43 protein-coding genes (1 of these 43 cut by a window edge) are annotated in these 57,671 nt (G+C 33.5%); 38 read left to right on the forward strand and 5 right to left on the reverse strand.

Features of this window, described 5'->3' with window-relative positions; translation table 11 throughout:
* The 5 genes from ABEB18_RS16280 to ABEB18_RS16300 form a co-directional block, all read left to right on the forward strand.
* Positions 1 to 2,451, forward strand: a 2,451-nt coding sequence (locus tag ABEB18_RS16280) for a tandem-95 repeat protein (protein ID WP_348800395.1), incomplete at its 5' end; no start/stop codon positions are given.
* A gap of 36 nt (positions 2,452 to 2,487) precedes the next feature.
* The gene (locus ABEB18_RS16285) at positions 2,488 to 3,417 is read left to right on the forward strand and encodes a PorP/SprF family type IX secretion system membrane protein (RefSeq protein WP_348800396.1); all 930 of its coding nucleotides are present in this window, start codon (positions 2,488 to 2,490) and stop codon (positions 3,415 to 3,417) included.
* 11 nt (positions 3,418 to 3,428) lie between these two features.
* Positions 3,429 to 5,372 (forward strand): OmpA family protein, encoded by a 1,944-nt coding sequence (locus tag ABEB18_RS16290; RefSeq protein ID WP_348800397.1) that lies wholly within the window; start codon positions 3,429 to 3,431, stop codon positions 5,370 to 5,372.
* 700 nt (positions 5,373 to 6,072) lie between these two features.
* Positions 6,073 to 7,320: a site-specific integrase gene (locus ABEB18_RS16295; RefSeq protein WP_348800398.1), complete on the forward strand. Its 1,248-nt coding sequence runs from the start codon at positions 6,073 to 6,075 to the stop codon at positions 7,318 to 7,320.
* 177 nt (positions 7,321 to 7,497) lie between these two features.
* On the forward strand, positions 7,498 to 8,991 hold the full coding sequence (locus tag ABEB18_RS16300; RefSeq protein WP_348800399.1) for a hypothetical protein: 1,494 nt from the start codon (positions 7,498 to 7,500) through the stop codon (positions 8,989 to 8,991).
* On the opposite strand, the gene ABEB18_RS17475 is transcribed toward ABEB18_RS16300, so the two are convergent.
* Entirely contained in the window at positions 8,971 to 9,141 is a 171-nt protein-coding gene (locus ABEB18_RS17475; RefSeq protein ID WP_369077091.1) for a DNA-directed RNA polymerase subunit alpha C-terminal domain-containing protein, read from the reverse strand. The genes ABEB18_RS16300 and ABEB18_RS17475 overlap by 21 nt on opposite strands.
* A 398-nt stretch (positions 9,142 to 9,539) precedes the next feature.
* Here ABEB18_RS17475 and ABEB18_RS16305 point away from each other — a divergent pair, with 398 nt between their 5' ends.
* The 18 genes from ABEB18_RS16305 (at position 9,540) to ABEB18_RS16390 (ending at position 37,736) form a co-directional block, all read left to right on the forward strand.
* Positions 9,540 to 9,827 (forward strand): helix-turn-helix domain-containing protein, encoded by a 288-nt coding sequence (locus ABEB18_RS16305; RefSeq protein ID WP_348800400.1) that lies wholly within the window; start codon positions 9,540 to 9,542, stop codon positions 9,825 to 9,827.
* 24 nt (positions 9,828 to 9,851) lie between these two features.
* On the forward strand, positions 9,852 to 10,691 hold the full coding sequence (locus ABEB18_RS16310) for a transcriptional regulator (protein WP_348800401.1): 840 nt from the start codon (positions 9,852 to 9,854) through the stop codon (positions 10,689 to 10,691).
* On the forward strand, positions 10,678 to 11,334 hold the full coding sequence (locus ABEB18_RS16315) for a P-loop NTPase family protein (protein ID WP_348800402.1): 657 nt from the start codon (positions 10,678 to 10,680) through the stop codon (positions 11,332 to 11,334). Before ABEB18_RS16310 ends, ABEB18_RS16315 begins: the two co-directional genes overlap by 14 nt.
* 470 nt (positions 11,335 to 11,804) lie before the next feature.
* The gene (locus ABEB18_RS16320) at positions 11,805 to 14,213 is read left to right on the forward strand and encodes a type I restriction-modification system subunit M (protein WP_348800403.1); all 2,409 of its coding nucleotides are present in this window, start codon (positions 11,805 to 11,807) and stop codon (positions 14,211 to 14,213) included.
* Between the two features lie 2 nt (positions 14,214 to 14,215).
* Positions 14,216 to 15,202: a virulence RhuM family protein gene (locus tag ABEB18_RS16325; protein ID WP_348800404.1), complete on the forward strand. Its 987-nt coding sequence runs from the start codon at positions 14,216 to 14,218 to the stop codon at positions 15,200 to 15,202.
* Between the two features lies 1 nt (position 15,203).
* Complete coding sequence (locus tag ABEB18_RS16330) at positions 15,204 to 16,532, forward strand: restriction endonuclease subunit S (protein WP_348800405.1); 1,329 nt, start codon at positions 15,204 to 15,206, stop codon at positions 16,530 to 16,532.
* A 2-nt stretch (positions 16,533 to 16,534) separates the two neighbouring features.
* Positions 16,535 to 17,830 carry an ABC-three component system protein gene (locus ABEB18_RS16335; RefSeq protein ID WP_348800406.1) on the forward strand — a complete coding sequence of 432 codons (1,296 nt, stop codon included), beginning with the start codon at positions 16,535 to 16,537 and terminating at the stop codon, positions 17,828 to 17,830.
* A complete protein-coding gene (locus ABEB18_RS16340; RefSeq protein ID WP_348800407.1) occupies positions 17,814 to 18,515 on the forward strand; it encodes an ABC-three component system middle component 1 in 702 nt (233 codons plus the stop codon). Before ABEB18_RS16335 ends, ABEB18_RS16340 begins: the two co-directional genes overlap by 17 nt.
* Positions 18,505 to 20,820 carry an AAA family ATPase gene (locus ABEB18_RS16345; RefSeq protein WP_348800408.1) on the forward strand — a complete coding sequence of 772 codons (2,316 nt, stop codon included), beginning with the start codon at positions 18,505 to 18,507 and terminating at the stop codon, positions 20,818 to 20,820. The genes ABEB18_RS16340 and ABEB18_RS16345 overlap by 11 nt, the downstream gene beginning before the upstream one ends.
* A 103-nt stretch (positions 20,821 to 20,923) precedes the next feature.
* A complete protein-coding gene (locus ABEB18_RS16350) occupies positions 20,924 to 22,318 on the forward strand; it encodes a DUF262 domain-containing protein (protein WP_348800409.1) in 1,395 nt (464 codons plus the stop codon).
* A complete protein-coding gene (locus ABEB18_RS16355) occupies positions 22,311 to 24,293 on the forward strand; it encodes a DUF262 domain-containing protein (protein ID WP_348800410.1) in 1,983 nt (660 codons plus the stop codon). The genes ABEB18_RS16350 and ABEB18_RS16355 overlap by 8 nt, the downstream gene beginning before the upstream one ends.
* A gap of 6 nt (positions 24,294 to 24,299) precedes the next feature.
* Positions 24,300 to 27,344 (forward strand): type I restriction endonuclease subunit R, encoded by a 3,045-nt coding sequence (locus ABEB18_RS16360; protein ID WP_348800411.1) that lies wholly within the window; start codon positions 24,300 to 24,302, stop codon positions 27,342 to 27,344.
* 20 nt (positions 27,345 to 27,364) lie between these two features.
* A complete protein-coding gene (locus tag ABEB18_RS16365; RefSeq protein ID WP_348800412.1) occupies positions 27,365 to 28,630 on the forward strand; it encodes a DUF6161 domain-containing protein in 1,266 nt (421 codons plus the stop codon).
* A 56-nt stretch (positions 28,631 to 28,686) separates the two neighbouring features.
* Entirely contained in the window at positions 28,687 to 31,926 is a 3,240-nt protein-coding gene (locus tag ABEB18_RS16370) for a DEAD/DEAH box helicase (protein ID WP_348800413.1), read from the forward strand.
* Positions 31,927 to 32,899: 973 nt separating this feature from the next.
* On the forward strand, positions 32,900 to 33,319 hold the full coding sequence (locus ABEB18_RS16375; RefSeq protein WP_348800414.1) for a DUF6943 family protein: 420 nt from the start codon (positions 32,900 to 32,902) through the stop codon (positions 33,317 to 33,319).
* A 189-nt stretch (positions 33,320 to 33,508) separates the two neighbouring features.
* The gene (locus ABEB18_RS16380) at positions 33,509 to 35,959 is read left to right on the forward strand and encodes a P-loop NTPase fold protein (RefSeq protein ID WP_348800415.1); all 2,451 of its coding nucleotides are present in this window, start codon (positions 33,509 to 33,511) and stop codon (positions 35,957 to 35,959) included.
* Between the two features lie 158 nt (positions 35,960 to 36,117).
* Positions 36,118 to 37,305, forward strand: coding sequence for a hypothetical protein (locus ABEB18_RS16385; RefSeq protein WP_348800416.1), 1,188 nt, complete (start codon positions 36,118 to 36,120; stop codon positions 37,303 to 37,305).
* Positions 37,254 to 37,736, forward strand: a complete 483-nt coding sequence (locus ABEB18_RS16390; protein ID WP_348800417.1) for a hypothetical protein — start codon at positions 37,254 to 37,256, stop codon at positions 37,734 to 37,736. Before ABEB18_RS16385 ends, ABEB18_RS16390 begins: the two co-directional genes overlap by 52 nt.
* Positions 37,737 to 37,936: 200 nt before the next feature.
* Here the strand turns inward: ABEB18_RS16390 and ABEB18_RS16395 are convergent, their stop codons facing one another.
* Genes ABEB18_RS16395 through ABEB18_RS16410 form a run of 4 tightly spaced genes read right to left on the reverse strand, consistent with a single transcriptional unit; the run spans position 37,937 to position 39,584 of the window.
* The gene (locus ABEB18_RS16395; protein WP_348800419.1) at positions 37,937 to 38,110 is read right to left on the reverse strand and encodes a hypothetical protein; all 174 of its coding nucleotides are present in this window, start codon (positions 38,108 to 38,110) and stop codon (positions 37,937 to 37,939) included.
* Positions 38,097 to 38,333, reverse strand: a complete 237-nt coding sequence (locus ABEB18_RS16400) for a hypothetical protein (RefSeq protein WP_348800420.1) — start codon at positions 38,331 to 38,333, stop codon at positions 38,097 to 38,099. Before ABEB18_RS16400 ends, ABEB18_RS16395 begins: the two co-directional genes overlap by 14 nt.
* Before the next feature lie 47 nt (positions 38,334 to 38,380).
* A complete protein-coding gene (locus ABEB18_RS16405; RefSeq protein WP_348800421.1) occupies positions 38,381 to 38,827 on the reverse strand; it encodes a DUF5675 family protein in 447 nt (148 codons plus the stop codon).
* A gap of 1 nt (position 38,828) precedes the next feature.
* Positions 38,829 to 39,584, reverse strand: a complete 756-nt coding sequence (locus ABEB18_RS16410) for a hypothetical protein (RefSeq protein WP_348800422.1) — start codon at positions 39,582 to 39,584, stop codon at positions 38,829 to 38,831.
* 287 nt (positions 39,585 to 39,871) lie between these two features.
* On the opposite strand from ABEB18_RS16410, the gene ABEB18_RS16415 reads away from it, so the two are divergent.
* The 15 genes from ABEB18_RS16415 to ABEB18_RS16480 form a co-directional block, all read left to right on the forward strand.
* Complete coding sequence (locus ABEB18_RS16415; protein WP_348800423.1) at positions 39,872 to 40,075, forward strand: hypothetical protein; 204 nt, start codon at positions 39,872 to 39,874, stop codon at positions 40,073 to 40,075.
* A gap of 446 nt (positions 40,076 to 40,521) precedes the next feature.
* Complete coding sequence (locus tag ABEB18_RS16420) at positions 40,522 to 41,766, forward strand: site-specific integrase (protein ID WP_348800424.1); 1,245 nt, start codon at positions 40,522 to 40,524, stop codon at positions 41,764 to 41,766.
* 133 nt (positions 41,767 to 41,899) lie between these two features.
* Entirely contained in the window at positions 41,900 to 42,730 is an 831-nt protein-coding gene (locus ABEB18_RS16425) for an RteC domain-containing protein (RefSeq protein WP_348800425.1), read from the forward strand.
* A gap of 299 nt (positions 42,731 to 43,029) precedes the next feature.
* Positions 43,030 to 43,383: a helix-turn-helix domain-containing protein gene (locus ABEB18_RS16430; RefSeq protein WP_348800426.1), complete on the forward strand. Its 354-nt coding sequence runs from the start codon at positions 43,030 to 43,032 to the stop codon at positions 43,381 to 43,383.
* On the forward strand, positions 43,380 to 44,315 hold the full coding sequence (locus tag ABEB18_RS16435) for a transcriptional regulator (protein ID WP_348800427.1): 936 nt from the start codon (positions 43,380 to 43,382) through the stop codon (positions 44,313 to 44,315). The genes ABEB18_RS16430 and ABEB18_RS16435 overlap by 4 nt, the downstream gene beginning before the upstream one ends.
* Positions 44,242 to 44,913: an AAA family ATPase gene (locus tag ABEB18_RS16440; RefSeq protein WP_348800428.1), complete on the forward strand. Its 672-nt coding sequence runs from the start codon at positions 44,242 to 44,244 to the stop codon at positions 44,911 to 44,913. The genes ABEB18_RS16435 and ABEB18_RS16440 overlap by 74 nt, the downstream gene beginning before the upstream one ends.
* Positions 44,914 to 45,016: 103 nt before the next feature.
* Entirely contained in the window at positions 45,017 to 45,175 is a 159-nt protein-coding gene (locus tag ABEB18_RS17480; protein ID WP_369077092.1) for a DUF6088 family protein, read from the forward strand.
* A gap of 281 nt (positions 45,176 to 45,456) precedes the next feature.
* Positions 45,457 to 48,531, forward strand: a complete 3,075-nt coding sequence (locus ABEB18_RS16445) for a type I restriction endonuclease subunit R (protein WP_348800429.1) — start codon at positions 45,457 to 45,459, stop codon at positions 48,529 to 48,531.
* Between the two features lie 26 nt (positions 48,532 to 48,557).
* Entirely contained in the window at positions 48,558 to 50,153 is a 1,596-nt protein-coding gene (locus tag ABEB18_RS16450) for an HsdM family class I SAM-dependent methyltransferase (protein WP_348800430.1), read from the forward strand.
* Positions 50,146 to 51,561, forward strand: a complete 1,416-nt coding sequence (locus ABEB18_RS16455; protein ID WP_348800431.1) for a restriction endonuclease subunit S — start codon at positions 50,146 to 50,148, stop codon at positions 51,559 to 51,561. Before ABEB18_RS16450 ends, ABEB18_RS16455 begins: the two co-directional genes overlap by 8 nt.
* The gene (locus ABEB18_RS16460) at positions 51,545 to 52,141 is read left to right on the forward strand and encodes an ImmA/IrrE family metallo-endopeptidase (RefSeq protein WP_348800432.1); all 597 of its coding nucleotides are present in this window, start codon (positions 51,545 to 51,547) and stop codon (positions 52,139 to 52,141) included. The genes ABEB18_RS16455 and ABEB18_RS16460 overlap by 17 nt, the downstream gene beginning before the upstream one ends.
* Before the next feature lie 76 nt (positions 52,142 to 52,217).
* The gene (locus ABEB18_RS16465; RefSeq protein WP_348800433.1) at positions 52,218 to 54,359 is read left to right on the forward strand and encodes an AAA family ATPase; all 2,142 of its coding nucleotides are present in this window, start codon (positions 52,218 to 52,220) and stop codon (positions 54,357 to 54,359) included.
* Positions 54,356 to 55,366 (forward strand): hypothetical protein, encoded by a 1,011-nt coding sequence (locus ABEB18_RS16470; protein WP_348800434.1) that lies wholly within the window; start codon positions 54,356 to 54,358, stop codon positions 55,364 to 55,366. Before ABEB18_RS16465 ends, ABEB18_RS16470 begins: the two co-directional genes overlap by 4 nt.
* A gap of 12 nt (positions 55,367 to 55,378) precedes the next feature.
* Positions 55,379 to 57,109 carry a hypothetical protein gene (locus tag ABEB18_RS17505; protein WP_438861456.1) on the forward strand — a complete coding sequence of 577 codons (1,731 nt, stop codon included), beginning with the start codon at positions 55,379 to 55,381 and terminating at the stop codon, positions 57,107 to 57,109.
* 62 nt (positions 57,110 to 57,171) lie between these two features.
* Positions 57,172 to 57,671: the 5' portion of a Crp/Fnr family transcriptional regulator gene (locus ABEB18_RS16480; protein ID WP_348800435.1), read on the forward strand. Its footprint extends 43 nt past the window's final position; 500 of the gene's 543 nt are visible here — the first part of the coding sequence; the start codon lies at positions 57,172 to 57,174; its stop codon lies beyond the right edge, outside the window.

Raw genomic sequence — 57,671 nt, forward strand, 5'->3', positions numbered from 1 at the left:
ATTGACTTTACACCAGCGTTGAACTACAACGGTCCGGTAAGCATTAGCTATACGATAACCGATGCCGATGGCGATACCTCGACAGCGGCAGTTGCCTTCAATGTAACATCAGTTGACGACGCACCAGTAGCAGGAGCCGACAGCCCATCCAACGTAACGGAAGACAGCGGATTAAGCAATATCGCAGTATTAGGGAATGACAGTTTTGGCGGTGACGGACCAAGCACGGGCAGCATCACCGTAACTCCGATTTCAGCATTAGTAGGAACAGCGGTAGTGAACAACAATGGCACTCCGAACGATCCAACCGATGATACGATTGACTTTACACCAGCGTTGAACTACAACGGTCCGGTAAGCATTAGCTATACGATAACCGATGCCGATGGCGATACAGCAACAGCGACAGTTACGTTCAATGTAACGTCAGTTGACGATGCACCATTAGCACAGAACAATGCGTACAGCGGATTGGAAGATGCGGTTTCTATCACAGGAAACGTAATCACTGATACTGATGCAGCAGCAGGACTGGACAGTGATTTGGATTCAGCAGCGTTAACAGTTCAGTATTATACCATCGCAGGAATTGCAGGCACGCAGGCAGTAGGATCGGCAGTAACGATTCCAAGTGTTGGAGACATCACTATACTGGCAGACGGAAGTTTAACTTTTGTACCTGTAAGCAATTACACAGGAACAGTTCCAACAGTTACTTATACACTAACAGACGGCGCTCTGACCGATACAGCCGACATTGTTGTCAGCGTAACAGCAGTTAATGATGCGCCGGTTGCACAGAACAATGCGTACAGCGGATTGGAAGATGCGGTTTCTATCACAGGAAACGTAATCACCGATACTGATGCAACAGCAGGACTGGACAGTGATTTGGATTCAGCAGTATTAACAGTTCAGTATTATACCATCGCAGGAATTGCAGGCACGCAGGCAGTAGGATCGGCAGTAACGATTCCAAGTGTTGGAGACATCACTATACTGGCAGACGGAAGTTTAACTTTTGTACCTGTAAGCAATTACACAGGAACAGTTCCAACAGTTACTTATACACTAACAGACGGCGCTCTGACCGATACAGCCGACATTGTTGTCAGCGTAACAGCAGTTAATGATGCGCCGGTTGCACAGAACAATGCGTACAGCGGATTGGAAGATGCGGTTTCTATCACAGGAAACGTAATCACCGATACTGATGCAACAGCAGGACTGGACAGTGATTTGGATTCAGCAGTATTAACAGTTCAGAGTTATACCATCGCAGGCATCGCAGGGACTCAGACAGTAGGATCTGCAGTAACGATTCCAAGTGTTGGAGACATCACGATACTGACAGACGGAAGTTTAACTTTTGTACCTGTAAGCAATTATAACGGAACAGTTCCAACAGTTACTTATACACTAACCGACGGCGCTTTGACCGATACAGCTGATGTTGTTATCAGCGTAACGGCATCATCAGGATTTAGTATTCAAGCAAATAAAGACGATGCAGGAATTGTAGACGGAAGCAAAGCGTCAACAGGGATCTTCAATGTACTGACAAATGATACATTTAACGGATTACCTGTTAATGCATCAGATATGATATTAACAGCAGATCCAAATGCTAATTTTATATTTAATTCGGATGGAACGATAGATACTTTAGCCAATATTCCTGGAGGTACATATATCTTAAATTACAACATTTGTGAAAAAGCAAATCCTAGTAATTGCAGTAGCTCTACAGTTACAGTATTTGTATCTAGACCAAACATTGCGTTGGTGAAAACAGCTCATTTTAATGATGAGAATGGGGATGGTTATGCACAAGCAGGAGAAACTATTACTTATAGTTTTGAAGTGGCAAATACAGGAAATGTTCCTTTAACTAATGTAACTATAACAGATCCGTTACCGGGAGTTTTGATGTCGGGAATTCCATTATCATTGGCAGTAGGTGAAAGTAATACAACTCATTTCAAAGGGGAATATTCTATAAAACAAGTGGATATCAATTCAGGATCTGTTTCAAATCAAGCCATAGTTTATGGTACGAGTCCAGACGGAATAAGAATAGAAGATAAATCAGATGATTTAAATTTGGGCGATGATAATCCTACGGTACTTTTGGTTTCAGGATGTGCAATAGAAGTATTCAATGCGCTTACAATTGATGGAAGCGGTCAATATGATAAATTTTATATCAGAGGATTGGAATGTTATCCTGATAATTCGATAAAGATTTTCAACCGTTGGGGTGTATTAGTATTTGAACGTGAGCATTATGATAATATAAATAATGCATTCAAAGGGATTTCTGAAGGACGAGTGACAGTTGAAAAGTCACAAGAATTGCCAGTAGGAACATATTTTTATATACTGAAATACACGGACAGTAATTCTAATACTTTAGAAAAATCAGGTTACTTGTATTTGAACAGAAAATAATAAGATAAGTTCCAAATTATAAATAAAAAACTTCACATGAAAACAAAAATAATAGGGTTGGTAATAATGCTTTTCACCATTGTGAGTTCAGCACAGCAAGATCCTCAATATACCCAAAATATGTACAACACAATTGTTGTTAATCCTGCCTATGCGGGCTCTAGACAAGCTATGAGCATATTCGCTTTGCACCGTAATCAGTGGGTTGGAGTAGAAGGAGCTCCTGTTACGAATTCATTGTCTATTAATACTCCTATAAGCGAGAGTAGAGTAGGCTTGGGTTTATCTGTTATAAATGACCAGATAGGCCCCTCTGTTGAAAACAACATAGCAGTTGATTTTTCCTATACTATACCCGCTTCACAGAGATATAAAATGTCTTTTGGATTAAAAGCTAGTGCCAATTTGTTAAATGTTGATTTTGGAAAGCTAAAGTACCAGCCTGGTGATCCCAATCTGTACGAAGATAATATTGATAATAAATTTTCACCTAATGTTGGAGTCGGATTCTATTTGCATTCTGACAATAGCTACATAGGGATATCAGCACCCAATTTAATTGAAACAGAACATTTTGATAAATCAGCAGCTTCGGGTTCTGCAAGTCATATTGCCACCGAGAAGATCAATTATTATTTGATTGCAGGTTATGTATTTGATTTGAGTACTAGTGTAAAATTAAAACCATCATTGCAAACTAAATACGTTCAAGGAGCCCCGCTTCAAGTGGATGTAAGTGCCAATTTTATGATGAATGAAAAATTCGTGGCAGGATTAGCTTACAGGTGGAGTGCCGCTATGAGTGCTATGGTAGGTTTCCAAGCCAGCGATACATGGTTTATAGGGTACAGTTATGACTTTGATACTACAGAATTTGCACGATACAATTCAGGTTCACATGAGATCTTTTTGCGATATGAATTATTTAATAAATACGACAAAATTATTTCTCCAAGATTCTTCTAAAAATTACGCTTATGAAAATTAGAAATATAGTTTACAGTCTGTTTTTGAGTGCTTTCTTTTTACAAGGATTTTCACAAAAAACAGTTGTCAGCAGAGCTGAAAAGGACTACGATCGTTTTGCCTATGTAGATGCCATAGATAATTATGAGAAAGTAGCCGAAAAAGGATATCAGGATGAGAAAATGTTCCAAAAGCTTGGAAATGCCTATTATTTTAAAGCGGAATTACCACAGGCTCTTAAATGGTATGACCAACTGTTTGCGGTATATCCCAATCAGGAACCAGAGTATTTTTACCGCTATTCACAAGCATTGAAATCAACTGGGGATTATGTCAAAGCCGATCAAATATTAGAACAATTCAACCAAAAAACGGGTAACGATAAACGCGGAATACTTTTTAAAGAGAATAGAAATTACCTAGAAGAAATCAAAGCCAATTCAAGCAGATTCCAAGTTGTGGATGCAGGTGTGAATTCAAAATTTTCAGATTATGGGAGTTCATTTTTTGGGACAAAGTTGGTATTTGCTTCGGCTAGAGATACTGGAGGGGTTTCTAAGAAAGTATTCAAATGGACTAATAAATCTTTTACTAATCTGTATTGGTCAGAGATGAAACCCGATGGGGAAATGGGAACGCCGGAACGTTTTGAACGTAAGATCAATTCTAAGTTTAATGAATCGACCCCTGTGTTTACAAAAGATGGGCAGACGATGTATTTTACCCGAAACAATTTTCTAGAAGGTAAAAGAGGAAAAGATGCCAATAAAAACACTTTGCTTAAACTTTACAAAGCCACAATTGATAAAGAAGGAGAATGGAGAAATGTGACTGAATTGCCGTTTAACAGCAATAATTATAGTGTAGCGCATCCAGCTTTGAGTGTTGATGAAAAAACTTTATATTTCGCTTCTGATATGACAGGAACATTAGGACAATCAGATTTATTTAAAGTTAAAATAAATGAAGATGGGACTTATGGTGTTCCAGAGAATCTTGGACCCGAAATCAATACAGAAGGCAGAGAAACCTTTCCTTTTGTTTCTAATGATAACGAATTGTATTTTGCAAGTGACGGGAGACCTGGCTTAGGAGGATTAGATGTTTTTGTAGCCAAAATTGAAGTTGACCAAAGCTTTTATGGTATACAAAACGTAGGAGAGCCAATAAATAGTAAACAAGACGATTTTGCATTTTTAATCGACAGCAAAAATAGAAATGGATTTTTCACTTCGAATAGGGAAGGCGGAAAAGGATATGATGATATTTACCGATTTGTAGAGAATAAAAAATTGATTTGCGAGCAAACCCTCATGGGACTTGTAACTGATTTGGATTCGGGTCAAATACTTCCAAATGCCAAGATAAGTTTGTTTGATAAGAACTTCAAACCTCTTCAAGTGATGCAGACAGATGCACAAGGGCATTACAGTTTTCCAGTGGATTGTGGTAAAACCTATTATGTAAGAGGAGAGAAAGAAGAATATCAAACCAAAGAAGCATCTGTTACAACTAAAATATCCAGTGGCAGTAAAGATTTTCCTTTGGTTCTAGAGAGACGCATAAAGCCAATAGCTGTTGGAACTGATTTGGCTAAAACATTGGATATTCCTCTCATCTATTTTGATTTAGACAAGTCTTTTATTCGCAAAGATGCAGCTTATGAGCTGGCTAAAGTGCTGGAGGTGATGCGTCAGTATCCAGAGATGAAAATCGAGGTGCGTTCGCATACCGATAGCCGTCAGACAGCAAAATACAACAAAATATTATCGGATAAGAGAGCCAAGTCCACAGTAGATTGGCTGGTAAAGAATGGAATCAATTCGGTTCGGTTAATAGGGAATGGCTTCGGAGAATCTCAGTTGGTAAATCATTGCGCTGAAGGAGTAAAATGTTCCGAAGAAGAGCATCAAGCTAATAGGCGAAGCGAATTTATTATTGTCTCGATGAGATAATAGTTTTTACTTCCTAGTACAAAATAAAAAAAACTGTAAGTGAATCTTGCAGTTTTTTTTAATAGCAATGTGGTCAAAAATGGTTAGTTATTTTTTATTTTAAAATGCTTTAGCCGAATTGAAGAGAGCATTGGCTCTACTGTGTAAATTCCACCCAAATTATTTTAGTATTCCACATTGCTCAATTATGCAAATGATCTAAAAGGTTTGGGTATTGTGCCGTTAGGACAAGTTCAAGTTATTTATGCAATAGAAAAGAAATTAATGTTGACTTTTCTAAAAAAAAGCCTACATTTGTTTTATGTTATTTTACTAATTTTGTTAGTGTACCTATAGGTAACCCTGTTCTTAAAAAGTCTGTGTACTCCCATATTTACTGGGATTAATATAAAGGTTTTAGAGCCTCTTTCTCCGCAAAATAACTTACAAAAGTTATCAAAACCTCAAAAATCCTATGATTTTTGGGGTTTTTTATTTTACGGAACTTTCAAATTATACATTCTTTATCAAATTTCAAGGAGCAAAATCGAGACCCTGAAAAAATCAAAATATTGGGTCTCGCAAAATGACAAGCTGACGAAATCAAACACCTGATTTTGCTGGGGGTTGCACACCAGTTGTAAGCACTATCATTTTTTGAACATCTTGCAAATAGACAAACCTTATTATAACTTATTTGTATAATTTAAAGGTTACCGAAATGAAAGTAAAAACCACCTTGCATTTTTATGCAAAATCAACAAAGAGCAATTCAATAGGATTATTTCCAATTTATGTTAGACTGACAGTAGATGGAAAAAGATTAGAGTACAGCACTAAAAAATTCATCGATCAGTTAAAATGGTCGAACGAACTAAGCAGGATGAAGGGAAATTCAGAAGAAGCACGTTCAATAAATAGTATACTTGATCATATTAAAAACAAAGTCAATGAAATTCAGTTTGAGCTATTAAAAGATGGGGTTTTATTTACAATAGATGAATTTAAAAACAGATTACTTGGCACAAAAGAAAGAACCCGAACGCTTATTCCAATCTTCCAGGACCACAACAACAAAATAAAAGCACTTGTAGGCAAAGAATATGCTCCAGGCACTTTAGAACGATATGAAACATCATTAAAGCACACCAAAGACTTTTTGTTATGGAAATACAATGTATCGGATATCGATATCGTGAAAATTGACCATGCCTTTATCTCCGATTATGAATTCTATTTAAGAACCGTCCGAAATTGCGCCAACAACACAGCCGTTAAATACATTAAGAACTTCAATAAGATCATTAAAATCTGTTTGGCCAATCACTGGTTGGAGCGAAATCCTTTTGCCAATTACAAATCAAAAGTAAAGGAAGTAGAAAGAGTATATCTTACGGAAAATGAAATCCAGGAAATAATCAATAAAGATTTTGGAACCGATAGACTTTCATTAGTACGCGATATCTTCCTTTTTAGCTGTTTTACAGGACTTGCTTACATAGATGTAAAGAATCTTACTAAATCACACATCAGCTACGGAATAGACGGTGAAAAGTGGATATTTACACACAGACAAAAAACAGAATCAGCCTCTAAAATACCAATCCTTCCGGTTACCCAAATGCTTATTGATAAATACGAAGACCATCCTCAAAGCAATAATCAAGATAAACTACTACCTATTTTTAGCAATCAAAAAATGAACGCCTATTTAAAAGAGATTGCAACAGTTTGTAAAATCAACAAAGAACTTACTTTTCACATCGCCAGACATACTTTTGCCACCACAATTACTTTAACAAACGGTGTGCCTATTGAATCTGTCAGCAAAATGCTTGGTCATAAAAATTTACGCACCACTCAGCATTACGCAAAAGTCCTGGATAAAAAAGTTGGAGAGGATATGAAAATTCTAAAAGACAAATTTTCAAATATCGAAATTGGCAACAATTTAAAAACAGCTAAATAATAAATGTAAAAATCTTAATAATATTTGTAAGATATTTACAAATTAAATTATATCTTGCGCAACAATTTAACATCAATTAGCTGGAATTGATATTAAATGACTAAAAATTCCAAAAACAAATTTACATTCTATAAAACCAAGTATTAGTTTAAAACTATAGAATTTTTAGTGCCTATTATGAAAATTTCCTATTTGCTTGAATGTTATGATGTAGTCTTTCGTCAAACAATTTCTCCAATTGCTGAATCAAATAAAACTATTATTGAAGAACTGAGTCATAATGAAAAAAACTCATTTCGTATTTATGAAATAGAATTTGGGAAAAACAAAAACAATGGCGGTCTGAAAATTTGCCAAAAGATCTACTCCTTACACCCAAAAGTTCAAGATTTAGAATTGAAATCAATTCTTCATTTTAGTGAATTTGTGGAATATATTCCGGCATTAAAAACAATAATCAAATTTACCGGCGAACATATTTTCATCGCAAAGCATCCAGAAAGCCCAAATAAATTTTATGTCTATGAAAAATGCACAATAAGTGAAATCCCTCTCTTGGAGCATTATTTACTCTATACGCATCAATTTCTAAAAAAAGAAAACCTCAACATTAAACGAGCAATAAAAGAACAAGTTTTTAAGTATAAGTCAAATGTAAAAATTGAACACTTTATTCATAAAATTCAATTGGCTTTAGAATCTCAACTACAATTGCTAATAAAACATATAGAACCCAGAACCAAAAAAGAAATTTATGAATATTCGAATAAATTCGACAAAATAGATTGTTTAAAATGTCAATTTTCCCATCTGGAAAGACTGCTTATATTTCTTGAAAGGGAATACGCAGATTATTTAAATAACAAATCGATGGTTCCATACAGGACTGTTATAATCGATGAAGTTGAAATTGCTTCCAATTCGGAATATGCTATCAACTCATTGCTGTCAATGGTTATCGAAAAAGAGTTACTGCAAATTATTTTTGAACCATTATTAAATCTAAGTAATTTACATGACCACGAAAAAATCAGTTATTACCAATACAATTACTCCAAAAAATACATAAACGATATTGCGCAGTTTATATACGAAAATCCAAACGGAATTACTCAAAGAGAATGGTGCAATTGGTTAATCGAAATGGAAGTTAATATGTTTGCTTTTTTCGATTATATAACTTCAATTTTGAAAAAGGAGTTTAATAATTGCGAAACCGAAATGGAGAGATTGGAATTGATGTTTCATTATTTAAAATTTTATAACCATTCCAAAAATAAGCCGGGAATATCATACCAGGAAAATCTTCCGGAAATAAAATTCCAAATTTATACATGGCTCGAAGAGGAAATAGATTTCCTTTCCAGAAAAAGAGAGCTTGCAAAAAGTATGGAACATCATAATGATAGTACAAGAAACCAAAATAAAATACACCTTAATCTTTCTGTTGCACAGTTGGGCTATACACTTAGTTTGATGGTTAAATCAGGCTTGATAAAAAATCACAGCATAAAGGACCTGCTTCAGGTAGCCACATCAATATTTAAAACAGATGCGACTGAAACAATTTCCCTAGATAGTTTGCGAAATAAATTTTACGAAGTAGAAACAAGCACTGCTGAAGCTGTAAAAGAAAAACTTGAAAAGATTTTAAATTTTACGCAGCTGTAATATTTCCTTTAAAATTCGATATCCAAAACCACGCATTTTAAGCAAATCTTCATCAGAAATAAATAATAATTCCGATAAAGTCTGAAGATTATTCAGCTTCATAAAAATTAACAACTCGTCGCTTGGAGTAAACTCTAAATTTGTTTTCATAAACTAAATTCAGCAGCCCAAAAGTATAAAAACAAGCTGCGTGGGACATCTGTCATCAGCCACAGAGGTACCGCCAAGCACCCACAGCACACGATTAACAGAGCCCACGCATTGCGTAGGCGAACAGTTAATTCGTGAGCTGATTTAGAATTTTTTGGCGGTTTTCTGTGGCTCTACTTAACTTTCGCTATATGTATTGAGTTTCACTCAATTATTTTATTCTCGCACAAATTTAAACAAATACCCTTATTTCAAGTCATTTTAGCAGAATATAAATAAAAAACTAATTATTTTTTTAAGTGATTACTGCACTTTGTGGGGGTTGTAACCCCTCTGTAACTGTTTTGGTGTAACCAAATTAATTCTATTTGCCATTATAAATTTTAAAACTAAAACTAATGGCAATCGAAGTACTTACAAAAGAAGACTTGAATCAATTCAAAACAGAATTACTATCTGCAATTTCGCAACTGATAAATGCAAATCCTCAAAACAAACAAAAATGGCTCAAATCAAAAGAAGTGCTGGAGTTGTTGACGATCTCCCCAGGTACTTTACAAAATCTTCGGATAAATGGAACATTAACCTTTACCAAAATCGGCGGAACTATTTATTATGATCAAGACGATATTAATAAAATATTGGAACGAAATAAGAAAGCCGCTAAATTGACGCTTTTCAAATAATTCATAACTTTTTGTTTAATTATTATGAACTATATCAAACATCTTTCCGGATTCTTTCAAAAAATTAGCTACGATACCGATCTAAATCCCACCCATGTCAGTTTATACATGGCATTATTTCAAACATGGAATGTCAATCGTTTTCAAAATCCGATAAGTATTACTCGAAATGAAATGATGCGGATTAGTAAAATATATTCTAAGGCAACCTATCACAAATGTATTAACGAATTACACCAAAAAGAATACATAAAATATGAGCCTTCCCACAATCCATTCAAAGGAAGTTTAATCTATGTAAACAGTTTAGAAATAAACGCAGAGCAACTCAGTAAGAAACAACAGAGAAAATCAAAAAATGAACATCCTTTTGAACATGTTACTGAACAAGTAGCGAACAAGCACAAGACAAGTACCTTACCAACTCCTAGACAAGCGCTGGTATCTTATATAAACAATACAAACAGTACAAACGATAAAAACATCGAAAACGGGAACACGCTCGAAAAAAAAATGAAAAGGAATAATTCAGAAGTTCAGGAAAATACATCTCCGGAGAAAAAGAAAAAAAAGTTGCGCGAAAAAAAAGAAATTGCCCAAAACATTCCTCCAAAATTAGAGGATGTCAAATCATACTTCCTTTCGCAGAAAATTGATGAAATCGAAGCCGAAAGATTCTTCAATCATTTTCAAAGTAATGGGTGGCTCGTGGGTGGAAAGTCTAAAATGTACGATTGGCAGGCATCGGCCAATAATTGGATTTTAAATCTACAAAGTTTCAAGTCACACAAAATTGCTATTTCAAATCCGGAACCCGGGAATTTAAAAACTTCAAATCAAAAGAAATACGATGAACCCTTATAGCGAAATTCAAAAAACATTTGTGGTGAAAAATGGTGTCAAAATGTACGACTTCGACAAATGTTTACTGGCGTTGCAAAATATTGGACATTATCACTTTGGCTACCAATTCAAAATTTACGAAGAGGATATTCCGGTTATCCGCAAGCTAATTACTTATGCCATTCGAGATTTAGAGACCACCACAAAATTAAACCTAAATCCAAACAAAGGAATCATATTGTCGGGACCAGTTGGATGTGGAAAAACCTCTTTGATGTTTCTCCTCAATTATTTCTGTTCACAAAGCTACAGTTACAAAATAAAACCTTGCAGGGATATTGCATTTGAATTTGCCTCCATCGGTTACGATGCTTTACTCCCATTCACCAAAAAAGAATACAAGCAAATCAAACTAAACAGCTATTGCTTTGATGACCTTGGAACCGAAAAGCAAATAAAACATTTCGGTAACGAATGTAATGTAATGGCCGAAATAATACTCAGTCGTTATGATTCATTCATCCACGAAAAATCACTAACACACGTGACCACCAACCTTTCGGCTTCAGAACTCGAAGCGTGCTATGGTGACCGAGTAAGATCTCGTATGAGAGCAATGTTTAATTTGATTAGTTTTATGCCAAATTCAATTGATAAGCGATAAATTAAGTTTTTATGAATCCAATAAACCACCCAATAAAAAGGAATACTAGTTGAACTAATTCCTTGTTTATTTATAGATATATAGTTCGAAATTAAATTGCCTAAAAAAATAGTTAATGATTTCAAAATCAATTCGTAAATCTCAAATTGCATCAAATCAAATTAAATTATAAGGAATTTCATTGTTTTTATGGTTTTCCGTTTTCCTCTTCCATAAATATTCGATACTTTTAGCAATTATTAACATTAAAATTAATTCAAAAAAACATTAGTGTTCAATAATTATTAAACAGTATAAATTCAAGAAGCTATTGTATCAAAAAAATTATGAAAATAATATGGGAATCAAAATAAATTTCTCTTAACTAGGCATGATTTTCTTCTAAATAAAATAGTATTCAGGAATTTTAAAACATATTTTCTTGTTCAAGCAATAATATAATTAGCATAATTTCAACTCTTAAATATTAAATGGATCATACCGTACACAATAAATTAGTTTCTTTCATTTGGTCAATAGCAGACGACTGTTTGCGCGACGTTTACGTTCGTGGGAAATACCGCGACGTAATTTTACCCATGGTAGTATTACGCCGTTTAGACGCCCTATTAGAACCAACAAAAGAAGCCGTATTAGAAGAATTAGCCTTTCAACGCGATGAAGCAGGATTTACCGAGTGGGACGACAAAGGCTTTACCGATGTAACCGGATATGTGTTTTACAATACCAGCGAGTGGACCTTACAGCGCCTTCACAATACCGCGACTAATAGCCAACAGTTGTTATTGGCCAATTTCGAAGACTACCTGAACGGATTTAGTTTCAACGTAAAAGAAATTATTGAGAAATTCAATCTGAAGTCGCAAATCCGACACATGGCAACTAAAGATGTGTTGTATGATGTCTTGGGCAAATTTACTTCCCCGGATATCAATCTAACACCTTTTGAAAAAGTAGACTCTAGCGGTAAAAAACTGCCGGCACTAACCAACTTAGGAATGGGCTACGTTTTTGAAGAATTGATTCGTAAGTTCAACGAAGAAAACAACGAAGAAGCCGGAGAGCACTTTACCCCTCGTGAGGTAATCGACTTGATGACCCACATTGTTTTCGACCCGATTAAAAACAATTTACCACCGGTAATGACCATCTACGACCCGGCTTGTGGTAGTGGGGGGATGTTAACCGAGTCACAAAACTTTATCGTAGATCCCGAAGGCGAAATCAAAGCCGTGAATTCCGATGTGTATTTGTTCGGAAAGGAAATCAACGACGAAACCTACGCCATCTGTAAATCGGATATGATGATCAAAGGGAACAATCCCGAAAACATCCGTGTAGGTTCTACCTTATCTACCGATGAATTTGCAGGACAATATTTTGACTTTATGCTGTCAAATCCGCCTTACGGAAAATCCTGGGCGAGTGAGCAAAAATACATCAAAGACGGAAAAGAGGTTATCGACAGCCGTTTCCAAATTCGTTTAAAAAATTATTGGGGAATTGAAGAAGATGCCGATGCGATTCCTCGTTCTTCTGATGGACAGTTGCTGTTTATGATGGAAATGGTCAACAAAATGAAACCCCTTTCACAAAGCAACCTTGGGTCGCGTATCGCTTCGGTGCATAACGGAAGTTCTTTGTTTACAGGTGACGCCGGAGGAGGCGAAAGCAACATCCGCCGTTACATCATCGAAAACGACTGGTTGGAAGCCATTGTACAATTACCGAACAACCTGTTTTACAATACTGGGATTACCACTTACATCTGGATTTTATCCAACAATAAGGCTGCCAACCGCAAAGGAAAAGTGCAGCTGATTGATGCCGGACAAATGTACCGTAAACTGCGCAAGAACTTAGGAAACAAAAACTGTGAGTTCTCCCCAGAACATATTACGGAGATCGTAAAAAACTATACCGACTTAGAAACGGTGGAAAGAACTGCTGAAGACGGTATCGCTTCCAAAGTATTTGATAATGCCGATTTTGGCTATTACAAAGTAACTATCGAACGCCCGAAACGTTTAAAAGCACAGTTTACCGCAGAACGTATTGCCGATTTGCGTTTCGATAAAGGCTTAAAAGACGTTATGCAGCAAGTTTACACCAACTATGGAGAAAAGGTCTATGAAGATTTAAAACCTTACAAAAAAGAAATCCTAGACTGGGCTGAAAAAGAAGGTTTTGATCTGAACAAAAAACAGGAAGAAACCCTTTTGAAAAAAGAAACCTGGACCAAACAATTGGCAATATTAGAAACCGCTACTTTGTTACTCAATACAATAGGCGACCAAGAATACAACGACTTTAATATCTTCAAAACAAAAGTGGATGAAGTCTTAAAAGCCGAAAAAGTAAAACTGAGCGCGACCGAAAAGAACCAAATTCTCAATGCGGTAAGCTGGTACGACGAAATGGCCGAAAAAGTGATCAAAGGCACCGTAAAACTATCAGGCGAAAAACTCGACCAATTGCTACACCAATTGGATTGTTCAGTAGAAGACCTACCGAATTATGGTTATTATTCTAAAGATATCTTAGGTGTCACCTCGAGCATGTCACCTCGAGCGGAGTCGAGAGGCGAAGTGTCACTTAAAAAAGACGAATACCTAACCTACGAAACCGACAGCGATTTGCGTGATACCGAAAACGTACCGTTAAAAGAGAATATATACGACTATTTCCTAAAAGAAGTACAACCCCACGTAGCCGAAGCTTGGATCAATTTGGAGGCTACCAAAATTGGCTACGAAATCTCGTTCAATAAATATTTCTATCAGCACAAAGCCTTACGCTCGTTAGACGAAGTAACAGCCGATATTTTAGAACTAGAAAAACAAAGCGATGGTCTCATTCACGAAATCTTAAACTTTTAGGCATGGCGTCGGAAATTTTAATATACCAAACCGAAGACGGAAGCACTAAAATTCAAACCCGTTTAGAAAACGAAACCGTTTGGTTAACACAAGAGCAAATGAGTGAACTTTTTCAACGGGAAAGAAGCGTGATTACCAAACATATTCGCAATGTGTTTCAAGAAGGCGAATTAGACGAAAAAAGCAATGTGCAAATTTTGCACATTAGTGGTTCAGACCGACCTGTAAAGTTTTACAACCTCGATGTCATCATATCGGTAGGATATCGTGTGAAATCACTCAGAGGTACGCAATTTCGTATGTGGGCTACCCAACGCTTACGCGAATACATCGTAAAAGGTTTTACCATGAACGACGAAATGCTGAAAGAAGTCGGAGGCGGTAATTATTTTGAAGAATTACTCGCTCGCATTCGCGACATCCGTTCGTCCGAAAAAGTATTTTGGCGCAAAGTCTTGGATATTTATGCCACCAGTATCGATTATGATCCGAAAGCCGAAAGTTCGCTGCAGTTTTTTAAAACCATACAAAACAAAATGCATTGGGCGGCCCATGGGCAAACCGCTGCCGAAGTAATTTACAGCCGTATTGATAGTGCTAAACCTTTTTTGGGCTTAACTAATTTTAAAGGCGAACAGCCTACCAAACAAGAAGTAGCCGTAGCCAAAAACTATTTGAATGAAAACGAGTTGAACGTTTTGAACCGAATGGTAACCGCCTATTTAGAAGTGGCCGAATTGCAAGCCTTAAACCGCAAACCCATGTACATGAAAGACTGGTTGCAACGTGCCGATGATTTTTTACAAATGACAGGAAACAACATTTTAACCCATGCCGGTACCGTAAGCCATACACAAGCGCTCGAAAAAGCACATTCGGCCTACTTGGCGTATAAAGAAAGTATTAAAAACGACTTGTCAAAGGCCGAAAAAGATTTTATAAAGCATTTAGACCAAACCCAAAAACAACTCAACCCAAAGAAAAAATAGTATGATAGCAGCAATAAAAAACAGCTACGAAGGCTATAAAGATTCGGGTGTAGAATGGTTGGGACAAATACCGGAGCATTGGGAATTGACTCGTTTGGGGTCATATTTTATTGAAAGAAAAACAAAAGTATCTGATAAAGATTATGCTCCATTATCTGTAACTAAAAATGGAATTTTACCTCAATTAGAAAATGCAGCTAAATCTAATGATGGTGATAACAGAAAATTGGTAAAAAAAGGTGATTTTGTTATCAACAGTAGGTCAGACAGAAAAGGTTCTAGTGGAATAGCTTATGAAGACGGTTCGGTTTCATTGATTAATATTGTAATGAAGCCTTTAAATATCAATCCTGTTTTTTGTAATTATTTACTAAAAAGCACGGCTTTTGTTGAAGAGAATTATAGAATTGGTCATGGTATAGTTGCCGACTTATGGACAACTAGATATGATGAAATGAAGAACATTAAAATAGGTATTCCAACAGCAAAAGAACAAACCGCCATTGCTGCTTTTTTAGATTACAAAACCGCAAAACTCGATCAGGCCATTGCCATCAAAGAGCAACAAATTGCCTTACTCAAAGAGCGCAAGCAAATCATCATTCAGCAAGCCGTAACCAAAGGAGTTCCCGCTCCTTTGTCAGCTCGAGCGGAGTCGAGAGCAAAACTCAAAGACTCGGGTGTGGAATGGATTGGTGAGATTCCGGAGCATTGGGAAACAATTAAATTTAAATATATAATTAGAACTAAGGCTAGATTGGGTTGGAAAGGATTAAAAGCACATGAATATGTAGACGAAAGTGAGTTTAAGTTTTTATCTACCCCGAATATAAAACATGTTGATATTGATTTTCAAAAAGCATACCACATAACAAAATTTAGATATGAAGAATCGCCTGAAATAATGCTTGAATTAGGTGATGTCCTACTTGTAAAAGATGGTTCCACTTTAGGTATTAGTAATATCGTAAAATATCTTCCCTCAAAATGTACTGTGAATTCATCGATAGCAGTTTTGAAAATTGGAGATAAAAATATTTTGGATCCATTTTATTTAAATTATTTTTTGAAAAGTACAACAATGCAAAATTTAATTGAATTAAAAAAAGACGGTATGGGAGTTCCTCATTTATTCCAGTCGGATATCAATAATTTTAGTGTTTTAATATTACCAATTGATGAACAAAAAATGATTGTAGAATATATTGAAGCCCAATCCTCAAAAGTCGACCAAGCAGTTTCCATCAAAGAGCAGGAAATAGAGAAATTAAAAGAGTATAAAATGAGTTTGATTGATGCGGTGGTAACGGGGAAAGTGAGGGTTTGTTAAATATGACACAGTTAATAGATCCAAACGATATTCATTCAGCTGCTGACAGCTGGAGTGGTTTTATATATCAAGGGAAAGTGGCTTTATATCACGTCTTAAGACTTTTAATCGAAGATGTTAACGCTCCTAATTATCAATTACAATTAGATTCATTAGAAGACTTTGCAATTGTTGATTTTGATATTAAACCAATAACACTTCATCAGGTAAAAGCGATGAAAAGTAATCGTTACAACGATTACAAAGAGGCATTTGAAAAATTAGAAAAGAGGATCGCGGATTTTCCCTGTAATGAAGCTTATTTTCATTTAGCAACTGCAAATCAAAAAAGCAAGGCTGATATAGAATCACTACATCCGACTATTAACGTTTACGGATATCTAGATGGTAATTCGTTTTGCTCTTTAGATTCTATAGATCGAAGTATTGAAGGACTAATTTCTAGCTATTTTGTAAATAATAATTTTAATCATTTAAACAATCCAAACTACAGAATTATTGTTAGAAATTGCCTAGAGGATATCATTTTAAGTCAGGTAATTGCTGTTCATGCTTGCAATCATCGTAGGAACGGATTATCAATAAATGAAGGAGCATATCATTTCGTTATCCCTTTTACCAACTTTATTGAAATTTTAGAAGCGAATCTGAATAATAAGCTAAATGACGAAAATTATTTTCTTTGTTTAACTAAAGCTGATATAAATAGATACTTTCAAGAATTTTGCTTGGAACTTGAAGACGATGAAGAAGTATTAGAAGAAGTAAAACAAAAACTGGATAACTATTTAATTAAAATTAATGCTTTGACTGACCTAGAGATTATTCAGTTTATAAAAAGTATTATACCTCACAGGGAATTTAAATTAGATAATATAACTGAATATAAAGACCATAATATCCAGGAAAATGAATTTAAAGATGCTTTTTTAACATGTTTACAAAGTTTAAGAGAAAGTGACAACTCAAATAGTGGAGAATTTGGATGGATATGCAATGATGATAAACGTTATTATTCTACATCAATAATTGATGGAGAGGCTACAAAAAATAAAGTTTGCAAAAGAATATTAAAAAACATAACGGATAATGACTTAGACATTCCATTCAATAGTCACAGATTAATTACCGCTAGTATTGATGTTACTTCCTTAGAAATGGAGACAAATAAAATCATAAATATAGAAGAAGATCAAGAAATAATTGATAAAAATCATACTAGAATTACTTCTTGGGGCAAAGTTTCATTAATTTCTTTAGGCAATGCAATAACTATTTTAAATGAAGACAATAATTAATTCAATTTTTCAAGAAAAGAATTTTATCCAATATGAATTATCAATTGGAAATCTATTCACGTACCCTCCAGAAAGTGGTAAAATTTCATATTGGCTAGTCGTCGAGAATAATGATTTTAATATTTTAAATAATCAAAACGATTTTTTTGATGAATGCAAAAAAAGTTTAAACACTGGAGAACTAGATAAAAATTCTTCATTAATTATATTATCAAAAGTTGAAGAGGATGTCGATTTAAAAAATCTAAAAGACAAAATTCTACAAATTGAAGAAGACCCATTTCAATTTAAGAAATTTGTTTTGTACTATTCTGAAAATGAATTAAGTGCTATTCAAGAAGAGATTAGAAGTAATGGATTATCTCCCCTTAAATTTATAGAAGGTCAAATAGTGAATTCGGAATGTTTTTCAAAATACAAAGAAGATCCAAAACTATTTATATGGCAATCATTGGTGTATAGAATTTCCCACAAACTACCTTTTGTCGACATAAAAGTTCAGCAAGACAACGGACTTCAATCTTTATTTGACACAAACAAAGCTAAAATTGTAAGCAAAGGATTTTCAGAGCTTGATACATTAATAGAGGAAGCCTTTTTAGATTTATCAGATGAAGATTTTACTGATTTAAGTTCTGAGGACATGTTACAAAAACTAACAAAAAGTCAAGAAAATGAAAATTAAAAAGCTACAAATACATAATTTTAAAGTCTTCCATAAAGTTGTTTTTTCGTTTGAAACACCTAATCTTATCATGTTAGATGGTCCAAATGGCTTTGGAAAGACCACTCTTTTTGATGCCATAGAATTGTTATTAACAGGTCAAATTAGAAGATATTTAAAATTAGGAAATACTGTAATTAAAGGTTCTCAAAAATTCACTGAAAATCCATTTTATAATTTGTACGGTAATGGTGAGGATATTGTCATTAGTGCTGAAATTGAAGTAAGAAACGAAACAAGAATTCTTGAAAGAAGAGCGATAGGTACTTCATTACCTAATTCGCATACTTTTGAATCATATCAATTGTATGAAAAATTGAATTTCAATGATCAAAAAGGAGAACTTGTATCCAATGAAGTTGTATATCTTGAAGCACTTTTAGGCAAAAATTATAAAGAAAATTTTGAATTCTTAAATTACGTTGAACAAGAGGATAGTATATATTTATTAAAAAATAAAGATAAAGACAAAGAAAATAATATTGCGCATTTATTCAATACCGAAAGATTTGAGTATAGAATAAAGAAGCTGACTGAAATCAAAGACAAATTATTAAAGTTATGCGATAAACCCTCAAAAGATAATTTAGATTTTAAAAAGGTAGAATTAGAAACTTTAAAAAATCAATTGGCTTCAAAAGAAGAAGTACAATATACTAAGCTATTTGAAAGTCAGGAATATGATTGGGATAGAAAAGAATTATCATTTGCTACAAATAGATATTCAGATTTATTAGATGAAGATGGAGTACTAACTAAAATAAAGGATTTAGTAGCCCACAAAGAATCTTTTTTAGATTATAAGTACAATCTAGATATAGATAAATTGGTAGAACAACATTCATCTTTGGAAAATCTTTTACGTTACTTGTTTTTTTTAGATAAAAAAGATGAGTTTAATAAAGAAAAAGAACTACAGGACTCACAAAGAAAGTTTCAGTCATTTGTGGAAAATTTAAATATTGATATAATTAAATCGGGTGATATATTATTGAATCCTGAAAAGTTATTTCCTTTAACAACTAATCCAATTTTTTTTGAAAATTTTAATTCAGAGTTAGAATTGCTAGAAATAAGTTCAAAAGAGCTTTCTGAATTATCAAATATCAATACTAATCTAGTTACATCAAGGAATTCATTAGTTACAAAATTTTCAGAATTTCATAAAGTAACAGAATCTATTGGAGAATGTGTACTCTGTGGGTATAACTGGGAAGAAGTCGAATTTCTTCATAAAAATATTGAAAAACAAACAGAAAAAATTAATTCGTTAATAGATACCTCTTCACATAATTTAGCTACGAAAATAGAAAAATTCAAAGACAAATATCTTTTTGTAGTTAACCAATCAATTGTGGTACATACACATGAATTCAATATTGATATTGATTTTATTGATAATCTAAATTCGCAGAATGATCAGTTACTTAATTCTCTTAAATTAAAAATAGATTCTTTTGGGATAGATTTAAATAATTATCTAAATACTGAGCCCAAAATAGATTGCATTCTTAGGACGCAAGAATTAATTACAGAACTTACAGGTAAAAAAAGAAAAGTTGATAACAATGCTTTGAAACCTTTTTTTAATGATATCCATGCTCAATTTTTCGCATTACATCAATTAAATTTAAATGATTTTAACCTTGAACAGATTCAGAACAAAATCAATTATATTAATTGGCAACATTCTCTTTTTCAAAGTAGCACTTATCGAGATAAATCAATCGAATTTCTTTTGCTTGAGGACCAATATAAGAAGGCAAAGGAAAAGACAGATGATCTCAAAAAACTTATTGATATATATAGAAACTCATTAAAGAAGTACAATCAAAAACTTATCGATGATATTGAAATTTTGTTTCACATCTATTCTGGTCGAATAGTTCAGGATTTTCAGGGTGGTTTAGGACTTTTTATTTCGAACAAAAATGGGCTTAAGTTCCAAACTGATCCATCTAAAAGTTATGATGCTGTCTTCTCTATGAGCTCCGGTCAATTATCAGCTTTAATCATTTCATTTACTTTAGCATTAAACAAAAAATATTCGAAAAATAAAATATTATTTATTGATGATCCAGTGCAAACAATGGACGAAATTAACATTGTAGGGTTTATTGAACTTTTGAGGAACGAATTTTCAGAACATCAGATTTTCATGTCAACTCACGAAGATATGATGTCAACTTTTATGAGATATAAATTTAAAAAATACGGTTTATCTCAAAAAAGAATTAATGTAAGGGAAATTTCTACAGTTGAATAGAACATAATTGAGTATAGAAACAAATTTTGTTGGTTTTGATTGATTTGGTAATTGCTGGAGTGTAAAAGTTTTTTAACCGATGTAAAATGTAACCTAAATACATATGGAAGTAGCTTTAGAACAAAAAGCGAATAGAATTAACGAGAATGTATTTTCAAGAATTGTAAGTGTCAAAGAATTTTTAAGTAATGAAAACTTAACAATTCCTATTTATCAGCGTCCTTACAAGTGGAATCATGTAAATGTTAGCCAGCTTGTCAATGATATAAAAGCGTTTAAAACCAAACCACTATATAGGTTTGGTACAGTGGTTATTCATAAAGAGGAAGATAAACCGGAATACAACATTGTTGATGGGCAACAACGCAGTATCACCATACTTTTAATTGTATTAGCACTTATTGAAAAGTACAAGGTACTAGATAAAAAAAATGAAATAAAACAGGAACTTTTAGAACTAGAAAAACAACTGGTAACCTTTCATTTTGATCACCCGGTTAGTCAGCAAAATGTATTTCACAATTACCAACATATCGTACGATTGGTTTCAGATTTTGATGACCATTTGGTGAGTTTTTTGTTGAATAAATGTCAGTTTATCGAATTCAGATTAACGGATATTTCCGAAGCTTTTCAGTTTTTCGACTCTCAAAATTCGAGAGGAAAGGACTTGGATCCACATGATTTATTAAAAGCCTATCACCTTAGAGAATTTGATGAGTTAGAAAATAAAATAAAACTCCAAATTGTAAACCAATGGGAAAATGCCAATGACGATGAGTTAGCCCATTTGTTTGCACAATATCTGTATAGAATTAAGGGATGGTCAAGTGCCGAATCGGCTCGTGATTTTACCAAAAATGAAATCTATTTATTTAAGGGTATTAATATTCACGAATTGAATCAATTTCCATATTCAAAATCGCTACGCATATTGCACCATTTTGTCGATGATTACAACAATAGCTTTCACAGAAAAATTGACCAAACCTTTTATCAATTTCCTTTTCAATTAGATCAAACCATTATTAATGGACGTCGTTTTTTTGAAATGATTCATCATTACTATGAGGTCTTTAATACAATGGTGAAGAGTATTAAAGATAATCCAATACTGAATCCACAAAGCCGTAAAATTCTTGACACTATTGATAATTACGAGGGATTAGGCAGAACCGGTGATTCCTATACACGTCTTCTGTTTGATACCATCCTAATTTATTACGTAGATAAATTTGGAGAGAATGATATCAATACTGCGATTCAATACTTCTTTATCTGGGCGTTTAATTTGAGATTATCATATCAAAGTTTACAGTTTTCATCAGTAGACAACTATGTGTTGGCGAATAATATGTTCAAAAAAATTAAAGACTCGTTTACTCCCCAACAGGTTTTGAGAGAGAATTTACAGGTTACGCAACAGCCTTGGGAATCGAAGACTCAAAAAATTATTGAACTATTTGTAGAATTTAACTTTATCCAAAAAAATGCGTAATTCCGAAGAAATCATTCCTTTTTCCTTAGATGAAATTTTTAAATCGGGTGAATACAGTATCCCTATTTACCAACGAAATTACGCATGGAAAGAGGGACAAATTGTGCAGCTTATCAATGATGTGAATGATTTTGCTATAGCCGAAAACAAACAAAATTATTACATTGGAACACTTGTCGTTTACAAAAGAGAAAGAGACGCTCAAGCATATTATGAAACTATTGATGGGCAACAACGTTTAACAACTCTGAATATTTTGTATGCTGTGTTAAAAAATGTTTTTGGTTTGGGAGATAAAATTCCAAACTTTAAGAAAACAATTTTAGAATTCGAAAACAGAATTACTTCTAGTAATGCTTTAGATTTTGCTTTCAAGGGTAAGTTTGAAAATTATGCAAAGTATAACACGGCTATTGAAGATGCCTATAAAATAATTGAAAAGGAACTTAAGTCCTTGTTTAATATCCATGACAACCAATCCAACGATGATTTATTAAACTTTGTAAAATTTTTGAATAATTATGTTGTCATCCTAAGAGTTGAAGTACCGAAGGAAACCGATTTGAATCATTATTTTGAAATAATGAATAATCGTGGTGAACAATTGGAGAAACATGAAGTCTTAAAGTCACAGCTGTTAAGCTATCTTGAAAAGATTGAGGATCCAACGGAAAAAGAAACTGCCAAAACCCTTTTTACTACTATTTGGGACGGATGCTCTCAAATGGAGCGTTACATTCAATATGCTTTCCATAAAGACCAAAGAAGTTCTTTTTTTGGAAACACTTGGAATGAATTTCTACTAAATGAATTTGATGATCTCATTGTCAAATATAAAAGACCTGAAAATAAAGAGTCCGTTACGATTGAAGATGTCTCAATAAAATCAATTATTGGGAATCCAAAATATGCAAATATTGTAGTTGATAATACTTCTGAAACACCCGAAAGATTTAATTCAGTAATTAATTTTCAGAACTTTTTATTACACTGCTTATTGATTTTAAAGGAGGATAATGAATTCAAGCTAGACGACAAAAAGCTTATTAGTAATTTTGATTTCTTAAAAAAACTGCGTGTTGACGAACAAATACAATTCGTTAAGGAGTACATTTTTTGTGTATTAAAGACGAAATTTCTTTTGGATAACTATGTGATAAAAAGAGAGTTTATAAACAACTCAGAAAGTTGGAGCTTAAAAAAGTTACATTTTTACAATGATAAGTCGCAAAGCTACATTGGTACTTTCGGTACTGAAGAAAACGAAGGAGACAACAGGACTTTAATATGGCTATTGAGTATGTTTCATACGGTAGCTCCCAATATGATGTATAAGCATTGGTTAAATGCAACACTAAAATATTTACATACTAATTATTCTATAACTGGTATTGATTCGCGTTCCTATATCGCTTATTTAGAAAATTTTGCAACACAATTAATTTTTAATAGGTTTTTGGCTGACAATCAAAGTGATTACTTCAATATTATTTATGATACAGAATACAATGCTACATTAGATAATAAAACTATAAATTGGAGTAAATTGAGGTATTCGAAAGTGGAGAATAATTTAGTTTTTAATTATATTGATTATCTTTTGATTAAAGAGATTTTGAATGAAGGGTTTTCAGAGATAAAAGGAATAAAATCATTTGTTAGTAAATTCGAATTTACATTTAGAAGTTCTGTCGAACATTATTACCCTCAAAATCCAAAAGAAGGTTTTGGGAAATTAAAAGAAGAACATTTACATTCTATTGGCAATTTAACATTGATTAGTCATAGTAAAAACTCAGCAATGAACAATTATATGCCTAAAGCAAAAAAAGAACATTACAGAGATGGTACAGTCGCTGATAGCGTAAAGCAATATATTATGTTTAACAAATATCCAGATGCCTCATGGGGTTCTAGTGATATTGAAACCCATGAAACTGAAATTATCGAATTGTTAAAAAAGCAATTAAACTAACCAACCATGCCTAGCCAAACCAACGAACAAGCCTTAGAAGCAGCCATAGAAAAAATCCTAACAGGAACTTCTTTAGAAGACCTCAAACATGAAGGGAACCTTAACGAACGTAGAGAAGGCTACCGTTCGGGTAAAGGCTATTATATAGGTTATCCTTCCGATTTCAATGCAAAATACGCCTTGGATGAAGAACGTTTCTGGCATTTTCTACAAAGCACCCAAGCAGACGAGTTGGCTAAACTGCAAAAGCAATCGGATTGGAAATTAAAAATCCTGGAGCGTTTCGACCGCTTAATTAAAAAATATGGGGTACTGCGCTTACTTAAAAAAGGCTTGGAAGTAGACGATGCCCATTTTACCTTGTTCTATGTGGCACCTTTGGCAAGCAGCAGTCAGGCTATTAAAGACAATTTTGAGAAAAACGAGTTTTCGGTTACGCGTCAGCTGCGTTATTCCAATGCCAATCCGTTAGAGGAAATCGATATGGTGTTCTTCATCAACGGGATTCCTTTTGCAACCATGGAATTAAAAAACCATTGGACAGGCCAAAATGCCAAAGTCCACGGGATAAACCAATACAAATTCAAAAGAGATACCAATCAACCGTTATTGAATTTCGGGCGTTGTATTGTGCATTTCGCTGTGGATACCGACGAAGCCTATATGACGACCAAATTAGATGGTGGTTCAACTTTTTTCCTGCCATTTAATTTAGGGAACAACAACGGTAAAGGAAATCCACCCAATCCATTCGGACATAAAACGGCCTATCTATGGGATGAAGTCTTTACACGCGAAAGCATTGCCAACATCATCCAGCATTTTGTGCGTTTCGATGGTAAAGACAATGAACCTTTAAACAAAAAGACTTTATATTTCCCACGTTACCACCAAATGGATGTGGTGCGCAAATTAGTAAATCACGCCAGTACCAATGGAACAGGTCAAACCTATCTGATACAGCATTCTGCCGGTTCCGGAAAATCGAATTCGATTACCTGGTCGGCTTATCAGCTCATCGAAACCTATCCGGCAAACGATACCATTCCGGGCAATAAAGGCGTAGCCAATCCCTTATTCGATTCAGTCATTGTAGTAACCGACAGAAGGATATTAGACAAACAATTACGAGACAACATCAAAGACTTCTCCGAAGTTAAAAATATTGTGGCTCCGGCTTTCTCTTCCCGTGAATTGAAAGAAGCCTTAGAGAATGGTAAAAAGATTATCATTACCACCATTCAAAAATTCCCATTTATAATTGACGGGATTTCCGATTTAAGCGCCAAAAACTTTGCAGTGATCATCGATGAAGCCCACTCCAGTCAGGGAGGAGCCACAGCCGATAATATGAATCGCGCTATGGGGAATAACAATAACGAAGAAGAATTAGAGGATGCACAGGATAAAATTCTCGAAGCCATGCGTTCCCGTAAAATGCGTGGCAATGCTTCCTATTTTGCTTTTACCGCTACACCGAAGAATTTGACCCTTGAAAAATTTGGAATCAAACAAGAAGATGGGACCTATAAACCTTTCCACCTGTATTCGATGAAACAGGCTATTGAAGAAGGCTTTATCCTCGATGTATTGGCCAATTATACCACCTACAAGAGTTATTACGAAATAACCAAATCAATAGAAGACAATCCGCTATTTGATACGGCCAAAGCGCAAAAAAAGCTAAAAGCGTTCGTAGAGCGTGATCCGCGTACCATTGCCACCAAAGCCGAGATCATGTTGGATCATTTCATGACGCAGGTAGTCAATAAAAAACTACTGAAAGGAAAAGCCAAAGCAATGGTCATCACCCAAAGTATCGAATCAGCAATTAATTATTATCTGGCGATAAAAGAGAGTTTAAAAGCAAAAGGGAATCCATTCGATGTGGTCATTGCCTTTTCTGGTAAGAAAACAATAAACGGCATCGAATATTCCGAAGAAGGCCTAAATGGCTTTCCGGAAAAAGACACCAAAGACAAATTTGACGAAGACAACTACCGTTTACTGGTAGTAGCTAATAAATACCTAACAGGCTTTGATCAGCCCAAGTTATCAGCCATGTATGTCGATAAAAAATTACAAAGCGTATTGGCAGTTCAGGCATTATCAAGACTAAATCGTTCAGCCAATAAATACGGAAAAAAAACAGAAGATCTATTTGTATTGGATTTTTTCAATTCTACCGATGATATCAAACTAGCTTTTGATGATTTTTACACAGCTACTACACTAGGCAGAGCTACTGATGTCAATGTGCTGCACGAATTAAAGGCGACTTTAGACGATGTTGGTGTTTACGAATGGTACGAGGTGGAAGACTTTACCCAAAAGTACTTTGATAAAGTAGATGCCCAATTATTAAGCCCGATTATTGATGTAGCTGCAGAACGCTTTAACAACGAACTCAATTTAGAAGATACAGACAAAGCCGATTTTAAAATTAAAGCCAAACAATTCGTCAAGATATACAGTCAGATGGCTGCTATTTTACCGTTTGAAATGCTTACTTGGGAAAAGCTATATTGGTTCTTAAAGTTTCTAATCCCTAAATTGATTGTGGCGAACCCTATGGACCAAATTGACGGTTTATTAGATACGGTCGATTTATCAACCTACGGTTTAGAACGTGTAAAATTAAATACCAGTATCGGCCTAGACGATACCGAAACCATATTGGATCCACAAAATCCAAACCCAAGAGGTGTACATGGCAATGATGAAAATGAAGACGAGTTAGACTTAATCATTAAAAGTTTTAATGAACGTTGGTTCCAGGGTTGGGAAGTTACTCCAGAGGATCAACGCGTAAAATTTGTTACTTTGAGTAAAATGATGATGGCGCATCCCGATTTTAAAGCCAAAGTAGCCGATAATCGCGATGTTTCCAATAAAGAATTGGCATTCCTTAAAATATTCGATGACGTAATGGCTAAACAACGTAAAAATGAATTAGACCTGTATCGTATGCTTGCCAAAGACGAGTCTTTCAAACATGCTTTTATAAACACTATGAAACGCATGGTGAACCAACCGAATGCGAATATATAATTCAATTAACCAACCCAACCATGGAAGTCAAAGATTTTAGAAAGTTCGTTAATGATAGTCCAATCAAAGACAAGCTAAACAGCTTGCAAGTGGTTTTAAACTATACTCATTTAAATTCAAGATTTGAGCAGAAAGGTATTCAATCCATTTATAAATTTATTTATGACCAAGTTGTTGGTTGGAATCATCTTGAAAAAATCCCAGATTATCTGGTACATTCCAAAAGACATTTCGAAAAATTAAAATCGCAATTGATTGGGCTAACAGATTTTTTTAAAGAAAACACTCAAAATCAATTTGATAGCCAATGGCAACAATTATTGTATGAAATCACGGTTCAAAAATTTCAAAATCAATATTTTCTTTTTCTATTTGACTCCCCAGAAACTGATTTTCTGATTAGGATAAATAACAAAAATCCAAACCATGTTCAGGGAGCAATCGATTACTTAATAAAAGGTAATTTAAATTCCAATAGCAACAATGATTATTTAACGGGTGTTTTATTTGGATATGAATTCAGAAATCAAACAGAATCTGAAATCCTACACAGAAGGAATAATGAAAAGATTAGTCTAGGTCATATTAGGGAGAGATACAATAATTATATTATCGAAGCTGAACAACAGCTAAATGCCAATATTTCTGACGCTAAAGAAAATTTGACTTCTCATTTTGAAGGCATAGAATTATTAAGAGAAGAAAAAAATAAAACCTATGAAGAGTGGTTTAAAGGTGTTCAAAATGGTTTTGATACGTTTTTTAAAACTGCAAATGATTCCATAAAAACCAATGAAGAATTATATAGAGAAAAACTAAGATTAGAAGCACCCGCAAAATATTGGAAAGACAGAGCTATACTGCTCAAAACAGAAGGGAGATCATATCTTAATTGGTTAATTGGAGTTTCTGTTGTTGCATCAATTTTATTGTTTACTTTGTTAATGTCATTAGGTACGGATTTCTTCAAAACAGCATTCAGCGATCCGGTAAAAGGCATAAAATGGTCTATTATTCTTATTACAATTGTATCATTATTAGCGTTTTCAATTAAAATTTTGGCCAAATTAACTTTTAGTTCATTTCATTTGTCCAGAGATGCTGAAGAAAGAGAACAATTAACCCACTTTTACTTGGCTCTAAAAAAAGACACAACTATTCAAGCCGAAGAACGGCAATTAATTTTGCAATCGCTGTTTAGCAGAGCAGATACTGGTTTACTAAAAGAAGATTCATCTCCAACGATGCCTTCCAGTTTTCTTGAAAAGATTTCTAGTGTGAGGTAATTATTGAAGACGTTAATAAATGTAGATTATTTATAAAACTCAAAACAATAAATAGGATGAATATAGTTTTACCGTCTATCGAATCAATTCATTACTTAAAAACTGGAAATAAAAATACGGCAAGACAATTAATAGCTTCGGAGCAATTGATAAAGCTAAATGTGTTAAATGAAAACCGCTTTTATTTGATTGTGGTATACAACGGAAATAGAATCTGTTTCACCACAAAAAAAGAGTATATACCAGATGGAATTGAGTACGCTCTCATTACCAACATCTTACCAAAAAATAAAGGGTTTGAAGAAGGTAAAATAATAATAAAAGGTTGGGTAAAACATCCTCTTTTTAAAGAATATTCGCCTAATGAAGTTATTGAATCATGGAAAAATAATTTTATATATAAAGAAGAAGATGAAAGTCAACCTGGCTTAAGACAACCCCAAATTGCAGCATTACATATGATTATGGGGAATTTGAAACTTCCTATCGATGCAGCAACAGTTGTAATGCCTACAGGGACAGGTAAGACTGAGACAATGTTATCAACGCTCATAGCTAACAGATGTAAGAAACTTTTAGTAACAGTACCTTCGGATTCTTTACGCAACCAAATAGCTGAAAAATTTTTCAGTTTAGGTTTATTGAAACAATTTGGAATAGTTAGTGAAGCAACTTTATATCCAATTGTTGGTGTTATCAAGAATAAATTTGAGAATATTGAAGATATAAATGAATTTATAGGGAAATGCAATGTTGTAGTCACAACTATGAGTTGGATAACTAGCCAAAATTCAGGCATACAAGAGCTTTTTTCTAAATCTTTCAGCCATATTTTTATTGATGAAGCCCACCATGTGAAAGCATCGTCATGGAATGAGTTTCGGAATAAATTTGACAATGAAAAAATTATCCAATTCACAGCAACTCCATTTAGAAATGACGGAAAAAGGTTAGACGGAAAAATTATTTCTAATTTCCCTTTAAAAAAAGCTCAAGAGCAAGGATATTATAAAAAAATTGAGTTTATTTCTATTCGTGAATATGATAAAAGAAAAGCGGATTCAGAAATTGCCAAAGTAGCTATTGAACGATTACGCTCTGATTTAGGAAACTCTTTTAACCATATATTAATGGCTCGTTGTGCCACAAAAGAGCGAGCAAGGGAAATATATAAATTATATGAATCGCATAAGGATCTTAATCCCGTAGTTATTTATTCAGGTGCTCCAAACTTTAAAGAAACATATAATAAAATACTCCAGAAACAAACTAGAATAATAGTATGCGTTGATATGCTTGGAGAAGGGTTTGATTTACCGGAATTGAAAATTGCTGCATTTCACGATATTCGAAAAAGTCTTCCAATTACATTGCAATTAGCAGGTAGATTCACTAGAACTAAATATGATGAAGAACTTGGCAATGCATCATTCATTGCTAATATTGCCGATATAGAAGTAAAAGCAGAATTAGCAGATTTATATGCTACTGACTCTGATTGGAACGAAATCCTTTCTGATGCCAGTTCAGGACAAGTAAATGAGCAGGTTGAATTTAAAGATTTCATGAATGGTTTTAAGAAGTTGAATAATGCCAATATTCCTTTCCAAAACATCAAACCTAAATTAAGTACCGTAGTCTACAAAAATAAGACAGATTCTTGGTATCCTGCTAATTTTCAAAAAGGAATCCCTGGTTATGATAATCTTGAATTTAAATTTCATGATATTAACAGGGAGCAAAATATGCTCGTTATAGTCACTGGTAAAAGGTATGAAGTAGATTGGGTACACGACAAACGTGAAATTTATGATATTCAATGGGATATTTTTATTGTCTATTGGGAAATCAAAAACAATCTTTTATTCATAAATAGCTCTGACAACGGAAGTCTCTACTTAGAATTAGCTGAGGCAATCATTGGGGACAGTGCAGAACTTGTCAAAGGGATAAATGTTTTTAAATCATTTCATAATATAAAAAGAGTAAAGCTACAAAATGTTGGACTAAGGCAGTTTTTAGGGAAGAATATTCGCTTCAGAATGATGGTAGGCAGTGATGTTGGGGAAGCATTAACCCTTGCTGAAAAGCAAAGAGGTGAAAAAGCCTTTGTGATGGGAACTGGTTTTGAAACAGGGAAGCCGGTTAATATTGGAGCATCATACAAAGGCAGAATATGGACAAAGTTGCAAGGAGATTTAAAACAGTTTAAAAATTGGTGCATAACATTGGGAGAAAAATTAGTGGATGATAATATTGATCCCAATCAAATACTTAGAGAAACCCTAATTCCAACATTAAAAACTGAACTTCCGAATGTATTTCCAGTATGGATAGATTGGGATACAGATATTTATTTGGATGTTGAAACAAAATATAATTTCATTATAAATGGAATTAAATATGATTTATCTGAAATAGATTTGTGCTTGGTAAATCCTTCAATAGGTAGTGATTTGCTATTTTCTCTTAAATCAGAGACATGCGAAACTATTTTCAAGCTTGAACTGTTAGAAGAAAATTCTTTTGCTGATTTTAAAATAACCCAACAATCAGCAGAAACAGTAGAAGTTCAATTTGGTCGTAATAGAATTAGCGGTGTAAATTTCTTTGAAAAATTCATCCCTACTATTTGGTATGCTGATGGTTCAGCGCTTACAGGAAACGAATATTATGAACTCAAACAACAAATAGGGATTTATCCTAAAAGTGAACTTATATCATGGAATTGGGATGGTGTAAACTTACGTAACGAAGCACAAGGAGTACGCCCAAAAATAATTGATTCTATTCAATACAAGGTCATTGAGGAACTAAAACAAGAAGATTTTGACATTATATATGATGATGATTATTCAGGTGAAATAGCCGATATTGTGGCTATCAAATCACATCTTGATAAGATTGAAATTAAGCTTTATCATTTAAAGTTCGCCATAGACGGTGTTGTTAGTAATCAAATCAAAAATTTTTACGAGGTCTGTGGTCAGGCTCAAAAATCTGTGCATTGGAAACATAAATCAGGAAAAGATTTCATTAATCATTTGCTTAGAAGGGAAACAAAATCTAAAAATGGAGTAACTTGTTCCCGACTTGAAAAAGGCAACAGAAATGATTTGGTAAAATTATTAGGAATATTAAAAAATGAAATCCCTGTAGAATACGAAATTTTAATTGTCCAACCAGGTCTATCAAAAGCAAAAGCTTCTGATGACATTTTAACCCTTTTAGGGATAACTGCTACCTATATCAAAGAATTTGCAGATATTAATCTAAAAGTAATAACTAGTGTATAAAAATTAAAAAAATCATTTATTAAACAACATTTCCGTTTCAAACATCACGAGCAATCAAGCGGTCTCTCTCCGGTCGTTCGCTTTGTTCCGCTCGGCTGTTCCAGTCGGTCGTCGGCAGAAAAAGCCTCCTTCCTCCATTCCACAGTCCACTCGTCAGCAGTAGAAAAGGCAGCTTTGAAAAAAAGCAGCCTTTTCTACTGCTTCCTCGCCCTCGTCTTCACACGCTCTCTTCCTGCGTTCGGTCGGGCTACTATAACTGCAATACAGCTTCATTTCGTTTCGCTCCGCACGCTGCGCTCCACTACATTCAGCCGTATTCCAGTTAAAGCCCTCCAGTATTATGGCGGTTGCTCTTTCTCGCTCGGTTCGGGTTTGCTCCGTTATCACTTTGCACTTGAATAAGGAACGCCCCGCTGAAAAAGCGGGACTGATTTATATTTTTCCCTCTCTAGTTACTAGCCACTACTCTCATTACGCGAAAAGCTTCATTCGTTCCCGTGTCTAGTACCTCGCTCGATTTCCGCAACCCCGCCACTGCGCTCCTCGTCCGCAAAAAAGGCTTTTTTATATACTGAACCGCTTAGCGCCTTTTTTGCTCCCTGCGGTGCTTGGGGGTGTTTGATTGCCGATTTCACAAGAACTTTAGCCAACATTCTAAGGAGCATCCTGCTAAACAACCAAAAAATAAAAAAAGAAAGTAAAGGTAAGTTCCGGTTTCAAAAAGTAAAGTTCAAGCCCTCCGGGTTTTTGATAAAATCTCCACCCTCGTTCTGTCATTGCGAGGAACGAAGCAATCTCATCATGTTTTTCGTTACGTCTGTCTTCGAAACCCGGGTAGTATTTTATCAAAAAAAACTTGACTTCTTTTGAAACCTCCACCAGAGCGACTACTTTCTTTTTTTCTTTTTTTTCTTTTCAAATATATAAGCGAAGCTTGAAAAGCGAGCAAAAGCATAATTTTAAATCCATAATTATGACTTTTCACAACGTACTGACCCACCAGCCTCAGAGAGAAATTACCCAACCTCACTTTTTTATTTTAAGCAAAGGAAAAAACGCAGGCAAGCCCTTGAAAGCAAGCTGTCCGAATTGCTTTTTGGTAACTGTAAAAACCGAAGAAGAATCCGAAAACCTGTATTGGATTGCTTATATGCTTTGGAAAGCCAATTTTTGGCAACAATTTCAAATAGGTTCTGTAATCCCATTTATCCGGATAACCACTTTTAAAAGCTACTTTCGTGATGAGGTACTCAAAGCTTACAAACAACATCAAAAACACGCTGATTTTGTCAACCGCATCCAGCAACTGGAAGCTCTTCAAAATCACTATTCCAAAACAGTGGAACAGATTGAAAAACTCAAATGGGCATTGCTCCAAAATCAGTTGAGATAAATCGAAAAAAGCCAGGTTATTTTTTAGACTTGGCTTTCTTATTAATCCTGAAATGGTTGCAGGAATTTTAAATAAATTTTCGCATAATATGCCAAAATAAAATAAAACAGCATATATTTAAGCTCAAATAAACTAATAATAGGCAATTATATAAGAACAACAACGAATTAACAGTAATCTAACACAAAAATGACAGAAATAGACCTAATTGCTGATATCAAAAAAAAATATGATTTTTCGAACTTAAATGAAGCATCAACAAGATTTTATATAATAGATGAATTATTAGAAAAATTATTAAAATGGCCAAAATCAAGGATTTCTGTAGAACAACATGTTGATGGTAATTATACTGATTATATTCTTTTAAATCCACAAAATAAACCGTTATTAGTAATTGAAAGTAAAAAAACAGGGAAATATTTTGAACTCCCTGCGAATCTTAACGCTAATAAAAAGTATCAAAAAATATCTATTGATAAATTGCTATCTGATGAAAACATCAAATCAGCAATTTTACAGGTAAAAGAATATTGCGAAGATTTAGTTTGCAATTATGGAGCAATTACAAATGGAGATGTGTGGATTATTTTTAAAGTTACTCCCACAAATCAAAAACCATGGAAGAAGCTTCCCGCATTTGTAATTAAAAATCTTGATTTTTTTGTAAATGACTACACCACAGCAATTAATATTTTAGGATATACTAATGTAACAGAACAAAATTCCATACAAAACAATATAGGTGTCTCAAAAAAAAATTATTCAGAAGTTTTTTTTCCAAAACATAAAATAATTGCTTACGATACTTTAGTTACGACAAACTTTTATTCTGGTCCATTCAGTGCAATATCAAGAAAATTTTTAGGGCCAATTCCTATTCATGATGCAGAATTTATGGATAAATGTTATGTAACAAATAAAGGTCAATATGATAAATTACAAAAAAATGTTCATGGTTTTCTTCATGATTCATTAACCCCATATTTCTTAAATCAAGGATTTCGTGATTTTACTGTTGACAATAATGGTGGAGCTTTTGGGACTAATATCGTAAAAACAATAAAGCAGGAAAATCTAGATAATGTAATGATTCTTTTTGGAGGTCGAGGTTCAGGAAAATCAACATTTCTTAAAAGGTTTTTGTTTCATGTTAAACCTAAAGAAATCAATATCTATTCAGAAGTTTCTCTTGTAGATCTTATTGATGCATCTCAAACAACAGAACAATTGAGCAACGAAATTTGGGAAAAAGTAAGAAATACTATTGACACAACAAATATAAGAAATGGTAGTAGGGATGAAATAATTGATTTATTTAAAGAAGAATTTGCTATTTACAAAAAACAAATTTTATTAGGACTTGCAGAAGAAAGTGAGGAATATCAAAAACTTCTAAGAGATTTTTTATTAAAAAACTTAAATGACACAAAATTATTTTGTGAAAAAATAAGTACAAAACTTAAAAATAAAAATAAGGGGTTAATTATTTTCCTTGATAACATGGATCAATTAAATCCTGATCTACAAGAGCTTTGTTATTTAACTGCTATTGAAATTGCAAAGAAATTAAGTTGTTTAGTTATTATTTCTATGCGTGAAGAACGATATTATAATGCCAAAATTAAAGGAGCTTTAGACGCATATCACACTCCTGGTTTTCATTTAGCTGCACCAATAATTCCTGAAGTACTAATAAAAAGAATTATTTATATTCTGAGAAAATTAGATGCATGCAATGATATTGATTTAGAATATGGAATTAAGTCAAAAGAAGACTTAGAAACAATTAAAAGCTTTCTTAAGATTTGTATATTCCAATTAAAAAAGAATGACTCTCATATTTCACTTTTTTTAAGATATGCAACTCACGGGGATGTTAGACAAGCACTTGAATTTTTAAAAAGTTTCCTTTCATCGGGTTACACTAATGTTCTAGAAATTGCTCAATACCCATATTGGACTTTTAGCATTCATCAAGTTATTAAGCCAATGATGATTCCCGATAGGATATTTTATGACGAATCTCTTAGTAGAATTCCAAATATTTTTAGATTACGTAATGATGTTAATAGTTCTCATTTTACAGGAATGAGGATTTTAAATTTACTTTCTCAAAAAATGTCTGCAAATGCAAATGGTTTTGTTGATTCAAAAATTTTCTTGCAAGAGTTTGTCGAGAAATATCAACTTATAGAAGATTGCGAATTAAATTTGGATATCTTTATTAGAAATGGATTAGTGGAATGCAGCAATAGATTAGAAGAATTTTCCAAAGAAGTTGATAGTATTAAAATAACAGCTTTAGGACTTTATATTTTAGAAAGTTTATCATATAGTTTTGCATACATTGATTTAATTTCCATTGATAGCGGTGTGTTTATTGAAGAATTCAGCAATTATTTATCTGTTAGTGCAAACGATGAAATTAATTTAAAAAACCAAAATAAAATTCTTGATCGAATGCAACTGAGAATTGAAAGAGCAGAACAATTTATAAAATATTTGGAAGAACAAGAAAATGAAGAATTTGAGCATTTAAATTTGAATATTTCTGAAATTCATTTCACAGAAAAACTAAGGAAGTCATTTAGCGAAGAAAAGTCAAGAATATTGGAAAGTGCGAAAAAGAATCAGTAAAATAACTGCCTTTAACAGCTACATCGGATTTAGACAATAGGCTTAATGAAAAAAAATGGTTTTGTTTGGAATGATTTAGCAAATCCGAATAATGGGCTTAATTTAGTCCAAAACCCGCTGTTGTAGAGGGAGGTTAGGTTCAATTAAAACAAACCACAATGCCAAGACTATTAAAAAATGACACTGTAAGATTGATTGAGGCTAGTATAGAAACCCTAGGTCTAGCACAATTTGGCATATGTACATTTAGAAGAGATCAGTTAAAAATTGAACAAGTTCGTTATTCAGCTGAAGTTGGACTTATCGGTTGTGCAATTGAGTTAATGATGAGTTCTGTAATTATTCAAGCTTTAGGTAAAAAAAGTATTTACAGAGATTATGAAAGTGGAAAATATAAAACGGCATCTGAAATTTTAGCTGATTTCAGGACTCTACTTCGTCAATCATCATCAAACACCTTATTCTTAATTAATGGAGTAACTAATCCTCAAGAACATATCAATAAGCTACTGGATTTAACCAATAGATTTCAGTTAATTATTACAAGTCGAGCAAATGGGTTACATAATGGTTACGGCTTAAAATATGAACTTGTTGCATCTCTATTTCAAAGCGTTTCAGAGTTTTTCCAATTAGTTTCTCAATCAAATAATATAAAGCCATATTTAACTAGAATTCCAGAATTGGTAGGTATTAAAATAGACAGAAATATACTAATAGATGACCTATATAATCAGCTTAAAGATACCAAAAACGCACAAGACCAAAAAAGCCTAATATCTTCCTTATTTCTAATCTTGCCAGAAATTCCTAAAAATATGCCAGAATGGATAGAGAAATTTGAAAGTATAAATGTTGCACCTAAAAAAAATGATATTGTATATTTAATAGATGCTTTAGAAAAAGCTAACCCTGTTGCTTTAAATAAGGTTACTGATACGAGCAGTCAACTTAATGTTAGAATTGTTGGACGTGATATAGAAGGCGCTATTCCTATTACCGCACATTTTTTAAAATCAGAATTCACTCAAATTCGTGATCAATTTTACGCTGATATTGCTACTGCAAATGGTAGATTAAATAATAAACAACTTGATTTACCACCAAAATCATCAATATACAATGCCTTTTCATTTAGTGTTGTGGAATTGCAAATTCTTGAAAGTAATAAGAAATTTACAGCTCATCAATCTTGGCCCTTCATTGTCGCGGCAATTGACGTCCCTAAGAACAATACACCAGCGCCATATTGGTTTCTTATTCGTCTTACTGAGGATTTAGGACAACTAAAATCTTGTTTAAAAAAAGCAGCAAAATTTGGCAACAGTTCTTTGAAAAAAACATAATAATTGTACTTGGAGGCATAGAGGCTATAGAACAAGACCAATACATTGATGCACAGTCTGTTTTTATTCAACAAATAATTTCAGATACCAACACTTTTAATGAAAACCTTGAAAGACTTGAAAATCTATATAGAAAAAATGGTCTAAATGGTCTAAACCAAGACTATGAAAATGACCTCAATGACTTTTTTAGGGAAGAAATATCTATCATCGAATTACTTACAAAAATCAAACAAGATGAAAGTTTAGACAACACTTGTAAAAAATATTGGGTTGCAAAGTTAACATCACTTCTTCCGGAAAAGGATGATTTCCCAATTCTAGCAAACATATTGGATAATTCTGAATTTCAAAACGCGCATACAAATATTCGAAAAGTCTTTAGAGCAAAAGATTTTGCCGACTATGGACCTAAAGTAAAAAGCACTTAACACTTTTTTTGCGTCAGGCGAGCTGAAGTACTAACTTGGATCTTTGTACTTCTATAAAATTTCAGTAATTAAATGTATCTTTATACTTCGAAACCCACCCGAACACAAAGCTTGAAAACGTTATTACATAAAAAAGCCTGATCTCACGACCAGGCTTTCCCATATAATCCAAAAAAGGTTACCAATCAAAATCAGATTATTTATTTTTTAAATTTTGATATTCGTTTCAAAAGGAGTGAAACCGTAAAACTTACTGTTGCTCCCACAACCGCTAAGATAATCGTTTTTATAATATCTTCGGAAAGGATATTGGGTACAATACTCAACAAAGTTCCCGTTGCGGTTCCTATCGGAAGATTATTATTCGATTCCATCACGTGCTTTGTTAAGGTTATTTTCTTGATTATCATCCGTTACCCCGAGAGCAGTCGAGGAACTATCTGCTGAGGTGTCAACCGTTACTTGGCTAACCGCCGATATAACCCCACCCGCAACAGCTACATATCCTGCAACAGTTACAACTCCCACAGGCAAAGCCACTGGCGCAGCAAGAATACTTCCGCTAATAGCAAGTAAAGCCAATCCAATACTTCTCAAGACCTTAAAAAACTTCGGGGTCGGCGCTTTTACTCTTTCAATTAATTTCATAATTTATCTATTGTTTTTTCCTTTTCATCTTGCAAAGAATCAAAGGATTTAGATTGAATAATTATTTTAACTACTTCGTTGCGTTCCAAAACTGGGTAAACCAAAGCTTTCAGTTTTTTCAACGCTTTTCGGGAAGAACTTCCTTTCCCAATTCCGATTAGGTTTGTCACGGGAGCAATACAGCCCAATAATTCTGTTTTGGCATCATTGGCGGGATGAATTAAAATCAAATCTCTACCCGGAACATTTATCAAATGCAAGTGCCATTGAAACTTTGGGCTGAACCGCTTCTGCAAAACATATTCCCCTTCAGGAACACAGGAAATTCGCTTTTGGTTTTCCAACCAAGGGAGCTCGATGGTATAACAAACTAATGTGCCGTTCCGTTCTAATGTTCCTTGTGTTCCCTCGGGAAAATAAGTTCGGTTTAAAACCAAAACCATACTACTGACCGCTTACCTGAACCAGAGACAATGGGTTGTAAGCTCCGTTTTTCAACGAATACATCTTGCCATTTACCTCTTGGTAAAACTCCACTCCCAGAGCCAAAAACAACGGTTTTGTGCTGTTTGCCGTTACTGCATTCACTTGGCTAATAGCCACCGTTGGAGTAGCATCCCAGGGAAGAATAGCCGTTTCTGAATTGGAAACCACAAACGTTTCTGCCTCAAAATCAATTTCAGCACCAGCGGAAATAATTTTGAAATGCGTGGTTCCTCCCGGAGCAGCAATCATATTCAATGGAACAAATGGCGCAATGTCTACCGAGATATCCCCGGAAACACGATCAATAGAGCCAACATAGGGAGCAAACAAAGTGGTCCTTAATTTCCCTCCAATATTGAAATCAAAACCGGCAAGTAATTCCGCTTCTCCGTCAATCACGTTTCTGAGTCCCCTGTCGTTGGTTGCATCCGCTTGGATTACCTTAACCATAGCCTGAGTCAATCTGCTTACCATTCTGCCATCCGCAGAATTGATAAGCAAGGTTCTTAAAGCGGTGCGCAATGTTTTTCCGGCTTTACCCGCCCTCCCGAATTCGGAACCGTTTTCTCGGGTTCTTTGGAACGCGGGATCGTTCGCAATTCGGCTCGCCTCAATTCCTCCTTTTTCTCTGGCCAAATGGCCATCTTTAGTTTTGTAAAAAGTAATATCCCCGATAGTACCTTTCAATTTAATTATGCCTTTCTGTCTTGCCATAACTTTAAATAATTTAGATTAATAATTGCTCAAATCATCATTCTGCTGCAACATTCCCGATTGATTAGGAAGCAAATTTTAGCCAATTAAACCACTTAAAAAAGGAAGGGCGTTCATGATGTCATGCAGTGGTAAAAATGGCGGATACTGCCTTATTTGTCATGTTTATAAATGATAAATTGATACAAATTGAAATTCAAAACAATAAGAATATTCATTAATTTTATTTTCCAAAATAAGAAGCAATCAATAGTTACTCAAAGCCTAATCAAAAGTATAGATAGTGTATGAAAATCGAACCGAAGAGAGTGTGTATCTACCCAAAAGACATACAACGCATAACAGGTAAAAGTTATCGTCAAAGTATAAGATTGATGCAGAACATTAGAAAGGACCTTAATAAGCTCGAAAAAGAGTTTGTGAGTATTGAGGAATTTTGCCAATATACCAGTTTAAAAATAGAACTGGTTCAGCCATTAATTATTGGGTAAAAAGTTAAAAACCTATTCAATTTTTGAACTACTTAATCAATAAAAATTCTTATATTTGTGTATTAAGATTTGTCAAAAAAAGAATGCTTTTTTTGAGGTTCAAAATCGAGACCCTAGTATATTATTTTGCTAAACCCCTATAAAATATAGGCTGAATAAGGATTTTCGAATCCCTCTTTCTCCGCGAGCTGAAAAGCAAATGATTACAAAACCCACTAAATTCAAGGATTTAGTGGGTTTTTTCTTTTGCAGGATATTCAAATTATTCATTTAATCTCAAAGTTTTGGTGTCTTTCGAGGTGTCACTTAATTATAAAAAAATCTAGTGACACCTATCTCGGAAACCACCAGTACAACAAGATGTTCAATACATATTCAAAATATGTACATCTTGTTTGTAATTATTAGAAAATTTAAATTTAATAATAACTAAAAGGTTACCACTTATGAACACTACTGTATCCGTTCTCTTTTACATAAAGAGATCAAAAACCAACAATGAGGGCATCTGCCCTATTTACACTAGAGTAACAATCCAAAGCAAACGATTTGAATTTAGTACCAACAAATATGTGAATCCTGAAAGATGGTCAGGAGAATGCACTAAAGTTAAGGGTACTAATGAAGAAGCAAGAACAATAAATAGCCATCTGGATTATTTAAAAAATCAAGTTTTGGAAGCCGAAAAAAGATTATTCAAAAAAGACATTCAAATTACTTCTGAAAATTTGAAGAATGAATTATTCAGTTTGAATGAAACAAAACGGATGTTAGTGCCAATCTTTCAGGACCATAACAACAAAATCAAAGAACTGGTTGGCAAAGAATATGCACCAGGGACATTAGAACGGTATAAGACATCTTTGAGTCATACTATTGAGTTTTTGCAATGGAAATACAAAGTTTCCGATATCGAGATTACCAAAATAGATCATGCCTTTGTAACCGATTACGAATTTTGGTTAAGAAGCGTTCGAAACTGCGCCAATAACACAGCCGTAAAATACATTAAGAACTTCAACAAAATAATCAAGATTTGTCTGGCCAATGACTGGCTCGACAAAAATCCATTTGCAAACTATAAATCAAAAGTTAAGGAAGTCGAGAGGGTTTACTTATCTGAAAACGAAATTCAAAACATCATAGACAAAGATTTAGAAAACGAAAGATTATCCCTGGTACGCGATATCTTCCTTTTTAGCTGTTTTACGGGTCTGGCATACATTGATGTCAAAAACTTAACAAAGTCGCATATAAGCATTGGTATCGATGGTGAGAAATGGATATTCACCCACAGGCAAAAAACAGAATCCGCTTCCAAAATTCCAATCCTCCCAGTAACACAAATCATTATTGATAAATACGAAGATCATCCACAAAGTGTAAATCAGGATAAACTATTGCCTATATTGAGTAACCAAAAGATGAATGCTTATCTAAAAGAAATTGCAGGCATTTGCAAGATCGAAAAAGAATTAACCTTCCACATTGCCCGACACACTTTTGCAACCACTGTAACGCTTACAAATGGCGTTCCTATTGAAAGTGTGAGTAAAATGCTGGGACATAAAAATTTACGCACGACACAGCACTACGCAAAAGTCTTAGATAAAAAAGTAAGTGAAGACATGATGATCCTTAGAAACAAATTCAATCAAACCGATCTAAAAAACAGTAAAAAAATAAGCTAAATATATAAAATAAGCTTTTTTATTACAAAACAAATAAGTTTTGTTTGGTTTTTATCTTAAAAATCTGATAATATGTATTGTTTTTTTAATTTATTTGTAGAAGATTATAAACCTACAGATAAATTTTAAAGGAATGAATGAATTTCAAAACCTTTTATTAGAGGAATTTACAACAAAAGTAAATAATCTCGATAATGCTCAAAATGACCAAATCAACCAAACTGTAGACTTCATCATTTGGGCTGAAAGCAAAGTAGAAGAATTACACAAATGGCTAAAACATTTCACTTTTGAAAATGAAGAGGATGAAATTTATTTTTTTAAGGAGACAAAACCCCGGATAATTTCAAAATTAATTTTTCAAAAAGAGGTTCTCAGAATTGAAACAAATGCTCCATTGGGAAAAGTCCAAAAAAAGATTTTCTTCGAAAAGGCAATTAAAAAACTATCGAGTATTTCTTCAACAGAAATTAAATTTTATCAATATTATAGATCGGCAACCAGAGAATTAGATAATGTATATTTTACTCGAAAAACTAAAAAGAACATTTTAGAAACAGAATGTTTTCTGATAAATACCGATTTAAGACTCACAACTTGTTATGATTATAAAGTTGCAAAAATAATAGCGAATGACGATTTAGTAAAATACCTGGAAAAAGAGTTGCAAAATTTAGAGGACAATTATAAAGTACATAAACACAATTCAAAATTACACTGGTCCGGTACAAAAACAGATCTAGTAGAATTAATCTATGCTTTGCATTCTCAAAAAATAATTAATAACGGAAAAACAGACATCAAAGAAATTGCAACAGAATTAGGAAAAGCATTTAATATTGAACTCAATGATAGTATTTATAGAAGCTTCATTGACATCAAAGGTCGAAAAAATTCCAAAACTAAATTCATTGACAGCTTGTCTAAAAATTTCAACAAACAAATTTTAGATGAAGATTTTTAAGGCAATGGATTTCAGCCCCAATAATACAAGGCTTTTCATTATTTAATGCAACAAAACTACCAACCTTCGGACTCATTGGTAATAACCTCAAAAACATTCTTTTTACCTCAACAAAAATGCTGAAATTCAAAATCAATAATTATTTTTAAATCTCGAAAAAAAATTGATGAAAAAATTCGCCTATTAATACTGTGTTTTGGTACATATTGATATAAAATAACGCCCAACCTTCGGACACATTGGATGTTTATTCAAAACAATTACGATTATTTTGTTGCTGTAATTTAACTACAAACAAAATGAAAATACATCCAAAAAAACTATTCCCTGAAGTTGACAATCACGAGCTACTTCATCATCAACCCATCACCAAAAAAGATTTACTCAATTTTAGCAATTTGATCCTTGCTGAAATTCAAGAAATGGTTGGCAAACAAGAGAAGCAAGCAAATTGGCTCAAATCTTCAGAAGTTCGAAAACTACTCAAAATTTCTCCAGGCACTTTACAAAACCTTAGAATAAACGGAACCATTGCCTACACTAAAATAGGAAGTATCATTTACTATGCAAGTTCCGATATAAACAAACTATTAGAATCCAACAAAGTCGATGCAACTGTTACTTTATTCAATCCTAAATGGCTAGTGAGATGAATTACATAAAGCATCTCACAGGATTTTTTGAAAAAGTGGCAATAGATAAAACACTTAATCCAACACACATAAGTTTGTATATAGCACTATTTCAATTCTGGAATTGCAATCGGTTCAAAAATCCAATTAGCATATCTCGGGATGAGGTAATGCGAATAAGCAAAATCAGTTCCAAAGCAACTTATCATAAGTGTTTAAAAAACTTGCATTTTCTAGGGTATATCAACTATGAGCCATCCTATAATCCATTCAAAGGAAGTCACGTGTACCTTTTCAATTTTTCGGATGACTTAAAACCAATTCCCAAAAATGAAAAAACAACAATATCAAAAAACGAACCTGTTTTTGAACTAGTCAATGAACAAGCACAAGACAAGCTTTATACTAGTAGTGATACAAGTAATCAGACAGGTATTGAACAAGCGCTAGTATCTTATATAAACAATACAAACATACCAAACATTTCAAACGATTTAAAGAGTATAAACTTGGACGAGCAAGCAAAAAAAATTGAAAATGATGATGGTTTTTTAAAAAACGAGACTGCCGAAAAAAAAGAAAAAAGTTCCGCCAAAAAAGAAAAGACGGAGACTTTAGCCGATGATAATCGGCAAATTTCTCCGTCTTTCGCCGACACCGAAAAAAAACAAACTGAAAAAAGTCTGCAAAAAGAGTTAACACCAACAATCGAAAATGTCAAAGCTTATTTTCTCAATCAGAACTTTCCGGAAATTGAAGCCATTAAGTTTTTTAATTACTTTTCCAGCAACGGTTGGCTAGTCGGTGGTAAAACCCCGATGGTCGATTGGCAGGCATCAGCACAAAATTGGATATTAAACGCACCTAAATTCATTTCAAATGAACCACCACAATCCAACAGAGCAAAACATCTCAACACAGGAACAGACAAAGACTATTCCGAGCCATTATAATTATCAGGAAATCATCCTTTGGCTCGAAAAAAAAGGTCTCGAATTATACGGTAGTCATTTCAAAATACTCGAAAGCGATTATCCCATAATTTACAAACTCATTGCTTATTTCGTCAAAGACGAACCAGCCTGTTTTCAATATGGTATAAATAGCAACAAAGGAATTTTACTTTCTGGACCAATCGGCTGTGGCAAAACATCGCTAATGAACCTAGTGAAACACCTCACTCCTGCCGAACATAAATTTTTCGTAAAACCCTGCCGAGACATTAGTTTTAAATTTATCCAGGATGGCTACCAAATCATTCACAAATACAGTAAAGGAAAACTATATGAATCTGAACCCAAAACAATCTGTTTTGATGATCTAGGTACAGAAAACAACCTGAAATATTACGGAAACGAATGCAACGTGATGGCAGAAATTTTATTAAACCGGTATGACATTTTCACTACAAAAAAAATCCAAACACACATTACAACAAACTTATCAGCAAGTGAAATAGAAAAACACTACGGCAATCGAGTTCGGAGCCGATTAAGAGAATTATGCAATTTAATAGCCTATGATAGAAATACAACAGACAAAAGAAAATAGAAATTAAGTTTGGGCAATACAATTGCTTAATTACCAAAACTAAAATAGTATTTTTTGTCGCAAATAGCTACCATATTTGCGACAAAAACTTAAAAAAAACACCATGCAAATCATTGATAATAAAGCGATTTTAAAAATTAAAAAAGCCAATAGGGGCTCGCTATTTTTCACTGAATATTCATTGTCTTTTGGTTCGAACAAAGCCGTCACAAAAGCATTGAAAAGATTAGTTTTTAAAGAAATGATCTCCCGAATGGATTAGAATTATCACGCGTCAGGCATTAAAAAAAGATACAGATGAATAATGGTTGGCATTACTTGATAATCGTAGAATTGTTGCCTACACACAAATTGCAGAAAATACAGAAATGAGGACAATGAAATCTAAATTCACAAGTCACAATACACACTAATAGTAACTCAATAAAATCACTTATCCGTTTTGAATAGGTTATTTTATCAAAAATAAGTAGATTTACGAGTTTATGTGGAAAGCTCGATGCCTTTGCAATAGCTGAATCTACAATTTAAACAAAAACAAGAATGACCTTCAACGAAGATTCCCGAGTAAAAATTCCAGCCCTATTGCATTTAATGCGTTTGGGATATAAATACATTTCTTTAAATCAGCAAAATAGAATTGAAGACAACAACATATTCCCTTCTGTTTTTATTCCGAAAATAGCCGCTTTAAACGGAATTACAGAAATAGAAGCCCAACGTATTTTAGACGAAATCAATCTGGAACTGGATTATGAAGACTTGGGTAAAAAATTTTACGAGCGTTTAACTGCTACTTCTGGAGTAAAGCTGATTGACTTTGCTAATTTTTCCAATAACGAATTTCATGTAACCACCGAGCTGACTTGCAAAGTTGGTGACGAAGAATTCCGTCCCGATATTACGATTTTAATTAATGGAATGCCGTTGGCGTTTATCGAAGTAAAGAAACCCCACAACAAAGAAGGAGTCATTGCTGAGCGAAACCGTATTAACAAGCGTTTTGCGAACAAACATTTCCGACGTTTTGCAAATATCACACAGTTATTGGTTTTCTCTAATAACATGGAATACGAAGACGGAATTGTTGAACCAATCTTCGGGGCTTTTTACGCCACGCCTGCTTATGAGCAGGTACACTTCAACTATTTCAGAGAAGATGCCGATTATCCTGTAAAGCAAAGGCTTTTGACCATTGATGAGCAATCAGAGAACGCACTGTTAAAAGACAACAACCTGATTGTGATAAAAAACAGTCCGGAATACATTACTAATAAGCAAGAAAACACACCAACCAACCGTATTCTGACCTCTTTGTTCAGCAAAGAACGATTACAGTTTTTATTGCAGTTTGCCATTGTGTATGTAGAAGAAGAAAACGATGGAAAAGTAACGCATCAAAAGCACATCATGCGTTACCCGCAGTTGTTTGCGACCCAAGCCATTGAAGCTAAACTAGAATCAGGCCAAAACAAAGGCATCATCTGGCATACCCAAGGTTCGGGTAAAACCGCTTTGGCTTATTACAACGTAAAGCATTTAACGGCTTACTACGCCAAAAAACAAATCATTCCGAAATTCTATTTCATTGTCGATCGTCTGGATTTGTTGATTCAGGCTTCAAGCGAATTTGCGAATCGCGGACTAAAAGTAAAGCAGGTTAATTCTAAAGAGGATTTCATCAAAGATTTACGAGTAGTAGGCGCCTTACACAATGATTCAGGGGTTCCTGAAATCACGGTGGTTAACATTCAAAAATTTTCGGAAGATGCGGTTTCTGCCAAAGATTTGGTGTACGATATCAATGTGCAAAGAGTTTACTTTTTAGACGAAGCGCACCGTAGTTACAACCCCAAAGGAAGCTATTTAGGACATTTGTTCAATTCTGATCGTTCGGCGGTAATGATTGCTTTGACCGGAACGCCTTTGTTGAAGGAAGTAGCTAAAGAGTATGATTCAAAATTGTTGTTCGGTAACTACATTCATAAGTACTACTATAACATGTCCATTGCCGATGGCTATACCTTGCGATTGATTCGTGAGCAGATTGAAGGAAACTTCAAAATGGAAATGAAGGATGTGATGGATCAAATCAAAGTATTGCAAGGCGATATTACAACACGACAAATTTATGCACACTCAAGGTTTGCAGCTCCATTATTAGATTATATCACAAAAGATTTGATAAAATTCCGTAGAGACCAGCAAGATAGTTCTTTAGGAGGAATGGTAGTTTGTGATTCTGCTGATCAGGCCAAAGAATTATTCCGTTTATTTCAGGAAAAATATGGCATGCAGGAAACAGATGCCAGCATTTTAATGGCTGCAGAACCAAAACCAAAATACGGTTTACATGAAGCTCCTTCTTTAACCGCCGCTTTAATTTTGCACGACGAAAATGACAAAGCCACCCGTAAAGAGTTAATTAAAGCATACAAGAAAGCAAAAGTAGATATTCTATTTGTTTACAATATGTTACTTACTGGTTTTGATGCGAAAAGATTAAAGAAATTATACTTGGCTCGTGTCATTCAGGATCATAATTTATTGCAAACTTTAACCCGTGTAAACCGTCCATATAAAAAATACCAATACGGTTATGTAGTAGATTTTGCTGATATATCTAAAGCATTCGACCGAACAAACAAACTCTATTTTGATGAGTTGCAGGAACAGTTGGGGGATGAAATGCAAATGTATTCCCACCTGTTTAAATCGGAAGAAGAAATTCAACAGGAAATTCAGGAGATCAAAGAAACCTTGTTTCATTATGATACCCAGAATCGAGAGCTATTCTCCCAACAGATTGCACAACTAACCGATAAAAAGGAGTTGATGCGGTTGATAAAAGCCTTGCGTACCGCCAAAGAGCTCAAAAACATCATTGCCCTCAATGGTTATGACGCCTTGGATGGTGTCGCTGATTTTGATATTTGGAATCGTTTGCTTTCGGAAGCACAAAACCGTTTGGATAATCTCAATTTTGTGGAAAGTATTGGTAATGAAGAAGCTTCTGCCAATTTACTCAATACAGCCTTAGAAGATATTGTTTTTCAATTCATAAAAGTAGATGAAAGCGAATTGGTCCTAGCCGATGAATTCAAAAACATTTTGCGCAAAACAAGAGAATCACTCCAACATAATTTCGACCAATCTGACCCACAATTCGTAAGTTTGCGCGAAGAATTGGAACGCATTTTCAAAAAGAAAAATTTAAGTGAAGTTTCACAGGCGGATATGATCGAGAACATGCATTTACTGCAAAAGATATACGACCAAGCCAAAGAACTCAACCGAAAAAATGCTTTACTGAAAGCCAAATACGAAAACGACGAAAAATACACCCGCATTCACAAAAGATTGAGCGAAAAAGGTATACTCAATGCCAAAGAGATGCAACTGCACAAAGCCTTAATGCAGGTAAAACAGCAAGTTGACAACAAACTGGAAGGACAGGAAGATGTATTAAAAAACGAAGCCTACTTTAAACGTTATTTACTACAATTGGTAGTACAGGAATTTAAGAAAAATGAAAAGATTGAAATGGATCAAGAAATGAAAAACAGTGTTTCCAATTTAATTGCAAATGAATATTTACAACAATATCAATACAGATAATACACATGACCCAAGACATTAACTTCATGACTAAAACCAAGGCACTTATCGACAACCTGAAAAGTGTGTGTGCCAATTATGGTTTAGGAAATGACGGAAACGAATTCAAAATTATAACACAGGTATTTTTATATAAGTTCCTTAACGATAAATTCCGATATGCGGTAAAACAGGAAATGCCAGCTTTAAATGAAACTGAAAATTTCTCTACAGCCTTAAAAAATTTAAACGAAAGCGATTATTCTGATTTAGTAGATTCATTAGATCCTAATATTCCACGTTTGCAACCGGAACACCTGATTTCACATTTGTTCATAAAACAAAACGATGCCGATTTCGGAAAATTGTTTGATGATACCCTGCGCCAGATTTCCTTAGAAAATGCTGAAGTGTTCTCGGTAAAATCGTTCTCGGGAGCCAAAGACACCTTGTTTGATGAACTCACACAGTTTATCTCCGATAGTTCGCAACGGGACGCTTTTGCCAAAGCCTTAATCAATAAGTTATTTGAATTTAGCTTTGAAGAAATGTTCGAGCAGAAATACGATTTCTTTGCGACCATTTTCGAATACCTGATTAAAGATTACAATACTGATTCTGGTGGAAAATATGCCGAATATTATACCCCACACGCCGTTGCCCGTATCATGGCTCAGATTATGGTGCCTGAACCGGTAAAAGGCGTAAAAGTGTACGATCCGAGTGCGGGATCAGGAACATTATTGATGAGTATCGCCCACGAAATTGGGGAAGAAAACTGTACCATTTATTCCGAAGACATTTCGCAAAAATCGAGTAATATGCTGCGTTTGAATTTAGTATTAAACAACCTCACGCATTCCATCCCGAATATCATTAAAACCAATACCATTGCACAACCGACCTATTTAGATAAAGACTTCGACTATATTGTTTCAAATCCACCGTTTAAGTTGGATTTCTCCGATTTTCATGCCGATTTAGAAAAGGATGCTTTCAAACAACGCTTCTTTGCCGGAATCCCGAATATTCCGAAAAGCAAGAAAGAATCGATGGCGATTTATTTGTTGTTCATTCAGCACATTATGCATTCGTTGAGCGAAACTGGAAAAGCGGCTATTGTATTGCCTACGGGTTTTATTACAGCTCAAAGTGGTATTGAAAAGAAAATTCGGGAACGATTGATAACCAATGGTTGGCTGCGTGGTGTGGTGAGTATGCCATCCAACATTTTTGCCAGTACGGGTACCAACGTTTCGGTTTTGTTTTTGGATAAAAAAGCCGATAGCGAACACATTATTTTGATGGATGCCTCTAAACTGGGTGAAACCGTAAAAGAAGGCAAAAACCAACGCACGGTATTAACCCCTGCCGAAGAAAACCGCATCATCGAAACCTTTAATGCTAAACAAGCCGTAGAAGACCTTTCGGTAGTAGTGACCAAAGAAGAGATAGCTGCCAAAAATTACAGCTTCTCTGCCGGACAGTATTTTGAGGTAAAAATTGAATATGTAGATATTACTGCTGAGGAATTCTCCAAAAAAATGGATGAATTTGAAAGCCGCCTGCAAAGTCTTTTTGCCGAAGGAAACGCCTTAGACCAGAAAATTCAGGAACAAATTAAAGGGTTGAGCTATGACTAAGGTTACTTTAAAGGTTTTGGGGATAAAGTTTATAGTTCCAATGCGAGATAAACCCAAATTATTTGATGGGAAAATACCGTGGTGTCGAATTGAAGATATTGAAGGCAAGTATATAAATGGAACACAAAGTAACAAATACGTAAGTGAATCAACAATCAATGAAATGAATCTAAAAGTACTGCCGAAAAATAGTATTATTTATTCATGCAGTGCAACGATAGGAGTTGTAGCAATTAATACGGTTGATCTTTGTACAAACCAAACATTTATTGGCTTAATACCTTCAGATAAAATTAACCTTGATTATTTGTATTATCAACTTCTTCTTTATGGGGATTCATTAAAAAAAATAGCATCACAAACAACAATTCCATATATATCCAGAGAGAAATTTGAAAATCTGGAGATTGTTTGGAGGGATTATACTTCTCAAATAAGAATAGCTGATGTTTTATCTGTCTTAGATGATAAAATCGAGTTGAATAATAAAATCAATGCTGAGCTAGAGGCTATGGCCAAAACGCTCTATGATTATTGGTTTGTACAGTTTGATTTTCCTAATACAGAAAGTAAGCCTTACAAATATTCAGGTGGTAAAATGGTTTATAATGAAACTTTGAAGAGAGAAATTCCTGAGGGGTGGGAGGTGAAGAATATAGCGAAAATTGCAAAAATTGTAGATTGTCTTCACTCAAAAAAACCTGACTATTCTGCGAATGATAGAAATAAATACTTGTTGCAATTAGAAAATATTTTAGATAATGGATTGGTTGATATTAGTTATAAATACTTTGTAAGTGATAATGATTATAAAAATTGGACGAGTAGAATTGAAATAAATGAACATGATATTCTCATTACTAACGCTGGAAGAGTGGCTGCAACTGCTCAAGCATCTCAAGAAATTAAGGCGGGTATTGGCAGAAATATAACTGCAATCAGACCACTAAACATAAATCCGACTTATTTCTTTTTGTCTTTTAGAGGGTATGATATTCAAAAGCAAATCAAGTCTAACACCGACCAAGGGGCTTTCTTTAAGAGTTTTAATGTTAAGGGTATAAAAAAATTAAACTTTATTATACCGTCTAAAGAAATTGAAATAGAATTTGAGAAAATAGCATTTAATCTCCGTAGAAAAAGAGAACTTAATTTAAAAGAAAACCAAGAACTTGCTAAATTACGAGATTGGCTGTTGCCTATGTTGATGAATGGTCAGGTTACGGTGGCTGAGGAGCAATTGGGGATGGTTGCTGAGCCAGAATTAGCTTATCATAAAACAAAAGAAGATGCTAAAGAAAATCGGTTTGAATTATGGTTATCCAACCAAAAGCTTGCAGCACGTGGAGATATAGACGAAGTAGTGTTGAGAGAAATTTTCGATGCAATGGATGATGAAGACCAATAAAGAAATTGAACATATTACCAATGATGTTTTGATAAAATATGTCAAACGAGGTGGTGTTTATAAAGTTTTCAACGAAATCATGTTAGGAGAAGGAATCAAGTTTAAAGAAACCCCATCTATTTCTCCTGATTTTGTTGGTGCCCTCACAAAAGGAAATAATAACCAAGTTTATATTATCATTAATAAAAACATTGATAATCTTGGTAGAAAGAATTTTACAATCGCTCACGAAATGGGACATTATTTTTTAAATCATCAGTTACATCAAAATTCAGTTTTTTGTAACAGCAATGATATCGTTGAAGAAGGACACCAACAAAATCCTATAGAACGAGAAGCTAATTATTTTGCAAGCTGTTTACTGATGCCGGAAGAAAAAATAAAACCTGCTTTTTTAATCATTTTAGAAAATCGTAGTAGAAAGAAAATCAAAGATTTTTTGTTGGTCAAAAATGATTACACTTTTGGAGTTTGGCTATTAATCAGAGATGAACTGACCAAACGATACGGAGTTTCAGAAGCTGCTTTGCGATATCGTTTACAGCAATTGAAGTTAGCAAGGTTCGAGTTTACAAAATAAAATGAAGAGTTTATTAAAACAATAAAAAAATATTGAATATCCTAAAGGAATTCTGTATTATATGAAAGTTTAAAAAATGAGATTAGTAGCAGTTTATATTCCAGAAAATTCCTTGCCTCACATTTTTGGAGAAGGACATAGAGGACAAACCTTAAATTTAGGGGGTGAATATTTTTTTACTTTTAATGAAACTTCTGAGGAAATTAGAATTGAAACTAAAGTAAAAAATGATTCTTTTATTCCTAATTTTCATAATAAAGATATTTCACTAATAAGTACTATCGTAGGCCAGAATGGAGCCGGAAAGTCAACCTTGTTAAGGGCTTTAAACCATTCAATTGATCCATCTAGTAAAAAGTTAGTACAAATTTTTGAGAATGAAACTGAAGAAAAAATACAGGTTTTTAATGATACGCTAAAGCCCCTTTCTTTTTCAGAAGATATTGAGATTACTATTATCGATAAAAGGATATTTGAACCATTATATTATTCCCCTAACTTAGATCATGATATAGCAGATGCATGGTCTCCAATAGCATTGATAAATTATTTTAAGGAAGATTTTGAAACCTATTTTTTAGATTCGGTTTCAAGAAATGTTTCTTTTCTCCACGACAAGGTAGTAGACTCTATTAAAGAAGTTTATCATGATTTCCCAGACTATGATTTAATATATGTAAAAGTAAAAAAACATCGTAAATCTTTTTTCAGAGCTACTTATATTGAATCGAACTTTGGAACTCCTCATCGAGGTGATGCGTTAAAAAATGAAATTGAAGGGGAATTATCCAGATTAGAAGACTCAAACTATGGTAATAAAAGTTATAGTCGCGAGGAATTGATAAAGATGTTGGAAAACAATGTGAAATTTTTAAACAGTGAAAGTTTTACTGAAATGTTTACCAAACTATGGAATATTGATGAATATAAATTTTTAGACGATTCAGGTTATGATAATATACACAACGCGACAAGTTTCTTAAAAAATATTGAAGTAACAATTTTAAGTTATTTACTGGTAGGTGCTGTTTTTCCTCAACATGGTCTCGGGGGAGGCTTGAGTTTTGATAAAATTATTAACGCAGGATCTTTTAAAGAAAGGCTAAATGCTTTTTTAGAATTGTATTTAGTAAATGAGGAGAAAATTATTACCGAAAGAATCAAAAATAATGTAGAGATAGACGTGTCTAATATTGATCCAATTGTTAAGATTATTGAGGAAGATAAGTTTTCAAAGATATCTGGAGTTGATTTAAATCCAATAAAGGAGCGCATGATTTCTGATACTCATGGATTAGGTGAAATTTATATATTTTATAGTAAACTAGAGGAATTTTGCAAAAATGAAAATATTGTTTTTGATGGTGAAAGTCTAATTTATAACATAAAGGACAATGAAACTAAGATGCTTTTTGATGAATTAATGTATGCTTATAAATATGTTTTAAAATCTTTTCCAAAATCACCAGTTACAAAATCTTTATTAGAATTTAGTCCTTATAAAAAGCTTTCTACGGGTGAAAAAGCCATTTTAGATTTCTATTCTTCGCTTTATAATTATATTGATGTCAATAAAGAAAGTAAACATTTAAATTATGAATATTTCTTATTGTTATTAGACGAGCCTGATTTAGGATTTCATCCACTTTGGAAAAAAAAGTTTATTGAAGCGATTTCAGCTACTTTGCCGATACTTTTTTCTAAAATGACACCACATGTGTATAATGGTACTGATTACGTAAAAGTTAGAAAAAATCCAATCATCCAAATAATTTTTACAACCCACGATCCACTAACACTTTCAGATGTACCCAATAATTCAGTAGTTTACTTAAAAAAAGAAGGTGGTTTTTCTAAAGTTTTGAAAAAGGATGATTGGGACAGACCTCAAAAAACTTTTGGGGCTAATATTCACGAATTGCTAGCAGATTCTTTTTTTGTTGAAGATGGATTGATTGGAGAGTTTGCAAAGGGCAAAATTCAGGATTTGGTTATGTATCTTACTTTCAAAGAAGAATTACCTGAAGATGAAAAAAAATGTAAGCCTAATGAAGTCTGGAATGAAAGCACTGCTTCTAAATTAATTCAATTAGTTGGAGAACCTGTTATTAAGGAAAGACTTCAATCATTATTTGATCGTAAATTTTCTATCATTGAAAAAGAAGCTTTAGAAAAGAGAATTGAAGAATTGCAACTACAACTTAAAAAATTTGAATGAGAAGAATTTTAATAGATGCAAGTTTAGAACAAAAAGCTGAAGAATTTGCAAATGGGTTATTTACATCTAAGAAAGGCAATTTTAAAAATCCAATTTCTAATTTAGAAACACTTAGAGATAGTTTAGGGATAATAAAATACAAAGTTGAAAGAGCTTATATTCAGAAAATTATAGATGATTATCCGAAAATTTTGAAAGCTTCTCCTTCTAAAATGAAAGAGTTAATAACTGAATTCGATAAGCTAAATAACGGAGGAATTTTAGAGAAGAAAATAAAGCCAAAAGATAAGTTGAAATTCCATGAAAGGATTGTTAAAGCAATGCGCTATGATGAATTACGAAATTCAGAATTCAAGCATTTTGTAGAGGCTACGGGTATTAAATCATGTGTGTATTGTAACTCACAATTAGCTGTTGTAACAAGTTTTTCTTATTACGATAAAAAACACAAAAAGAGAAAGCCTAAAACAATGGCTAAATTTGAATTGGATCATTATCATTCCAAATCTAAATATCCTTTTTTGTGTACATCATTTTATAATCTTTATCCAGTATGTGGTAATTGTAACAGGGCAAAATCTGATAAACCTATAAATTTTGAACTTTATACCACTGAAGTTAATGATGTAGATGTTTTTAAATTTTGGTTAGATGATCAGTCGATACTCGAATATTGGTTAGACACAGTACCTAACCATTCCAAATTAAAAGTTCATTTTGAGAGTGTTGATGGAAATTTTACTTATTTGAATGAGTATAACAAAATGTTTGCAATACAAGGAATATATGAAACCCAAAAAGATGTTGCAGAGGAACTTCTCCATAAAGCAAAAGTATATTCTAGAGCATACAAAAAAAGTTTAGTAGACAATTTTAAAGAATTATTTCCAGATGATGCAATATTAAATCGTCTTATTATTGGAAATTATGCTAGTGAAGCAGAAACACATAAACGCCCAATGGCGAAATATTCTCAAGATTTAGCGAAGCAATTGGGGTTAATATAAAAAGGTAGAAAAATGAGTATTGATACTATAATCAAAGAAATTAACATTTGGGATTCATGGGCAAATGCCTACAATAAATTTATACCACAATTTATCGAAGAAGCAAAAAATAAAAACAATTGGCAGGATTGGGATAAAGAACTGTTTTTTGAGTTTTTTGAAAGGTCTAATGATCAATGTGTATCTTCATTAAAACAAGGATATTACACCAAAGTTGAAAAGGAAGCAATCAAACTGAACTGGTCAGATTTAGCGCCATTATTAAAAAAAATTGCTGTTCAACAAGACCAATTAGATTTGGATACCTACGGTCAAATAAAAAAATGGATTAGTAATTACACCAAACAAAACAGAAAAGCTGCAACAAATAGATTAATTGCAAGTCTACAGCCTAATTTATTATGCACAGTGGTTAATGAAGGTGCATTGTGGAATTTAATGCGGAAAATAAATGATGTTGAACCTAAGGCAAGCTTACAAATATCTTGGAACTGGTTTAAAGATAGTAATACTGTTTTAGAATATTTTAAAAACCAATTGGGACAAAAAGATGCTTATAAAATAGTTACCTACCCTTGGCAAACTTATGAACTTTTGATAAAAAAAGAATCTTCAATAAATTCAAATGAAATGAGTGAAATAGATCAAACTGAAAATATAAAAGCACTTTTAGAATACAAAAAACAAATCATCTTACAAGGTCCTCCAGGTACTGGTAAAACCAAATTAGCTAAAGAAATAGCTGAATCCTTTGTTTTCCCTAATAAAGATATTGATATTTTGTATTTTAAAAATATAGTCTTAACATTAAAAAACTTCAAATCAAGAATTAATTATAACTCAATTGTTATTGAATCAGTTAAAGATGAAATGATTTATTTTGAAGGTACTAGATCAGTACCCAAATATAGTTTTCCTGTTAAGGAGTTGTATGATTGTTATATTAAAAAAGACTATTTAGGATCTAATTTCGTAGAATATCCACAATACGCCAAACGATCATTAGTTTGGAATATTGTTGATACATTTCATACTTCAATTATGGATGATCAATGTAAATTAATTCAGTTTCACCCAAGTTATACCTACGAAGATTTTGTTCGTGGTATTGTAGCAGATTCCAAAGGAGATAGAATTGAGTACAAAAATGTGAATAAAACATTGGGGTTATTTGCAGAAGATGCACTAAGAAATTACAAAGTGAGTAATAATGTTTCTTCAGCAACTAATATAGATACATGGATTGATTCTAAATTTGAAGAATTTAAAAATGATATCGAAGCCAAATTACCTGAAGAAGAAACTTTATTATCAGGTGATATTACAATTTTTGAAGTGACTGACACTTATTTTAAATATGCCAAAACTTGGCAAACGCCAGGGTATTTAAAATTTACAGAATTCAAGAAATTGGTTAAAGCAATAATATTGGGGGATTTAGAATTATCCAATAGACAACTAGATAGAGAAAAATTTATACACGCCCATTATCGCTATACTTATTATAATGCCTTATTAAGCAGATTCTTCGATAATTATAAGTATCAAGGTGAATCCTATTCAGAACCTCCTAAAAACTATGTTCTTATCATTGACGAAATCAATCGTGCCAATTTATCTTCTGTTTTAGGCGAATTAATTTACGCCCTCGAATATCGCGGTGAAGCAGTAGAATCAATGTATTCTGTTAATGACTGTAAATCTTATGATTTTCGGGGTTTTTTGTTTAAAATTTTGTACTAATATTTTGTGTTTAATTATGTAAATTTGTTTGATTCATTATTTTTTAGTAAAAAAATATATTTATGTCCGTAAATACAAAAGAATTTACAGAAAAATGGGAAATATTCAAACATCTTTTCATTACGAAAGAAGTACCCACTAAAACAATTTTATTAGAAGAAGGAAAAATATCCAAAACGATGTTCTTTATCGAAAAAGGATGTTTGAGAACTTGGGTGAATAATAATGGAAAAGATATCACCACGCAATTCTTTTTTGAAGGGGATAGTGTTTCGTCTATTGAAAGTTTTATGACCAATAAACCAAGTTTGTATAGTATTGAAACTTTAGAACCTTGCGTTTTACAGACTGTTACACAAAAAGATTTTCAAGAAGCTATCATGAATTTGTCTGGGATAAAAGATATTATGACTGAACATTTATTTCAACGCCTTTTACAAAGTCAGCAATTGTTTTTTTCGTATTTAAAAAACACCCCACAGCAACGCTATGATGCATTATTGAAACAGCATCCAGAAATCATACAACGCATTCCACAACACTACATAGCTTCTTATTTAGG

Source organism: Flavobacterium adhaerens (genome assembly GCF_040045115.1).
GTDB classification, from domain to species: Bacteria; Bacteroidota; Bacteroidia; order Flavobacteriales; family Flavobacteriaceae; genus Flavobacterium; species Flavobacterium adhaerens.

Excerpts from the sequence above, each read along its gene's own strand:
- ABEB18_RS16290 (WP_348800397.1), top strand. The coding sequence starts at position 3,429 with ATGAAAATTAGAAATATAGTTTACAGTCTGTTTTTGAGTGCTTTCTTT.
- ABEB18_RS16375 (WP_348800414.1), top strand. The coding sequence starts at position 32,900 with ATGACTTTTCACAACGTACTGACCCACCAGCCTCAGAGAGAAATTACC.
- ABEB18_RS17475 (WP_369077091.1), bottom strand. The coding sequence starts at position 9,141 with ATGAAAACAAATTTAGAGTTTACTCCAAGCGACGAGTTGTTAATTTTT.
- ABEB18_RS16420 (WP_348800424.1), top strand. The coding sequence starts at position 40,522 with ATGAACACTACTGTATCCGTTCTCTTTTACATAAAGAGATCAAAAACC.
- ABEB18_RS16335 (WP_348800406.1), top strand. The coding sequence starts at position 16,535 with ATGACACAGTTAATAGATCCAAACGATATTCATTCAGCTGCTGACAGC.
- ABEB18_RS16415 (WP_348800423.1), top strand. The coding sequence starts at position 39,872 with ATGAAAATCGAACCGAAGAGAGTGTGTATCTACCCAAAAGACATACAA.
- ABEB18_RS16445 (WP_348800429.1), top strand. The coding sequence starts at position 45,457 with ATGACCTTCAACGAAGATTCCCGAGTAAAAATTCCAGCCCTATTGCAT.
- ABEB18_RS16465 (WP_348800433.1), top strand. The coding sequence starts at position 52,218 with ATGAGATTAGTAGCAGTTTATATTCCAGAAAATTCCTTGCCTCACATT.
- ABEB18_RS16430 (WP_348800426.1), top strand. The coding sequence starts at position 43,030 with ATGAAAATACATCCAAAAAAACTATTCCCTGAAGTTGACAATCACGAG.
- ABEB18_RS16370 (WP_348800413.1), top strand. The coding sequence starts at position 28,687 with ATGAATATAGTTTTACCGTCTATCGAATCAATTCATTACTTAAAAACT.
- ABEB18_RS16365 (WP_348800412.1), top strand. The coding sequence starts at position 27,365 with ATGGAAGTCAAAGATTTTAGAAAGTTCGTTAATGATAGTCCAATCAAA.
- ABEB18_RS16325 (WP_348800404.1), top strand. The coding sequence starts at position 14,216 with ATGGCGTCGGAAATTTTAATATACCAAACCGAAGACGGAAGCACTAAA.
- ABEB18_RS16405 (WP_348800421.1), bottom strand. The coding sequence starts at position 38,827 with ATGGTTTTGGTTTTAAACCGAACTTATTTTCCCGAGGGAACACAAGGA.
- ABEB18_RS16305 (WP_348800400.1), top strand. The coding sequence starts at position 9,540 with ATGGCAATCGAAGTACTTACAAAAGAAGACTTGAATCAATTCAAAACA.
- ABEB18_RS17480 (WP_369077092.1), top strand. The coding sequence starts at position 45,017 with ATGCAAATCATTGATAATAAAGCGATTTTAAAAATTAAAAAAGCCAAT.
- ABEB18_RS16300 (WP_348800399.1), top strand. The coding sequence starts at position 7,498 with ATGAAAATTTCCTATTTGCTTGAATGTTATGATGTAGTCTTTCGTCAA.
- ABEB18_RS16425 (WP_348800425.1), top strand. The coding sequence starts at position 41,900 with ATGAATGAATTTCAAAACCTTTTATTAGAGGAATTTACAACAAAAGTA.
- ABEB18_RS16360 (WP_348800411.1), top strand. The coding sequence starts at position 24,300 with ATGCCTAGCCAAACCAACGAACAAGCCTTAGAAGCAGCCATAGAAAAA.
- ABEB18_RS16380 (WP_348800415.1), top strand. The coding sequence starts at position 33,509 with ATGACAGAAATAGACCTAATTGCTGATATCAAAAAAAAATATGATTTT.
- ABEB18_RS16295 (WP_348800398.1), top strand. The coding sequence starts at position 6,073 with ATGAAAGTAAAAACCACCTTGCATTTTTATGCAAAATCAACAAAGAGC.
- ABEB18_RS16310 (WP_348800401.1), top strand. The coding sequence starts at position 9,852 with ATGAACTATATCAAACATCTTTCCGGATTCTTTCAAAAAATTAGCTAC.
- ABEB18_RS16410 (WP_348800422.1), bottom strand. The coding sequence starts at position 39,584 with ATGGCAAGACAGAAAGGCATAATTAAATTGAAAGGTACTATCGGGGAT.
- ABEB18_RS16460 (WP_348800432.1), top strand. The coding sequence starts at position 51,545 with ATGATGAAGACCAATAAAGAAATTGAACATATTACCAATGATGTTTTG.
- ABEB18_RS16345 (WP_348800408.1), top strand. The coding sequence starts at position 18,505 with ATGAAAATTAAAAAGCTACAAATACATAATTTTAAAGTCTTCCATAAA.
- ABEB18_RS17505 (WP_438861456.1), top strand. The coding sequence starts at position 55,379 with ATGAGTATTGATACTATAATCAAAGAAATTAACATTTGGGATTCATGG.
- ABEB18_RS16395 (WP_348800419.1), bottom strand. The coding sequence starts at position 38,110 with ATGGAATCGAATAATAATCTTCCGATAGGAACCGCAACGGGAACTTTG.
- ABEB18_RS16440 (WP_348800428.1), top strand. The coding sequence starts at position 44,242 with ATGAACCACCACAATCCAACAGAGCAAAACATCTCAACACAGGAACAG.
- ABEB18_RS16450 (WP_348800430.1), top strand. The coding sequence starts at position 48,558 with ATGACTAAAACCAAGGCACTTATCGACAACCTGAAAAGTGTGTGTGCC.
- ABEB18_RS16330 (WP_348800405.1), top strand. The coding sequence starts at position 15,204 with ATGATAGCAGCAATAAAAAACAGCTACGAAGGCTATAAAGATTCGGGT.
- ABEB18_RS16435 (WP_348800427.1), top strand. The coding sequence starts at position 43,380 with ATGAATTACATAAAGCATCTCACAGGATTTTTTGAAAAAGTGGCAATA.
- ABEB18_RS16455 (WP_348800431.1), top strand. The coding sequence starts at position 50,146 with ATGACTAAGGTTACTTTAAAGGTTTTGGGGATAAAGTTTATAGTTCCA.
- ABEB18_RS16385 (WP_348800416.1), top strand. The coding sequence starts at position 36,118 with ATGCCAAGACTATTAAAAAATGACACTGTAAGATTGATTGAGGCTAGT.
- ABEB18_RS16355 (WP_348800410.1), top strand. The coding sequence starts at position 22,311 with ATGCGTAATTCCGAAGAAATCATTCCTTTTTCCTTAGATGAAATTTTT.
- ABEB18_RS16350 (WP_348800409.1), top strand. The coding sequence starts at position 20,924 with ATGGAAGTAGCTTTAGAACAAAAAGCGAATAGAATTAACGAGAATGTA.
- ABEB18_RS16320 (WP_348800403.1), top strand. The coding sequence starts at position 11,805 with ATGGATCATACCGTACACAATAAATTAGTTTCTTTCATTTGGTCAATA.
- ABEB18_RS16470 (WP_348800434.1), top strand. The coding sequence starts at position 54,356 with ATGAGAAGAATTTTAATAGATGCAAGTTTAGAACAAAAAGCTGAAGAA.
- ABEB18_RS16340 (WP_348800407.1), top strand. The coding sequence starts at position 17,814 with ATGAAGACAATAATTAATTCAATTTTTCAAGAAAAGAATTTTATCCAA.
- ABEB18_RS16285 (WP_348800396.1), top strand. The coding sequence starts at position 2,488 with ATGAAAACAAAAATAATAGGGTTGGTAATAATGCTTTTCACCATTGTG.
- ABEB18_RS16315 (WP_348800402.1), top strand. The coding sequence starts at position 10,678 with ATGAACCCTTATAGCGAAATTCAAAAAACATTTGTGGTGAAAAATGGT.